General features: G+C 54.4%; 51 protein-coding genes and 3 pseudogenes (2 of these 54 cut by a window edge). 24 read left to right on the top strand and 30 right to left on the bottom strand.

Annotated features, from left to right (window positions below; all coding sequences use genetic code 11):
* Positions 1-766: the 3' portion of an iron uptake transporter deferrochelatase/peroxidase subunit gene (gene efeB / locus AC6I8R_RS22040; protein WP_415175461.1), read on the top strand. The gene continues 497 nt to the left of window position 1, outside the view; the window shows 766 of its 1,263 coding nt (coding positions 498-1,263); the start codon falls outside the window, past its left edge; the stop codon is at positions 764-766.
* A gap of 75 nt (positions 767-841) precedes the next feature.
* Here efeB and AC6I8R_RS22035 read toward each other — a convergent pair whose 3' ends face one another.
* On the bottom strand, positions 842-1,147 hold the full coding sequence (locus AC6I8R_RS22035; RefSeq protein WP_013511572.1) for a YdgH/BhsA/McbA family protein: 306 nt from the start codon (positions 1,145-1,147) through the stop codon (positions 842-844).
* A 522-nt stretch (positions 1,148-1,669) separates the two neighbouring features.
* On the opposite strand from AC6I8R_RS22035, the gene zinT reads away from it, so the two are divergent.
* The 5 genes from zinT to AC6I8R_RS22010 all read left to right on the top strand — a co-directional run bounded on the left by zinT (position 1,670) and on the right by AC6I8R_RS22010 (position 7,909).
* Positions 1,670-2,320, top strand: a complete 651-nt coding sequence (gene zinT, locus AC6I8R_RS22030; RefSeq protein ID WP_497832908.1) for a metal-binding protein ZinT — start codon at positions 1,670-1,672, stop codon at positions 2,318-2,320.
* A 345-nt stretch (positions 2,321-2,665) separates the two neighbouring features.
* Positions 2,666-3,232, top strand: coding sequence for a sugar dehydrogenase complex small subunit (locus AC6I8R_RS22025; protein WP_415175463.1), 567 nt, complete (start codon positions 2,666-2,668; stop codon positions 3,230-3,232).
* Between the two features lie 28 nt (positions 3,233-3,260).
* Positions 3,261-4,916, top strand: coding sequence for a GMC family oxidoreductase (locus tag AC6I8R_RS22020; RefSeq protein ID WP_208725619.1), 1,656 nt, complete (start codon positions 3,261-3,263; stop codon positions 4,914-4,916).
* Positions 4,913-6,316 carry a c-type cytochrome gene (locus AC6I8R_RS22015; RefSeq protein WP_497832907.1) on the top strand — a complete coding sequence of 468 codons (1,404 nt, stop codon included), beginning with the start codon at positions 4,913-4,915 and terminating at the stop codon, positions 6,314-6,316. The genes AC6I8R_RS22020 and AC6I8R_RS22015 overlap by 4 nt, the downstream gene beginning before the upstream one ends.
* A gap of 279 nt (positions 6,317-6,595) precedes the next feature.
* Complete coding sequence (locus tag AC6I8R_RS22010) at positions 6,596-7,909, top strand: MFS transporter (protein WP_208725617.1); 1,314 nt, start codon at positions 6,596-6,598, stop codon at positions 7,907-7,909.
* Positions 7,910-7,953: 44 nt separating this feature from the next.
* Here the strand turns inward: AC6I8R_RS22010 and AC6I8R_RS22005 are convergent, their stop codons facing one another.
* Positions 7,954-8,754: a MetQ/NlpA family ABC transporter substrate-binding protein gene (locus AC6I8R_RS22005; RefSeq protein ID WP_497832906.1), complete on the bottom strand. Its 801-nt coding sequence runs from the start codon at positions 8,752-8,754 to the stop codon at positions 7,954-7,956.
* 292 nt (positions 8,755-9,046) lie between these two features.
* Here AC6I8R_RS22005 and AC6I8R_RS22000 point away from each other — a divergent pair, with 292 nt between their 5' ends.
* Entirely contained in the window at positions 9,047-10,162 is a 1,116-nt protein-coding gene (locus AC6I8R_RS22000; protein ID WP_208725616.1) for a metallophosphoesterase, read from the top strand.
* Position 10,163: 1 nt separating this feature from the next.
* On the opposite strand, the gene AC6I8R_RS21995 is transcribed toward AC6I8R_RS22000, so the two are convergent.
* Positions 10,164-10,742 (bottom strand): helix-turn-helix domain-containing protein, encoded by a 579-nt coding sequence (locus tag AC6I8R_RS21995; RefSeq protein WP_415175465.1) that lies wholly within the window; start codon positions 10,740-10,742, stop codon positions 10,164-10,166.
* 63 nt (positions 10,743-10,805) lie between these two features.
* On the opposite strand from AC6I8R_RS21995, the gene AC6I8R_RS21990 reads away from it, so the two are divergent.
* Both AC6I8R_RS21990 and AC6I8R_RS21985 read left to right on the top strand, forming a co-directional pair.
* A complete protein-coding gene (locus AC6I8R_RS21990; protein WP_497832905.1) occupies positions 10,806-11,315 on the top strand; it encodes a GNAT family N-acetyltransferase in 510 nt (169 codons plus the stop codon).
* Entirely contained in the window at positions 11,252-11,485 is a 234-nt protein-coding gene (locus AC6I8R_RS21985) for a LysR substrate-binding domain-containing protein (protein ID WP_497833059.1), read from the top strand. Before AC6I8R_RS21990 ends, AC6I8R_RS21985 begins: the two co-directional genes overlap by 64 nt.
* A gap of 179 nt (positions 11,486-11,664) precedes the next feature.
* Here AC6I8R_RS21985 and AC6I8R_RS21980 read toward each other — a convergent pair whose 3' ends face one another.
* Positions 11,665-12,141 carry a helix-turn-helix domain-containing protein gene (locus AC6I8R_RS21980; protein ID WP_497832904.1) on the bottom strand — a complete coding sequence of 159 codons (477 nt, stop codon included), beginning with the start codon at positions 12,139-12,141 and terminating at the stop codon, positions 11,665-11,667.
* A 67-nt stretch (positions 12,142-12,208) separates the two neighbouring features.
* Between AC6I8R_RS21980 and AC6I8R_RS21975 the strand changes: the two are divergent.
* Together AC6I8R_RS21975 and AC6I8R_RS21970 are read left to right on the top strand one after the other, a co-directional pair.
* Positions 12,209-12,382, top strand: a pseudogene (locus AC6I8R_RS21975) (phosphohydrolase); the annotation flags it as partial.
* Positions 12,383-12,700: 318 nt separating this feature from the next.
* The gene (locus tag AC6I8R_RS21970) at positions 12,701-15,061 is read left to right on the top strand and encodes a glucose/quinate/shikimate family membrane-bound PQQ-dependent dehydrogenase (protein ID WP_497832903.1); all 2,361 of its coding nucleotides are present in this window, start codon (positions 12,701-12,703) and stop codon (positions 15,059-15,061) included.
* Positions 15,062-15,107: 46 nt separating this feature from the next.
* Here the strand turns inward: AC6I8R_RS21970 and fliD are convergent, their stop codons facing one another.
* Entirely contained in the window at positions 15,108-15,653 is a 546-nt protein-coding gene (fliD, locus tag AC6I8R_RS21965; RefSeq protein WP_497833058.1) for a flagellar filament capping protein FliD, read from the bottom strand.
* 153 nt (positions 15,654-15,806) lie between these two features.
* On the opposite strand from fliD, the pseudogene AC6I8R_RS21960 reads away from it, so the two are divergent.
* The 4 genes and pseudogenes from AC6I8R_RS21960 to AC6I8R_RS21945 all read left to right on the top strand — a co-directional run bounded on the left by AC6I8R_RS21960 (position 15,807) and on the right by AC6I8R_RS21945 (position 18,696).
* A pseudogene (locus tag AC6I8R_RS21960) lies at positions 15,807-16,325 on the top strand (hypothetical protein).
* Between the two features lie 201 nt (positions 16,326-16,526).
* Positions 16,527-16,823 (top strand): annotated as a pseudogene (locus AC6I8R_RS21955) (PcoE/SilE family metal-binding protein); the annotation flags it as partial.
* A 467-nt stretch (positions 16,824-17,290) separates the two neighbouring features.
* A complete protein-coding gene (locus AC6I8R_RS21950; protein ID WP_497832902.1) occupies positions 17,291-18,352 on the top strand; it encodes a glycosyltransferase family 9 protein in 1,062 nt (353 codons plus the stop codon).
* Positions 18,352-18,696, top strand: a complete 345-nt coding sequence (locus AC6I8R_RS21945; protein ID WP_415175470.1) for a DUF1493 family protein — start codon at positions 18,352-18,354, stop codon at positions 18,694-18,696. The genes AC6I8R_RS21950 and AC6I8R_RS21945 overlap by 1 nt, the downstream gene beginning before the upstream one ends.
* On the opposite strand, the gene AC6I8R_RS21940 is transcribed toward AC6I8R_RS21945, so the two are convergent.
* From AC6I8R_RS21940 to malT, 6 genes are all read right to left on the bottom strand, one after another.
* Positions 18,686-19,696, bottom strand: coding sequence for a glycosyltransferase family 9 protein (locus tag AC6I8R_RS21940; protein ID WP_415175471.1), 1,011 nt, complete (start codon positions 19,694-19,696; stop codon positions 18,686-18,688). The two genes, AC6I8R_RS21945 and AC6I8R_RS21940, sit on opposite strands and share 11 nt — an antisense overlap.
* Positions 19,697-20,100: 404 nt before the next feature.
* On the bottom strand, positions 20,101-20,493 hold the full coding sequence (locus AC6I8R_RS21935; protein ID WP_497832901.1) for a helix-turn-helix domain-containing protein: 393 nt from the start codon (positions 20,491-20,493) through the stop codon (positions 20,101-20,103).
* A gap of 49 nt (positions 20,494-20,542) precedes the next feature.
* Positions 20,543-21,889 (bottom strand): ISNCY family transposase, encoded by a 1,347-nt coding sequence (locus AC6I8R_RS21930; protein ID WP_415175524.1) that lies wholly within the window; start codon positions 21,887-21,889, stop codon positions 20,543-20,545.
* 348 nt (positions 21,890-22,237) lie between these two features.
* Positions 22,238-23,374 carry an HlyD family secretion protein gene (locus AC6I8R_RS21925; protein WP_415175474.1) on the bottom strand — a complete coding sequence of 379 codons (1,137 nt, stop codon included), beginning with the start codon at positions 23,372-23,374 and terminating at the stop codon, positions 22,238-22,240.
* Between the two features lie 4 nt (positions 23,375-23,378).
* On the bottom strand, positions 23,379-23,702 hold the full coding sequence (locus tag AC6I8R_RS21920) for a DUF3302 domain-containing protein (protein WP_415175475.1): 324 nt from the start codon (positions 23,700-23,702) through the stop codon (positions 23,379-23,381).
* Positions 23,703-23,827: 125 nt separating this feature from the next.
* Positions 23,828-26,530, bottom strand: a complete 2,703-nt coding sequence (gene malT, locus AC6I8R_RS21915; protein ID WP_208726549.1) for an HTH-type transcriptional regulator MalT — start codon at positions 26,528-26,530, stop codon at positions 23,828-23,830.
* A gap of 278 nt (positions 26,531-26,808) precedes the next feature.
* On the opposite strand from malT, the gene malP reads away from it, so the two are divergent.
* Both malP and malQ read left to right on the top strand, forming a co-directional pair.
* On the top strand, positions 26,809-29,196 hold the full coding sequence (gene malP, locus AC6I8R_RS21910) for a maltodextrin phosphorylase (RefSeq protein ID WP_497832900.1): 2,388 nt from the start codon (positions 26,809-26,811) through the stop codon (positions 29,194-29,196).
* An 8-nt stretch (positions 29,197-29,204) separates the two neighbouring features.
* On the top strand, positions 29,205-31,235 hold the full coding sequence (gene malQ / locus AC6I8R_RS21905) for a 4-alpha-glucanotransferase (protein ID WP_497832899.1): 2,031 nt from the start codon (positions 29,205-29,207) through the stop codon (positions 31,233-31,235).
* 178 nt (positions 31,236-31,413) lie between these two features.
* On the opposite strand, the gene malM is transcribed toward malQ, so the two are convergent.
* The 3 genes from malM to malK all read right to left on the bottom strand — a co-directional run bounded on the left by malM (position 31,414) and on the right by malK (position 34,871).
* Positions 31,414-32,331, bottom strand: coding sequence for a maltose operon protein MalM (gene malM, locus AC6I8R_RS21900; protein WP_497832898.1), 918 nt, complete (start codon positions 32,329-32,331; stop codon positions 31,414-31,416).
* A gap of 85 nt (positions 32,332-32,416) precedes the next feature.
* Complete coding sequence (locus tag AC6I8R_RS21895) at positions 32,417-33,718, bottom strand: maltoporin (RefSeq protein ID WP_415175480.1); 1,302 nt, start codon at positions 33,716-33,718, stop codon at positions 32,417-32,419.
* A gap of 43 nt (positions 33,719-33,761) precedes the next feature.
* Positions 33,762-34,871: a maltose/maltodextrin ABC transporter ATP-binding protein MalK gene (gene malK / locus AC6I8R_RS21890; RefSeq protein WP_208726538.1), complete on the bottom strand. Its 1,110-nt coding sequence runs from the start codon at positions 34,869-34,871 to the stop codon at positions 33,762-33,764.
* Positions 34,872-35,235: 364 nt separating this feature from the next.
* On the opposite strand from malK, the gene malE reads away from it, so the two are divergent.
* The 3 genes from malE to malG are packed head-to-tail and all read left to right on the top strand — an operon-like array spanning position 35,236 to position 38,919.
* On the top strand, positions 35,236-36,426 hold the full coding sequence (gene malE, locus AC6I8R_RS21885; protein WP_497832897.1) for a maltose/maltodextrin ABC transporter substrate-binding protein MalE: 1,191 nt from the start codon (positions 35,236-35,238) through the stop codon (positions 36,424-36,426).
* Positions 36,427-36,486: 60 nt separating this feature from the next.
* Positions 36,487-38,019, top strand: coding sequence for a maltose ABC transporter permease MalF (gene malF, locus AC6I8R_RS21880; RefSeq protein WP_497832896.1), 1,533 nt, complete (start codon positions 36,487-36,489; stop codon positions 38,017-38,019).
* 9 nt (positions 38,020-38,028) lie between these two features.
* Positions 38,029-38,919, top strand: coding sequence for a maltose ABC transporter permease MalG (gene malG / locus AC6I8R_RS21875; protein WP_208726532.1), 891 nt, complete (start codon positions 38,029-38,031; stop codon positions 38,917-38,919).
* Positions 38,920-39,076: 157 nt separating this feature from the next.
* On the opposite strand, the gene AC6I8R_RS21870 is transcribed toward malG, so the two are convergent.
* Together AC6I8R_RS21870 and AC6I8R_RS21865 are read right to left on the bottom strand one after the other, a co-directional pair.
* The gene (locus tag AC6I8R_RS21870; protein WP_497832895.1) at positions 39,077-40,306 is read right to left on the bottom strand and encodes a type II toxin-antitoxin system HipA family toxin; all 1,230 of its coding nucleotides are present in this window, start codon (positions 40,304-40,306) and stop codon (positions 39,077-39,079) included.
* Positions 40,296-40,547, bottom strand: coding sequence for a helix-turn-helix domain-containing protein (locus tag AC6I8R_RS21865; RefSeq protein ID WP_208726529.1), 252 nt, complete (start codon positions 40,545-40,547; stop codon positions 40,296-40,298). Before AC6I8R_RS21865 ends, AC6I8R_RS21870 begins: the two co-directional genes overlap by 11 nt.
* A 316-nt stretch (positions 40,548-40,863) precedes the next feature.
* Between AC6I8R_RS21865 and AC6I8R_RS21860 the strand changes: the two genes are divergently transcribed.
* On the top strand, positions 40,864-41,847 hold the full coding sequence (locus AC6I8R_RS21860) for an IS110 family RNA-guided transposase (RefSeq protein WP_497831829.1): 984 nt from the start codon (positions 40,864-40,866) through the stop codon (positions 41,845-41,847).
* A gap of 71 nt (positions 41,848-41,918) precedes the next feature.
* Here AC6I8R_RS21860 and AC6I8R_RS21855 read toward each other — a convergent pair whose 3' ends face one another.
* The 7 genes from AC6I8R_RS21855 to AC6I8R_RS21825 form a co-directional block, all read right to left on the bottom strand.
* Complete coding sequence (locus tag AC6I8R_RS21855; RefSeq protein WP_208726527.1) at positions 41,919-43,112, bottom strand: ABC transporter substrate-binding protein; 1,194 nt, start codon at positions 43,110-43,112, stop codon at positions 41,919-41,921.
* A 4-nt stretch (positions 43,113-43,116) separates the two neighbouring features.
* A complete protein-coding gene (locus AC6I8R_RS21850) occupies positions 43,117-44,139 on the bottom strand; it encodes a CobW family GTP-binding protein (protein ID WP_415175484.1) in 1,023 nt (340 codons plus the stop codon).
* 9 nt (positions 44,140-44,148) lie between these two features.
* Positions 44,149-44,433 (bottom strand): hypothetical protein, encoded by a 285-nt coding sequence (locus AC6I8R_RS21845; RefSeq protein WP_415175525.1) that lies wholly within the window; start codon positions 44,431-44,433, stop codon positions 44,149-44,151.
* A gap of 11 nt (positions 44,434-44,444) precedes the next feature.
* Positions 44,445-45,191 carry an SDR family NAD(P)-dependent oxidoreductase gene (locus AC6I8R_RS21840; protein ID WP_497832894.1) on the bottom strand — a complete coding sequence of 249 codons (747 nt, stop codon included), beginning with the start codon at positions 45,189-45,191 and terminating at the stop codon, positions 44,445-44,447.
* Between the two features lie 9 nt (positions 45,192-45,200).
* Positions 45,201-45,977, bottom strand: a complete 777-nt coding sequence (locus AC6I8R_RS21835; protein ID WP_208726522.1) for an SDR family NAD(P)-dependent oxidoreductase — start codon at positions 45,975-45,977, stop codon at positions 45,201-45,203.
* Between the two features lie 9 nt (positions 45,978-45,986).
* Entirely contained in the window at positions 45,987-47,351 is a 1,365-nt protein-coding gene (locus tag AC6I8R_RS21830) for an MFS transporter (protein WP_415175486.1), read from the bottom strand.
* A 112-nt stretch (positions 47,352-47,463) separates the two neighbouring features.
* Positions 47,464-48,339: a polysaccharide deacetylase family protein gene (locus tag AC6I8R_RS21825; protein WP_415175487.1), complete on the bottom strand. Its 876-nt coding sequence runs from the start codon at positions 48,337-48,339 to the stop codon at positions 47,464-47,466.
* A 324-nt stretch (positions 48,340-48,663) separates the two neighbouring features.
* On the opposite strand from AC6I8R_RS21825, the gene AC6I8R_RS21820 reads away from it, so the two are divergent.
* Both AC6I8R_RS21820 and AC6I8R_RS21815 read left to right on the top strand, forming a co-directional pair.
* The gene (locus AC6I8R_RS21820; RefSeq protein ID WP_415175488.1) at positions 48,664-49,674 is read left to right on the top strand and encodes a GntR family transcriptional regulator; all 1,011 of its coding nucleotides are present in this window, start codon (positions 48,664-48,666) and stop codon (positions 49,672-49,674) included.
* Between the two features lie 212 nt (positions 49,675-49,886).
* Entirely contained in the window at positions 49,887-51,044 is a 1,158-nt protein-coding gene (locus AC6I8R_RS21815; protein ID WP_497832893.1) for an alpha-hydroxy acid oxidase, read from the top strand.
* Positions 51,045-51,055: 11 nt separating this feature from the next.
* Here AC6I8R_RS21815 and AC6I8R_RS21810 read toward each other — a convergent pair whose 3' ends face one another.
* On the bottom strand, positions 51,056-52,198 hold the full coding sequence (locus AC6I8R_RS21810) for an alanine racemase (RefSeq protein ID WP_415175490.1): 1,143 nt from the start codon (positions 52,196-52,198) through the stop codon (positions 51,056-51,058).
* A 17-nt stretch (positions 52,199-52,215) separates the two neighbouring features.
* A complete protein-coding gene (locus AC6I8R_RS21805) occupies positions 52,216-53,184 on the bottom strand; it encodes a threo-3-hydroxy-L-aspartate ammonia-lyase (RefSeq protein WP_208726510.1) in 969 nt (322 codons plus the stop codon).
* Positions 53,185-53,273: 89 nt separating this feature from the next.
* On the opposite strand from AC6I8R_RS21805, the gene AC6I8R_RS21800 reads away from it, so the two are divergent.
* Complete coding sequence (locus AC6I8R_RS21800; RefSeq protein ID WP_415175492.1) at positions 53,274-53,897, top strand: helix-turn-helix transcriptional regulator; 624 nt, start codon at positions 53,274-53,276, stop codon at positions 53,895-53,897.
* Positions 53,898-53,900: 3 nt separating this feature from the next.
* Here AC6I8R_RS21800 and arnF read toward each other — a convergent pair whose 3' ends face one another.
* The 5 genes in view from arnF to arnA are tightly spaced (at most 6 nt apart) and all read right to left on the bottom strand, a layout consistent with a single transcriptional unit that may run on beyond the window.
* A complete protein-coding gene (gene arnF / locus AC6I8R_RS21795; protein ID WP_415175493.1) occupies positions 53,901-54,275 on the bottom strand; it encodes a 4-amino-4-deoxy-L-arabinose-phosphoundecaprenol flippase subunit ArnF in 375 nt (124 codons plus the stop codon).
* A complete protein-coding gene (gene arnE / locus AC6I8R_RS21790; protein ID WP_497832892.1) occupies positions 54,272-54,604 on the bottom strand; it encodes a 4-amino-4-deoxy-L-arabinose-phosphoundecaprenol flippase subunit ArnE in 333 nt (110 codons plus the stop codon). The genes arnF and arnE overlap by 4 nt, the downstream gene beginning before the upstream one ends.
* Complete coding sequence (arnT, locus tag AC6I8R_RS21785; protein WP_415175495.1) at positions 54,601-56,250, bottom strand: lipid IV(A) 4-amino-4-deoxy-L-arabinosyltransferase; 1,650 nt, start codon at positions 56,248-56,250, stop codon at positions 54,601-54,603. The genes arnE and arnT overlap by 4 nt, the downstream gene beginning before the upstream one ends.
* 6 nt (positions 56,251-56,256) lie before the next feature.
* Positions 56,257-57,153 (bottom strand): 4-deoxy-4-formamido-L-arabinose-phosphoundecaprenol deformylase, encoded by an 897-nt coding sequence (gene arnD / locus AC6I8R_RS21780; protein WP_497833057.1) that lies wholly within the window; start codon positions 57,151-57,153, stop codon positions 56,257-56,259.
* Positions 57,153-57,671 carry the 3' portion of a bifunctional UDP-4-amino-4-deoxy-L-arabinose formyltransferase/UDP-glucuronic acid oxidase ArnA gene (gene arnA, locus AC6I8R_RS21775; protein WP_415175496.1) on the bottom strand. 1,461 nt of this gene lie beyond the right edge of the window, so only the last 519 of its 1,980 coding nucleotides appear in the window; its start codon lies off the right edge, out of view; the stop codon is at positions 57,153-57,155. Before arnA ends, arnD begins: the two co-directional genes overlap by 1 nt.

Below are 57,671 nucleotides of genomic sequence, written 5' to 3'. Positions count from 1 at the left end.
GCTACCCAGCGACAACTTTGATCCGGAACTGACCGGGGGCGATCTCTCGATTCAGGCCTGTGCTGATGATCCGCAGGTGGCGTATCACGCGGTGCGTAACCTGGCACGTATCGCCAAGGCGACGGGCACCGCGGCGACACGCTGGTCGGTGTTGGGATTTGGCCGCGCCTCCGCAGGTAAGGGGCAATCCACGCCGCGCAACCTGTTTGGTTTTAAGGATGGTACGCGCAATATCACCGAGAAAGCCGATTTCAAACGCCATGTGTGGATTAATGAGGGTCCGGCCTGGCAGCAGCAGGGCAGCTATCAGGTGGTACGTAAAATTCGTATGCACATCGAGAACTGGGATGTGGACCGCGTCAGCGATCAAAATAATATCTTTGGTCGCCATAAGCTGTCCGGTGCTCCGCTGAGCGGTCATAAAGAGTTTGATCAGCCTGATTTTGAGGTCAAGGATCAAAGCGGTGAACGGGTTATTCCGGCTACGGCGCATATCAGCCTGGCGGCGCATGAGAATAATCAGGGTATTCGTATCCTGCGACGTTCTTATAATTATACCGATGGCTTAAATAATCTCGGCTTTCTTGATGCGGGATTGCTGTTTATCAGTTATCAGAATGATCCGGCACATTTTGAAACCTTACAGGCTAAACTGGGCGCGGCAGATGCGTTGAATGAATATATTTCCCATATTGGTTCAGCCATTTTCTTTATTCCACCGGCACCGGCTGAAGGTTCATATATCGGGGCGGAATTATTCACCTGATTAAATGCACATCGCCAGGGGAATGGTGCCTGGCGATGTGCCTGCTGTGTGCCAGATTGTTCGGTAATCCACGTTTTAACCGTAAGCCACTTTGTCATTAATATGATACAGGGTTGCAGTCGCTGCCATCACATGCTGACCATCATTGCCCGGTTGATGGGAATCGACATTGGTGATGTGGTAGCCCACGGCACCCGCTTCCAGCGCCTTTTTCACAAAGGCGTCATTAAGTTCTTCCATAGAGGTCACCCAACTGACGCTGGTAACCCCAACCGGGTGGATCGAGGCAATTTCACGGTGAGATAATCCTGAACGGACCAGTACCGGGTTAATTGTCTTTTCAGTAAAAATAGAAATGATGTCGTTAACTAAAGCTTTCATATCTGACTCCTCAACGTGACTGGTAAGCCAGTTATACGTATGACGATGGGTTGTTGTCGTTTAATCTTCGTTGATAAATATCGACGGTTGCGCACGGCAGGTAATCACCACCGTTAGGAATAATAAATACCTTTTAGCCGACTGAATTTTAGCTTTAACTGCTAATTAACACGCAGGCAAACTTCTGCCACAACTCCATTAACTTTACGCGAATTTTTTTTCATTTGATTACATTTGTGTCGCGATGCGGTCGCCCGGTAGAGATCTTCGCACCAGATTATAAATAACATGTTAAGGATTGGTTTACTCTGAGCCTGCCTGACGAGAAGCCGGCAATGACTTCTCTATGCCACATCATAATAAACATTCTTCACGTCCGATTAGCCCAAATGAATTTGGGCTTCTTTTTGTCGCTCCCTGAAAAAACCTTGTTCGTCTGGTTAACCCCTTTGGGTGCATACACTTTGCGTTACAAATTGTTATGATATAACATCTCCATTTTAACCAATGGAGAGTCTGGTTGTGGTAAGCAAAATTAAAAAAATCGTGTTATCTCTGGGATTAATCGGCCTGAGTTCATCGGTACTGGCGCATGGGGATCATGCGCACGGTAAGCCACTTACGGAAATGGAGCAGAAAGCGGCAGAGGGCGTATTTGCCGATAAGGACGTTAAAGACCGCAACCTCTCTGACTGGGACGGTGTCTGGCAATCGGTTTATCCGTTACTGGTTAACGGCGATCTCGATCCGGTGCTGCGTAAGAAGGTGGAAAAAGATCCCAGCAAAACCTTTGCCGACGTCAAAGCGTATTACCGCAAAGGCTATGTCACGCAGGTTGATACCATCGGCATCGAAGACGGAGTGATGGAGTTCCATATTGGTGCGCAGTCCAGTTCCTGCCACTACCGCTACGACGGACACAAAATTCTGACCTATGCATCCGGGAAGAAGGGCGTGCGCTACCAGTTCACCTGTCAGGATGCTAACAGCCCGGCGCCGAAATTCGTTCAGTTCAGCGATCACATCATCGGCCCGAGAAAATCGTCGCATTTCCATATCTTTACCGGCAACACCTCCCAGGAAGCGTTGTTGAGTGAGATGGATAACTGGCCCACATACTATCCCTGGCAAATGCAGACCGCCGAGGTCGTGGAGGAGATGCTGCACCATTAAAATGCGTTGATTAGCCAATCGCAGCATATCTGTAGCGGCGCGGTTTACCGCGCAGGTTTTCCGGCATCGCGCACACAATTGCGCGATAAATCGCGCCGCTACACCGCCTGCCACACCGTAGCGGCGCGGTTTACCGCGCGTGGTTTAAATTCGAAACGGTAATAAAAAACGTCATAACTTGCTGATGTTTTTTTATTAACCAATTTCACATTTCTTTATCATTTAGTGCTATCTCCCCGACAAAAGTACGGAATCTGATAAAAACCTGATAACAGTTTTGAAACTTAAACGGTAGGATGTTACCCGTAACTTTAGTGCTCCTTTCTTCTCAACATCAGGTATCCCATGAAACGACATTTTCCAACTGAAACCGTTTCTGTCAACAAAAATGGAACCGGTTCCAGTCGCAGGGAATTTCTCTTTGCGACCCTGGGTTTAACGCTGACCGGTGTCGTCGCAAGCCTGCCGGGCAGGGCGTTTGCCGCTAGCGTTGTCAGTGGTAGCGATGCGGTGAAGCAGTTCGTCAGTCTCTCTCAGGCCATCACAGAACATAAGCATCTGGATACGGTGCTGGCGGCGCGTTTTTTTGCCGCTTTTAGCCAGCGCGATGCGCAGTTCGCTCCCCGCCTGACGCAACTTGCGTTGTTGTTACAACCCGGTATGTCTGCGCAACAACTGCTGGCGAAAGCCGACAGCGCAGGTCTGCACGATTTCCTCTATCAAATCGTCACCGCCTGGTACACCGGAACCGTAGGGGATGACTATCACGGCACGCTGGTCGCCTATAAGCAGGCGTTGATGTACCAAACCGTCAGCGATGGTCTGGTGGTGCCGACTTATTGTGGCAACGGTCCGATCTGGTGGACGGCCCCGGTGCCGGAAGAACGCAATGGGCTGATTGACTCGCTGTAAACACTCCTTATAAAAAACGAAGAAAACCATGAAAAAACCGATTTTCTCTGCGCAGGGCGATGCCTCCGCAGACATTGTTATTGTGGGCTCCGGTGTGGTGGGTGGTTTGATGGCCAATGAACTGGTCAGTCAGGGCTATTCCGTACTGGTACTGGAAGCAGGTTTACGTATCGATCGTGCACAGGCGGTGGAAAACTGGCGCAACATGCCCTTTGCCAATCGCGCCGGTTCCGATTTTCAGGGGTTATACCCGCAGTCAAAGTTTGCCCCGGCACCGCTCTATTTCCCGCCGAATAACTATGTCAACGTCACCGGCCCTAACGCCGCCAGTTTTCAACAGGGCTACCTGCGTACCGTCGGCGGCACCACCTGGCACTGGGCGGCATCCTGCTGGCGTCACCATCCCAGCGATTTTGTGATGCAGTCGAAATATGGCGTGGGGCGCGACTGGCCGATCAGCTATGACGAGCTGGAACCCTGGTACTGTCGGGCGGAAAACGAAATCGGCGTCGCGGGACCGAACAATGTGGCGATGCAATCCCCGTCTGAACGCAGCCAGCCTTATCCGATGGAGATGGTGCCGTTTGCCCACGGTGATAACTACTTTGCCAGCGTGGTGAACCCGCATGGTTACAATCTGGTGCCAATCCCCCAGGGACGCAGCACCCGTCCGTGGCAGGGGCGTCCTACCTGCTGCGGCAACAATAACTGTCAGCCGATTTGCCCGATCGGGGCGATGTACAACGGTATTCACCATATTGAACGTGCGGAGCGCAACGGTGCGGTGGTGCTGGCGGAAGCGGTGGTTTACAGAATCGATACCGATGACAACAACCGGGTGACGGCGGTGCACTGGAAGGACAGTTCTGGTGCCTCACACAAGGCCACCGGTAAAGCCTTTGCCCTGGCCTGTAACGGCATCGAAACCCCGCGTCTGTTGTTGATGGCGGCCAACGGCGGTAACCCGAATGGCATCGCCAACGCATCAGATATGGTGGGGCGCAACATGATGGATCACTCCGGCTTCCACTGTTCCTTCCTGACTGAAGAACCGGTCTGGCTGGGACGTGGCCCGGCGCAGAGTAGCTGCATGGTGGGCTATCGCGATGGCGATTTCCGTCGTGATTATTCGGCGAACAAAATGATCCTCAATAACATCTCACGCGTGGTGGCGGCAACGCAGCAGGCGTTGAAAAAAGGTCTGGTGGGCAAAGCGCTGGATGAGGAAATTCGCTATCGCTCGATTCACAGCGTGGATATCTCCATCAGCCTCGAACCTTTGCCGGACCCGGAAAACCGTCTGACGTTAAGCAAAACCCGCAATGATCCTCACGGCCTGCCGTGCCCGGATATTTATTACGATGTCGGTGATTATGTGCGTAAAGGGGCCGAGGTGTCGCATGCGCAACTGGAACATATCGGGCAGTTGTTCAACGGTAAAGAGTTCACCATCAGCAAGGGCCTCAACGCCAACAACCATATTATGGGCGGCGTGATTATGGGTAAAAGCGGTAAAGACGCGGTGGTGGATGGTAATTGTCGCGCCTTTGACCATGAAAACCTGTGGTTGCCTGGCGGCGGGGCGATCCCTTCCGCGAGCGTTGTGAACAGCACCCTGACTATGGCGGCACTGGGACTGAAAGCCGCGCATGATATCGCGCAGCGTATGAGGACACTGGCATGAAGAGATTAATTGCCAGCAGCCTGGCGGCCCTGGTGACGTTTGGCGTTCAGGCCGCATCGCTCGATACCCATCTGTTGCAGCAGGGCGAGCAGGTTGCCATCGCTTCGGACTGCCAGGCGTGCCATACCGCACCCGGCAGTAAAACCGCGTTCAGCGGCGGCTATGGTATCGCGTCGCCAATGGGGGTGATATACGCCACCAACATCACCCCATCGCAAAGCGGTATTGGTCACTACAGTGAAGCCGAGTTCGCAGCGGCGGTGCGTCATGGTGTGCGTGCTGATGGGGCGCAGCTCTATCCGGCAATGCCTTACACCTCCTACAGCATGATGACCGACGCCGATGTGCACGCCCTGTATTACTACCTGATGCATGGCGTACAGCCGGTGGAAAAACAGAATCCACAAACCCATCTGCCTTTCCCGTTCAGTCTGCGTTTTAGTATGCGTTTCTGGAACATGATGTTTGCTGACGACAAAATGTGGCAAAACGATGGCAGCAAAAGCGCTGAATGGAATCGGGGCAATTATCTGGTTAACGGACTGGCGCACTGCAATACCTGCCATACGCCGCGCGGTTTTATGATGCAGGAACAACAGGATCGCCCGCTGGCTGGTGGTCCATTAGGAAGCTGGTATGCGCCGAATATCACCTCAGACCCGATCAGCGGCATTGGCGGCTGGAGTGATGACGAGCTGGTGCAGTATCTGAAAACCGGACGTGCGCCAGGGAAAAACCAGGCAGCGGGCGGTATGGCGGAGGCGGTGGAGCACAGCCTGCAATACCTGCCGGACAGCGATCTGCACGCCATTGCGGTTTACCTCAAAGGCACGACGCCACTACGTGATGCGGGGGAAACGCAACCGGCCTTCAGCTACGGCGCGCCGATGGATGTGGAAAACAGCCTGCGTGGACGCAACCCGAATAATGCTAACCACTCGCTGACCAACGGTGCCGCGCTGTTTAGCGGCAACTGCGCCAGCTGTCACCAGCCGGATGGGGCGGGGAGTGCCAACCAGGCTTATCCCTCGTTATTCCATAACACCGCAACCGGCATGCGCAATCCCAACAACCTGATTGCGGCGATTCTGTTTGGTGTTCAGCGTGATACCACCGACCATCAGGTATTGATGCCGGGCTTCAGCTCGCCATCCTATGTTGATAAGTTGAGCGATCAACAGGTAGCCGATATCAGCAACTTTGTGCTGAAAAACTACGGCAACCCTGACGTCACCGTGACGGCAGGCGATGTGGCCTGGGTGCGCAAAGGCGGTCATCCGCCACTGCTGGTCCGCCTGCAACCGCTGGTGGTGCCGGGCATCATTGGGGTGATTATCCTGGTGCTGGCCGGGGTGGCGCTGAGTGTGGTGCTGCGGCGTAAAAGTAAAAAACAGTCGTGATTAACAGGGCCAGGCTGACCACCTGGCCCATTTTGTTACGGCGGTGTGTTACAGGTGTTGTGATGTGTCGCAAGATTAGCGCGATAAATCGCGCCGCTACAAAAAATAACGGTTTAAACATGGCGTAGTGGCGCGACTTATCGCGCTGATTTCATTGCCTCATCACGCTGCGTGTAACACCTTTTGTTAACACGTTTTGCAGTGATGTCGGTCGCAAAAATATTTTCCAGACTCTCTTTAATAGATGGCAGTGCTAAGCATCTATTCGAAGGGGGCGTTATGCAGGACTCTATTCCCGGAACACGTTGGTATCGCGTTATTGCGCCGATTTTAATTGTTTGCATCATCTCCTTCATGGACCGCGTCAACATCAGTTTTGCCTTGCCGGGTGGCATGGATCAGGATCTCGCCATTACCAGCCAGATGGCGGGCATCATCAGCGGTATTTTTTTCATTGGTTATCTCTTCTTGCAGGTGCCGGGTGGGCGCATTGCGGTTAATGGCAGCGGCAAGCGGTTTATCGCCTGGTCGCTGGTGGCATGGACGGTGGTGTCGGTGGCGACCGGTTTTGTCACTAACCACTATCAACTGCTGGCGCTGCGTTTTGTGTTGGGTGTATCTGAAGGGGGAATGCTGCCGGTTGTCTTAACGATGGTCAGTAACTGGTTCCCGGAAAAAGAGTTAGGGCGTGCGAATGCTTTTGTGATGATGTTCGCGCCGCTGGGCGGTATGTTCACCGCACCGATTTCTGGATACATCATCAATGCGCTGGACTGGCGTTGGCTGTTTATTATCGAAGGTGGGCTGTCGGCGGTGATCCTGCTGGTGTGGTGGCTGGTGGTAAGTGACCGCCCCGAAGAAGCACGCTGGTTGCCGGAGCGCGAAAAGGAGTGGCTGCTGCGCGAACTGCATCGGGAACGTGCGGCTGCACGCGCTGTGGCACCGGTAAGCAAAGCGCCGTTAAAAGCAGTGTTTCGCAATCCGGGTCTGATGAAGCTGGTGGCGCTGAACTTTTTCTATCAGACCGGCGATTACGGTTACACCCTGTGGCTGCCCAGCATCCTGAAAAACCTGACCGGTTCGAATATGACCGGTATCGGTCTGCTGGCGGCCTTGCCCTTCGTCGCCACGCTGCTCGGTATCTATGCCATCTCATGGCTGAGCGATCGTACCGGTAAGCGCCGTCTGTGGGTGATGGTGTCGTTGTTCTGCTTTGCTGCGGCGCTGCTGGCCTCGGTGGTGCTGCATCATAACGTGGTCGCCGCCTACATCGCGCTGGTGGTGTGTGGTTTCTTCCTCAAGGCCGCTACCAGCCCGTTCTGGTCGATTCCCGGGCGTATCGCTGCGCCGGAAGTAGCGGGAAGTGCGCGCGGGGTGATCAACGGGTTGGGTAATCTGGGGGGCTTCTGCGGGCCGTATCTGGTCGGGATGATGACCATGCTGTACGGACAAAATGTGGCGGTGTGCTGGCTGGCCGGATCGCTGGTAGTAGCGGGGTTGATTACCACACAATTACCCAAAGCCTGTGACCGTAATCCGTCTGTCGGACGTGATGGCAGCGAGCAGGATAATCTGGTTACCCTGAAACATTAAGTCAGTGGCCGCGCAGGCGTTGTGCTGTGCGGCCTCCTCAATGCTTACCAGCCTTTGATAATGTCGCCTTTGTAAATCTCGTTGGCTTTTTTCAGCACTTCGGGTGACTGGAAGGCTTCCTTCAGCTTCTGAATATTCGGGCTGTCTTTGTTATCTTCACGCGCCACAATGGCGTTCACGTAAGGCGACGCTTTGCCTTCCATAAACATGCCATCGCGCGAGGCTGACAGGTTCGCCAGCGCGGCGAAGTTGTTGTTGATGATCGAAACGTAGACCTGCGGATCGTCGAGAGTGCGCGCCAGTTGCGGCGTATCGACTTCAACAAACTTGAGGTTTTTCGGGTTAGCGGTAATGTCCAGCGTCGTTGGCAGCAGGCCCGCTTCCGGTTTCACACTAATCAGCCCCTGCGCCTGTAACAGCAGCAGGCTGCGGCCCAGGGTGGTGGCTTCATTGGAAATGGTGATGGTCGCGCCATCCGGCAGATCTTTTAATGACTTGATCTTGCGTGAGTAACCGGCAATCGGGAACACGAAGGTATTGGTGATCACGGCAAAATGATAGCCACGCTCTTTGGACTGCATTTCCAGATACGGCAGGCTCTGGAAGGCATTGGCGTCGACATCTTTGTTGAACAGCGCTTCGTTAGGCTGGACGTAGTCGTTAAAAGCCACCACATCGACGTCGAGATGATATTTGTCATGCGCCACCTGCTTAACGGTGTCCCACAGCGCCTGGTCTGGTCCGGTGTTGATCGCCACCTTGACACTGTTGTCGTTGTCTTTATTGCAGGCGCTGAGCAGCGTAACGGATGCGGCCAACAGTACGGAGAGTAATTTTTTATTCATAACGACGTTCCCTTCAGCATATCTGGATAATCTGGTGCACATTTCTCGCGTAGCGGCGCGACTTATCGCGCGGATTTTGACCTTTTCCGCATGATTACGCGATAAATCGCGTTGCTACATTGCGCATGCACTATAATCTACATCCAGACGTCTGTACATCCAGACGGAGATCGTTTGCTGAAAATTGCAGCGCCGCGGGAGGTAACCGAAACCGCCTGTTTTGAAAAGCCGCTGTCTTTTTTTTGTTGGATACTGTGCTGCCTTAACCTTGTTCAATTTCCAGGGACTCACGATGTTTCACCTGATCTTCAGCATTCCCGGCTGGTATGTTATCGCGCGCTTTATTGCGCCCCTGGCCTTGCCACTCGCGGTGAAGCTGGTGTTTTCTGCCGTGGTGCTGCTCGCCACGCAATACCTGTTTTTCAGTCGCTTCACCTCCGGCAGTATCATGTCGCCAGAAATGCCGCGTCCGGTGATCATCCTGTTCAACTGGGCCTTCTGTGCGGTGCTGTTCCTCGCCATGTTGCAGGTGGTGATGGATGCGGCGGCGTTGCTTGCGCTGTTGTTGGGACATCCGCTGACGATAGCTCCCGCGCTGCGTTATGGCGCAGGGGGCGTAGCCATGTTGCTGGCGGCGGTCGGCGTGCATCAGGCGATACGCGTGCCGCCGGTGAAGGATGTGGTGTTTAACATCAAAAACCTGCCGCCAGAATTTGAGGGCTACCAACTGCTGCAACTGACGGATTTGCACATCAGCAAGCTGTTCAATGCGCGGTGGACTACGAAGATGGTGAAAAAAGCGATGGCGCTTGATGTTGATCTGATTGTGATCACCGGCGATGTCATTGATGGCACGCTGAAAAATCGGCGCGCTGATGTTGAACCGCTGCGCGGCCTTAACGCCCCGGATGGCGTGTTTGCCATCACCGGCAATCACGAATATTTCTTTGAGCAGGCAGCCTGGACCGATCACCTCGCTTCGCTGGGGCTGAAGCCGTTGCTCAATAGCCATACGGTGGTGGCGCGTGACGGAGCCAGTCTGGTGATTGCCGGGGTGACCGATGCTTCAGCACCGGGCAGAGGTGCTCCTGGTCCGGATTTGGCGCGTGCGCTGGTGGGCGCGCCGGAGCGTGCCCCGGTCGTGTTGCTGGATCATCAACCGCGCAATGCCCGACAAAATGCGGCGCAGGGGGCTGATGTGCAGCTTTCCGGGCATACCCACGGCGGGTTAATCGCCGGGTTTGATCGCCTGTTTGCCAAACCCAATGGCGGCTATGTTTCGGGCCTGTATGCGGTGGAAGGAATGCAGTTGTACGTTAACAACGGCACGGCGTTGTGGCCGGGGATGGCGGTGCGCTTAGGTCGTCCTTCCGAGCTGACGCGCATCACGCTTCAGCCTGCGAAATAGATTAGGCATTTTTCAGCACCACCACGGCATAGCGACAGAGCTGCGTTGTGGTGTTGCTGAAGATGCAGTCACTGGGATCCCCCAGTTCGAGGCAGTCACCTGGCTGCATTTCAAAGGTATGATCCCCTTCCTGAAAACTCAGCGTTCCTTCCAGCACCCAAATCAACTGACGCCGTGACAGATAGGATATCGCCGGCATTGGCACGCTCACCCCGGCAGGTAAATCGACACTGACCAGATCCACAGGTATCTGACCTGGTGAGACATGACGGCGAATATAACCGGTCTCCGGGTCCTGCCAGACCGGTTGCTGCGCCTGTCGGATCAGGGTGCCGGTCTGCACTTCGCTCAGGGCGATCAACTGCGACATACTCATATCAAAAGAACCGGCAAGTCGCGCCAACAGGGTCGCCGTCGGGCTGCTCTCACCGCGTTCAATTTTGTGGATCATGGCGCGGGAAACCCCAGAGTTATCCGCCAAATCGGTCAGTGACCAGCCGCGTTTTTCCCGCTCGGCTTTTACTTTTTGTCCAATACGGATATTTATGCTGTCTTCTTTACTGGATTTTTCGTCTGACATAGTGGATAAATAATATAGTGAACGAAGCATCTACTTTAGTGACAGAACCATGAGGTGTCCAGAATGAATATACGCCCGGCAGTGGAGCAGGATGCGGCAGTGATTGCCGACATTTATAACGACGCGGTGCTGCACAGCACGGCAATCTGGAATGAGAAAACGGTCGATGTGGCGAACCGTGTGCAGTGGATGGCTGACCGTCAGCACGCCGGTTTTCCGGTGTTGGTGGCGGTTAATGCTGATGAGGCGGTGCTTGGCTACGCCTCCTATGGTGACTGGCGTCCGTGGGATGGTTACCGCTTTACCGTGGAACACTCGGTGTACGTGCTGAAAACTGCGCGTGGCAAAGGCGTTGGGGAAGCATTGATGCATGCGCTCATCACCCACGCCACGCAACAGGGAAAACATGTGATGGTTGCGGGTATCGAGTCGGAAAATACAGCCTCGATCGCTTTGCATAAAAAACTCGGTTTTCGCGATGCCGGTCGCGTCAGTGAGGTGGGTAACAAATTTGGCCGCTGGCTGGATCTGACCTTTCTCCAGTTGCACCTCGATCAACGGGAAAAGCCCTGACAGTCAGGCTGTCAGGGGCAAGGTTAACCCTGTATCTGGCACCCTTAATTGCTGCGTTTATGCGTGATTATCCGCAGGTCGATATTCAGTTGCAGCTTCTTGATCGCTTTATCGATCTGGTTGACGAGGGGGTTGGTCTGGCGATTCGTATCGGCCAGTTGCCTGACTAGGATCTGGTTGCCCGGCGTATCATCGACCACGATTATCGTTTATTGGCCTGTGCCATGCCTCGTTATCTGGCGGGGGTGGGTATGCAGGTGTTGCCGGATTATCGTTGTCCGGTGATCTCATTGTTTGCTGTTACGCTTAACGCCAAATACGTCAATACCAAAACACGGTTGTTTATTGGCTATCTGCAACAGGCTCTGGCCCCGCATACATTTTCCGATACACCGCCGGCGTTAAACCGGTGACATTTAATGAATGTTCGCCGCATCACATCGCTACTGCTGTACCCGCAAAGCGCGGCGATAGATTTTACCGGTTGATTGGCGGTCAGCAGCTCGCGCGCGAGGGTGATGCGGGCTTCCTCCAGCCACTCACCGGAACTGACGCCCATTTCCTGATGAAACAGGCGGTTCAGATGACGGGTGCTGAGTTGGATATGCGCGGCCATCTGCGCAACACTTTTTACCGTCGCCAGATGCGATAATGTCCAGCGTTGCAGATCCTGCAATGCTGAACGACCGTCCAGAGAGGTCTGCTGTTTACGTACGAAGTGCCCTTGTCCGGCAGGCCGCCTGAAAAACATCACCAGATTCGCCGCAACATCCAGCGCCACTTCACGCCCCACATCTTCTTCAATAAAGCGCAGGGCTAAATCCATGCCCGATGTCACGCCTGCCGCCGTGCGCCATCCGCGACATAGAGCGCATCAGCGTCCAGCGCAATGGCCGGGTAGCGCCAGTTTCAAGGAAGAGATCATCCAGGCATTCTATGACGGTATCAAACATCGTCCGCAAACCACCTTTGGCAATGTGAAAGCCGACGTCCTGAAGGATAAGGATCCCGCGTTTGAGCCGATGAATTTCTGTCACATTATCCGGCAGTCGCGCTGGCAGGGATAAACGTCTTAATTACAACATACGGAACCGCGTTCTGGCATCCGCTCTCCGGCAACAATGCGGCCTGTTTGGCCGCTCTTTTACTTTAGTGGTAGCGCTTCCACGAGCTGTGCTTTTGCTTCCCTTTTCCACATCAGCGGAATAATGTCGAATATTTATCTTCAACTCGCGGAATTTATTTAACTTTATGTATTTTAACAAGTAAGCGACTTTTCTTAAAAATATCGCACGGAATTATAATGTAGCAACCTTGTGATAACGTTTACACTAATGCTGTAGTTTCTTTACAGTTGTCACGTTTTTTCCTTCAAGGTTAATAAAATGTCACGGGCTTCCCGAGTTCTAAATTTGTTAACGCTACTCTTTTCAGTGGTTTGCGCTGCATGGCTGCTGATTGGTGGTGTCTGGTTACTGTCGCTGGGCGGCAGTGCTTATTACCTGATTAGCGGCCTGGCAATGGCAGCGTTTAGCTGGCTATTGCTGAAGAGAAAGCGCAGTGCGCTTTACCTCTACGCTGCGATTCTGTTCTTTACCGCTATCTGGGCCTGGCATGAAGCCGGGAGCGATTACTGGACGCTGGTTCCACGTCTGGATATCTGGGTGTTGCTGGGTATCTGGTTAATTCTGCCTTTCAGCTACCGTCAATTCTCTGTCAGCAACAACAAACCGTTGGGTGCGATGCTGGTCGCGCTGCTGGTTAATGTGGCGTTGTTGGCCGGTTCTGCACTGCACGATCCCCAGGAAATCAACGGTGAGCTGCCGCTGACCGATAAAGCCCCGGCAACATCCACCGTTCCGGCGGAAGACTGGTCAGCCTATGGTCGTACCCAGGAAGGCGTCCGTTATTCACCGTTGCAACAGATCAATGAACACAACGTCAAGGATCTTCAGGTTGCGTGGCAGTTCGAAACGGGTGACCACAAAACCGCGAATGACCCTGGCGAGATCACCAATGAAGTGACCCCGCTGAAAATCGGCAACATGCTGTACCTGTGTACCCCACACCAAATTCTGATTGCATTGGATGCTGCCAGCGGCAAAGAGAAGTGGCGTTTTGACCCGCAGTTGAAGTCAGACCCGACTTTCCAGCACATCACCTGCCGTGGCGTGTCGTACCATGAAATGCCAACGGCCGCAGCGAGCAACGCCAGCCAGCCTGCCATCTGCGCGCGCCGCATTTTCCTGCCGGTAGATGATGGCCGTCTGTTTGCGCTGGATGCTCAGACAGGTGAACGTTGCCAGAGCTTCGCCAACAATGGTGAACTGAATCTGCAACATCAGCAGCCAAATGCCTATCCGGGTGGCTACGAACCGACATCTCCGCCGATTGTCACCGACAATATGGTGATCATCGCAGGTTCAGTCACGGATAACCTGTCAACCCGCGAGCCTTCTGGCGTCATTCGTGGTTTCGATATCAACAGTGGCAAACTGGTGTGGGCCTTTGATCCGGGAGCTAAAGATCCCAATGCGCTGCCTGCGGATGGTGAAACCTTCACCGCTAACTCACCAAACTCCTGGGCACCTGCCGCTTATGATGCCAAACGTGACATTATCTATCTGCCGATGGGCGTCTCCACACCGGATATCTGGGGTGGCAACCGCACGGCGGAGCAGGAGCGTTTTGCCAGCGGCCTGTTAGCGCTGCACGCGTCAACCGGCAAGTTGGCCTGGTTCTATCAAACGGTGCATCACGACCTGTGGGATATGGATCTGCCGTCGCAACCGACGCTGGCGGATATCACCGATAAAGACGGCAACACCGTTCCGGTGGTGTATGTACCGGCGAAAACCGGCAACATCTTTGTACTGAATCGTGAAACCGGCAAGCCGGTGGTTCCGGCACCGGAAACCCCGGTACCACAGGGGCCAGCGCAGGGCGATCATCTGAATCCGACCCAACCGTTCTCTGAACTGACCTTCCGTCCTCAGCAGAAATTGCAGGGCAAGGATATGTGGGGCGCCACCATGTTTGACCAACTGGTGTGCCGCGTGATGTTCCATCGTCTGCGTTATGAAGGCCCGTTCACGCCGCCGTCAGAGCAGGGGACACTGGTATTCCCTGGTGACTTCGGCATGTTCGAATGGGGTGGCATTGCGGTGGATACCGACCGTCAGATCGCAATTGCCAACCCGATGGCGATGCCGTTTATCTCGAAACTGATCCCGCGTGGACCGGGTAACCCCATCGAGCCAGGTGCCGATGGTGCCGCTGGCTCAGGTTCTGAGTCTGGCGTGCAACATATGTACGGTGTGCCCTATGGCGTGGAGCTGAATCCGTTCCTGTCGCCGTTTGGCCTGCCTTGTCTGCAACCTTCGTGGGGCTTCGTCTCGGCTATCAATCTGCAAAATCACCAGATTGTCTGGAAAAAACGTATCGGTACGGTACGTGACAGTGCTCCAGTGCCGCTGCCGTTCAAAATGGGTGTACCAATGTTGGGTGGCCCGGTGACCACCGCAGGCAATGTGTTCTTCGTGGCAGGTACGCTGGATAACTACCTGCGCGCCTATAGCGTGCGAAATGGTGAGTTGCTGTGGCAGGCGCGCCTGCCAGCCGGCGGGCAAGCCACGCCAATGACCTACTCGGTTGATGGTAAGCAATATGTGGTGATTATGGCGGGCGGTCACGGCTCGTTTGGCACCAAATTGGGTGATTATGTGATTGCATATAAACTGCCGTAATCAGTAATCGTCAGACGGAAAACGCCCCCATTTGGGGGCGTTTTTATTATTTATTATTACTGTTCTGCATATTTTCGAACTGTGTGGTGAGATAAGTACTGGTATTATTTAATGCGTTAAGCATGGTATCCAGATGAGTAAATTGGCTTTTATAACGGGCTATGGTGTTATCTATTTTTTTACTGGCGTTATTATATTGATCGGTCAGCGCATTTAGCTTTTTACTGATGCTATCCGTCGCTCCTTGCAGAACACCTTTGCTATTCAGCATTGCTGCCAATCCGGTTCCCAGCCCGGTCGCCACGCCAGTGGTTTTACCATCTCCGGTGAAGATATCCCGCACTGCGTCCGGTGTGGCAGAGATAGCATTACTGAGCTTGTCGGCATCAAGCCTCAGTTTGCCGTTCTGTGGATCGGTGGTGATACCCGCCTGGGTGAGGGTTTTAAACGTTGCCGACCCCGAGCCATTGGCCAGAATGCCTTTTAATTGCGTCTGGATTATTCGCAGTGTGCCATCACCTAATAGCGCACCATTTTTTGTATCTTGATCCTGACCAGCATCGACGGTGTTTTTCCCGGTATATAGCGTAATGGTGGTCAGGCCAGGTTAAAATTTGAGCTAAAAGGCAGGAGGGAAGGGCGTAATGGGCTATGCTTGGATACAGCAAGCCTTCATGTAAAACCAAAACGTGGGTAAGGGTGCAGGAATCGTTCGACTTCCTTTCTTATTAAGTTGGATATTAAAATGCATAAATTAATAATCCGAACATTAGGATATCATTTGCTCGTTGTGGTTTTGTGGTGTCATGCCAGTGAAATAAATCTCTATTCAGTCAATACCGGTTCTTTTGTTTACCATCTGACCGGGAATCACGGGCAATACACGGAGAATTTCGAAAATAACTTTTTTTCTGTTGAGCGTAAACTCTCTGAAGATTCGAAGTATAGCGTGTTACTTGGCACAATGAAAAATAGTTTCGACGATCGTTGTCTTGCGATGGGCGTGAGAAGGGACTGAGCCTCCTGGGATAACGGCTGGGTGTTCAAAGGCGTATATGGATATACCGGCGAGTTCTTTTTCGATGCATTTAAAAATTGTGGTGATCACGGTTCTTATCATGATTTTAAAAAGGCAACTGGCATTGGATTTTCACCTTATATTTATCATGGCTTTCAATATAATTTCACTTCTTATTTTGGCATCGAAACGGGGATTATCATTCCCAGCGTTTTCGTTATCACTGTGCAGTGGAGTTTCCGGTAACCCCGCTTCTGGTGACATAAATGTCATGATTTAGTCATGCGATGAACAGAGGTGGTTTTTTATAATGACTATAAATCAGGAACAGAGTGGAAAATAAGTTCCACACCGTTTTCTGAGTAACCACCACCCAGGTCAGATATCAACCACTTATTGGAATTTAAGTTGTTGGCTGCATGGGGAATTTTAAACCGGAGATCCACTATGAAAAAAATCCTTGTATCGCTTGTTGCCATTATGACCTTTAGCTCATATTCCTGGGCAGCAGAAAAAATAAATATCCACGACATGGTAAATAATGCGCAGGCTCCAGCTCACCAGATTCAGTCTTCCTCTGATAAAAGCGCCCCCCAGGGAGAAAGCATGAAAATGATGGATATGGGCGCTCATGACCAGGCTGCTATGTCTCATCAAATGATGCAAAACAACGGCGCTATGGCACACCAAAATATGGCTAAAATGCACAAAAAAATGATGAAATCACAAAAAGGAACAACGAATTAGACAACAAGGCCGTTCTGAATTCACCGAGGTTATGAGAAAGGAAACAGCAATCCAGCGGCACACAGATTCTTTAACATAACCAACCGGTAGATTTTGTCTATCCATGTTGATAATGTCACCCTGATTTTCCGGTTTTGAATGTCACTTGCTGCTGCTTTCTGATGAAAAGGAAAGGGGAGTGAGGTCGTTTTTCAGGCCGGGTTTGAAGGGTGATAGCGCAGCCAGAATCGGTGGCTTGAAGTAAATGATAACCCCTTCGGATCAGGTGATGCTGTGATGTTGCTGGGCTATAATCATCATCCCTGTACATTAGAGAAGATTGCCAAACTGAAGCCTGTCCAGTTAATCTGAGGTTAACCGGATGAAAATGTGCTTTCGCAATGAACTTTAATCCCCGGATTAACCTCTAAATATCCATAAAAGACTTTTTTGAGTATTTTTTATACAGTTAGGGTGCTGCAAACGTGAAGAAAAAAAAACTATATCTCATAGACCAAATTTTAACGCTTTACTCGCGATTTTTTAGCAGGGAAACAGCACCTTCCTTACACGATCTTAATCCCAAAACTGTGGTGATCTATTCCACCACTGCACTGGGCGATTTTCTGATGAATACACCGGCTATTTGGAGCCTTAAAAATCGCTTCCCTGCCAGTCAATTCATTTTGGTTTCCAGTAAGAAGAATAAGGATTTAGTTAGCCGCTATCAGTGGTTTGATAAAATCTATATATGGGACAATAAGTTACTGAATTACCTGCCATTGTTCTTCAAGTTGCGCCGACAGAAACCCGACTTATCGGTGATATTACACGGCCATTTTCCGTACGATGTTATGAGCGCAGTATTAACTGGCAGTAAGGTCATTGTGCGCGACCATTACGGCAGCGAGTCGCCACTTCTTAATAAACATCTGGACCATTACTCGGGTTATTTCGACGATCACACCATTAAACGCAAACTTAAATTGATTGAGTCGCTCGGTGCGCAGTCGCATCAGACCCGGATGCATCTGCCGGAATCGGAAAGCAGCGTTACGAGATCAGGTGACCACCTGCGTATTGGATTTCAGTTAGGTGCATCTAAAGATATTCGTCGCTGGCCGCTAGCATCATTCTGCCAGTTGGTGGCAGCGCTGCTTACTCGTTGGCCTGACTGTGAAATCATCGTGACCGGTGCGCCGCATGAGCAGCATCTAGAACAGGAGTTTATTGATAGCCTGCCGCTGCATTACCGAAAAAATGTTACGCCGATGGCGGGTAAAACCAATCTCAGCGGCTTGATTAACTTGATCCGCAGCCTGGATCTGTTGGTAACGGGTGATACAGGACCGATGCATATTGCGGTCGCTGCGCAGGTTCGTACCGTCAGCCTCTTTTCTACCGCCAATCCACGTTATACCGGCCCCTGTCAGGACAGTGACCGTCATATCATTATTCACCGCCCGCCTGAAGATGACTCGCAACATCCCATGACTTCGATCACCGTTGAAGAGGTCGAACAGGCCATAGTGAAACTGGTGGGATAATGACTAACACGCCACAACCCTGCACGCTGGCAGCGGTGATTGCTCTAATCGAATATCATAACAAGCCAACCGCACTAGGTTGGTTTAAGAAAGTTGATCATCCCAACTTTTACCTGCAACAGTTACCCCTGAATGAGTTTGAATTTGCAGATCTGATGAATGACTTTTTTATCACTTTTGCAGTCAGTTCAAAGCATTATGATGATGCACGCTATTTTCCGGCAACACGCCTGCAATTCCCTTTGTTTGCCCGTCGGAAGGGGCTTTCTTATCACCCCTTGACGGTTGCACTGCTATGCAAAGCGGCCAGACTTGGACACTGGCCAGAGGTGGTTACTGAATGATGGTTTGCAGGAATGCGTCGTAGACCTCATCCGTACTAAGCGAGCTGACATCGCGCGAGGCTGGTTGCAATACCTTATGCTTCACCTGCCAGGGATGCCAGCATGCCGGGTCACTGTCACCAAATAGCGCGACAACCGGAAGTCCCAGCGCAGCGCCAATGTGCATCGCGCCACCGTCACTGCTTACAAGGCCGCGAGACAAGGACATGGACGCAATAAGCTGTGGCAGGGTGGTTGTCGCCACCGCTTTCACCGGCAGGTGCGTGCAAAGTGCCATAATTTCGCGAGCTTTGTCGTCATCACCCGGATGGCGTGGATTGTCTCGGCTACCGGGTGACCACAGCAGCATAATCTGACAACGATGCCGGGTAGCAATTTTGTCTGCCAGTTCAGCGAACCGGGCGGCCTCCCATTGCTGGCTTGGCTTGCGGGCGCTAATTTGTAATGCATAAACCGGGAGAGAGGGATCGATGGCGTAGCTGTTACGCAGGTTGTTTGCACTCTCAGCATCCGGTAAAAGCGTCAGTTTACCTGGCGCAGTGGCGCTGAGATTAAACGGTCGTCCAAGACTGAACAGGATTTCACTGATATGTTGCTGAGACTGACTGGCCGGTGGAAGCAGGTCGGTAATCAGCGGGTGTGACTCTTCGCCTAAAGCAATGACTCTGCCGGGACGTATGATTTTTACCCATTTCAGTCCATGCTGGTCCCAGCGGCTTTTTGCGAGGACCACCGCATCATACTTCTGCTTTTTCAGGTTAATCATCAGCATCAATCGTTGGAACAGGCAGTTCAGTCGACCCTGACCTTCGTCGCGGTGATGTAGTTTGGTGTAATACCATAGTTGTCGTATATCGGGATTATTTTTTAATACCGGTGCCGCATAATTATTGGTTAGCACATCGACCTGATGCTGGCCCGACTGTGCGAGCGCACTTAAAAGCGGCGTCGTCAGTAGTGTGTCGCCAATATTATCCCGACAAATAATTAAAACCTTCATATCTGGTATCCTCTGCGCACAGACTGCTCTGGCTGGTCGAAAATTAGGCGCGCACCGTTAACATCTTAAGAACGTTAACATGACGGCAAAAGTTAACATATTAGTCAGCAAACAGCGAGGTTGGTTCAATAGATCGGATAACCGGAAAAGGCGGATGGCTTAATTTGAACTTTAAAAGGTTTGCGTTTTGTATGAGAAAAGAAAGCGTTTTTATATATAGCTTAAAATAACAGCATAATGACCAGGGCATATTATGAACTGACTAAAAACAGGCATTTTCAAATATCCTAACATCCGCATCTCCGGTCAGCTTTGCCTCTATAACACATGTCTATCCATTATTGAGATGTCGTCTCAGTGGCTAAGTTAAAGTGTCACCTGTGACATGAAGAGAGTCTGGCTGTTCAGGGTATTTTTCCAGGGTGGGCTACCCAGGTATTCTCGGCCATCATCAGCTTTCTGACGGTTTCTTTTGAGATGCTCAGCCCGAAGCCTGCGTTCAGTAACCGCCAGGCTCCGGTCGGACTCATGCCACGGCAGCGGGTGCGGATAAGCTTCACAGCCTGAGTTTTCAGCTCTTCCTTCAGCTGATAGTTGCCGGGTTTTCCCCGGCGCAGATTTACCACGCCGTCACGACCGGATTCACGGTAGCGGCTGACCAGACGCCGGCACTGGCGGAGAGAGACTTCCATCGACTGCGCAGTTTCCGCCGCTGTGATGTCGCCTGCCAGATACATCTCAATCAGGTCGGCCCGCAGCTGTTCCTGCAGCGTCATCACTTTTTTTTCCTCACTCATTCATCCTCCCTGTGGCATTGTGCCCGCTGAAGCGGGCAGGGGAAGGGCATCAGCGTTTGAGGTCGGGGACAAAGTCCTCCGGGCTGATCAGCACCGGATTGATTGCCCTCAGTGCTTCAAGCGCGCGTTCCTGCGCCCGTCGGCGCGGCATTTTTCTGCTGCGTGAGCGTTTACCCTCAGCTTCCAGTGCATCCTGTTTTTCCTGCGCCAGCCGCAGCACGGTACCGAGGCGTTTGTTATCGACGATCTCACCCTGATCCACGCAGGCCAGCTTGTCAAAAACCTGATAACGCAGCTCACGGTGGGCATACCGGAAGCTGATCCTGCCGTCAGGATATTCGAACACGGTGATTTTTTCACCCGCGATGCGGGTGTTGGCATCAGAGGGTTCAATCAGATATAGCATTTTATCGTACTGAAAAGTCAGCGATTTTGATAACTTCCTCTGGTCCTGCCAGGCAAAAATATCGTCCAACTCGTCCGGTGTCAGACCGGCCGGACGGTGCAGATCTTTCGGATACTTGGGAGGTCGCGCAAAACGGCGGTTAAAGTCGTCGATAAAGCCCGTAATCCAGCGGTTCGCCTCGCTGATGGAGCTGATGTTGTGCAGCCGCAGCTCCTTCACCAGCCGATCCTGCAGTGTCTGGTTGGCGCGCTCCACGCGGCCTTTGGCCTGGCTGCTGTTGGCGCAGATGAGCTCTATGCTCAGGTCGCGCAGTGCACGGCCAAACTGTGTGGTGCCGCTGCGGCGTGCGTCCGTACCGTTAACCCTGAAAACGGCGTGCTTGTCGCTGTAGAATGCGACGGGTTTTCCATGTAAATCAATATACTCCCGCGTTGCTGTCATATAATCAAATGCTGACTCCGAATCGCAGAAGCGCAGGTGCATCAGGCGGCCGGTGGCATCGTCAACGTACACGAGCAGGCAGCACTTCGGTGCCCGATCCTCAAACCAGGCATGATGAGATCCGTCCAGCTGCACCAGTTCGCCGAGACAGTCGCGCCGGTGTCGTGGCTGATAAATGTGAACCTGACGCCGTGAATGTGGCCGCCAGAGTCCGTCTGAGATCATCCAGTTGCGGACAGTCTCAACGGAAACCGGAATGCCGTGTCGTTCAAGCAGCTTCTCGGTGGCCAGCGTCGGCCCAAAATCCGCGTAGTGTTGCCGGATGAGTTGCAGAGCGGCGCAGCGTAAATCTTCGGGAATGCGGTTGTTGCCGGGACGTCCGCGGCGGGCAGACACAATCGACGCCGCACCGTGTTCACGGTAACGCCGCAGAACACGCTGTACCTGACGAACCGTGAGTTCGAGAAGGCGTGCGGCTTCACGCTGCAGCAGAGTGTGGTCGTGAACGCGCTGAATGATGCCGAGCCGGTAAAGATCTTTATCTGTCATGGTCACCAACATAAAGTCTGCATCCTGAGCTGAGCCTGAGGAGATCTAAGGTTAGTTCAGGGACGACATCTGTGAATTGTTCCGTACGACATTAGCGCTTTGGAGTAACATTGAGTTCGTATAACGTGAATTATGTTAAATTAGATATCCCGTTAACCCCGCAACGCCACCCCATCCCGTAGCGGCGCGATTCATCGCGCAGGTTTTACGTCACCATCGCTGTGGATGATGCGCGATAAATCGCGCCGCTACGGAAAAACCGGAACACACCTGGCAGCGCTACGCAAAATCTCCCGCCCAATCCTCCTGCGCTTCTCTCAGAATTCACGTAGCGACGCCTGCTGGGTTTTAATGGTCCAGATAGAGATAATGCATCCAGCTGGTCATTCGCAGCAGCACCTTCCGCATCACCGATACGTGTGTAAAGTGATCTGAATAAACAGCAACCTGAGCAAAGATGCCATCGGGTAATGCATCCACATCAGCATTCGGTTGCAGTTCAATCACTGCCAGGACGCCATCAGAGCCAGGTGTGATGGTCAACGATTGTAGCGTCCCCTGTGCCTGATAGCTGCCGCCAGGGACTACCGGAAGAATGCTGGTCAATTTTCCGGGAAAGACCTGACCCGGAATTGCCGTAAATACCACTTCAGCTTCATCCCCCGGCTCCAGACGTAGCAATGAATTTTGTCGAAATTGCGCAATGATCTGTCGTTTTTGCTCAGGAATAAAAATCATCACTGGTCGCAGTGGCAAGGCTGCGGCATAGGTGCCGGGACGGATCAGCACCTGCGTAACATAACCATCGCTCGGCGCCCGAACGATGGTTTGGTCCAGGTTGTACTGCGCTTCTGCCAGTTGCGCGCGCAGGCTGACAATTTGTGATTGTTCTCCATTAACCGTGCTATCGAGTTGGCTTTTGATTTGCGCCTGTTCCGCCACCGAACTTTTTACCAATGCATCCTGGGCTAAGTAGTTCTGGCGCGCATGATCAATATCACTTTCCGAAAATGGATTAACCTTTGCTTTGCTTCCCTGTAAATAACGCTGGTAGTCTTTCAATAAACGGTCGCGTTCTGCTGATACATTGCTCGTATTCGCAATGGCCTCATCTAATTGACTCTTCAGCGTCTGAATATTTGAAATGGCCGTCGCTAAATCTGCCTTTAATCTGTCCACCCGCGCCTGATAACGCGTACTGTCCAGGCGAAAAAGCATCTCTCCTTTTTTAATTTCAGTGTTCGTTTTGTTGGTCACTTCTTTAACAATACCGGTGACCTGCGGCGTAATAGGAATAGATATCACCGCTTTTTGTGCCAGAGCAGTATAGGGATGGTTATAGTTCATCAACAGGATGAGTGCGCCTACCAGAAAAACGCCACCCAATGCGGCTGTTGGCACCGTCCATTTATTAATCGGTATTTTGAATAGCTTAAAAATGGCCCACGCAAACGCCACATAGGTCAAAATAATCAGTAAATCCATACGATTACTCCGCAGGAGGAGCGTTACTTATACCCTGTTTTCGCTCCAGTTCAGCAACGCGTGACTTAAGTAGTTCCAGCGAATCATTTTGACTTTGCATTCCCCAACCCCGTTCCGGGCGATACAAGGTGGCCCAAATCCAGAGCAATGGCCAGATAACATGAAGCGTAAAAAGACTCACCCAGCCAGCCACATGTATCGCATCGGCATGAGGATGATTTCGTGATTTTGCAATAAGATAAGGGATATCGTGCAGGATGATTATCCCGTAAAAAATAATAAGGAATACAAAGATCAGAACGCCCAATGCAAAGTAGTTTAGAAACATATCTGCCTCGATATGAAACCAGTCTGCTGATAAATATAGACGTCACAACCGGGACGAGAAAGAAAGATAATAAAAAAATCACCCGCTACGCTTATTATTGGCACTGAGTTTAACGGGTTAAATCATTAAACATATCCCATCATTCTTAACATTGACTGCGCCTGATTCACCGCTTGCGATCGATGAGACACTCCTAACTTTTGATACAGATTCCGGATGTGCGTTTTAATGGTTGTTGCCGCGATCGCCAGCTCACCGGCAATCTGTTCATTACTGTAGCCAGAATAGATCAGTCCCAGCACTTGCCATTCCCGCTGCGTTAATGGGCTGGTGCGAATGAGTTCCGGAACATCAGGATGATTTAACAAACGGCTGACAAAACCCTCATCAAAATGAGCAAATTTATGGCGGTGATGTTTATTCAGTTCATCAAGGATACGTCGCGCCCGGTGGTTATCCAGTTCATCCAGAATATTGAGCTGAATCAGTTGCCGCAACTGTTGCGCCATCATCTCCCCCTCAATAACAAAATGGCTGACAAACCCCGTGCTGCGTGCCAACTTCAGGGCTTCAATTAAGGTTCGCTGCGCATCAACTTTGCGATCGGTTTGCCAGTAGATTTGATTCATCAGCAGCAAATTGCGATTCAAATCACTCATCAATCGTAGTGCGCGCGCGTTGTCATTCAATTCATCCAGCACCACCTCTGCCTGCGTCATATTACCCAACATGATCTGTGCCCGCGCCACGTTGCGCCACTGGCCTTGCAGAAAATGATTATTGGCGAACGCCGGTTTCGCCGTCTGACGCATCCAGGTATTGGCGCTTTGTTTATCCCCGGTCATCTGCCAGTAAATCACCCGGACTTCGTCAGCATTAGCGATCCAGTCACTGTGCCAGTTACCGTTATTCAGCAGGTTTTCCAGTCGATTCAGGTGACTGCGGGCATTATCCAGATTGCCCCGCGCCAGCGAACATTGTGCCAGCAGGCCCAGACACTGAATTTGTTGCTGCTGCTGATACCCTTTCAACACCCGGATACCCGCGCGAGCCGCCTGCTCGGCCTCATCCAGCCGCCCCCATGCCCACATCAGTTGCGCGCGGATGCGCAGCAGGAACTCATGTAACGGAAATTGCGCCAGATGTTGTTCATTCACCAACACAAACGCCCGCTCCTGTGTCTCATACGCGCCCTGCAAAAAGCCCTGAGCAAACAGAATTTCACTCTGTTGAATCAGGCTCCAAAGCGCGTAGTGCCAGGTCTCGTCACGTCGCGCCATTTGCTCCGTCTGACGCATCAGCTTCAGTGAATTAACCAGGTCGCCTTTACAATGCATCACTTCACCCAGCACCGACGTGGCAACAATACGGCTGTAATAACAGCTTTCAGGCAGGCTCTCCAGCGCCAGCATCGCCAGATGTTCCGCTTCCTCGGCGTTGCCATTGTTGATGGTGACCTGGGCGCGAACCGCGTTAAATTCCCCGCGTAATGCTTCGTCGATATCGCGACAACACGCCGCCTCAAAGCGTGCCAGCAGGCTGTTAACCTCATAAAAACGATGCTGACTTTGCATCAACCACGCCTGTAATAACACCAGACGAGGATTCTCCAGCAACGTCTCCCACGGCAAGGTTTTGAGCGATGCCTCCAGCAGCGTTAATTCGCTCTGATTAAACAGCGTCCAGGCATGGACGAGTAACACATCACGCAACATCCCTGCATCACCGGACGCCAGCGCATGATGAATGGCTTCGCGCGGGTACCCCTGCGCCATCCAGCTTTCTGCGGCGGCGCGATGAATAGCGGGCAACTCGGCGGCGAGTTCCCACTGACAACGCAGCCGCAAAAAACTGCCAAACAATGGATGATAGCTAAACCATTGCCCGGAATTATCCATACGTTGTAAAAACAACCCCTGCCGCTCGATCTCTTCCAGCCGCATCTGTCCGTTCTCTTCCCCGGTGACGCAAGTAATCAGCGCATCGTTCATGGAACGCAGCAGCGCACTTTTCAGCAGAAAATGACGCGTGGCGACGTCAACGTTGTCGAGCACCTCCTCCACCAGATAATCCGAGAGATGGCTGGCGTTGATGCCGGAAAGGCGACGCGCAGAATCCTGGGCGGAGCTGGCCCCCTGACGGGCGGAGAGCGCAATCAACTGTAAGGCAGTGGCCCAGCCTGCTACGTCATCACACAGTTGGTTGCTCTCTTCACAGGCGAGCGGTGCCGTCAGACGCCCATCAAAAAACTGCTTCGCCTCCTGATGGGTAAAGGCCAGCTGCTGGCTGCTCAGTTCAATCATTTGTTCACGTACCCGCAGATTGGCGATACCCAGTTGCGGCAAATTACGTGACAGCAGGATCACCGTGAGATTGTCGGGTTGATGGCGCAAAAAGAAGCGCATTGCCTCATGAATGGCGGGATTGGTGATGTGATGATAATCATCGACGATCAGCCACAGCGGTTTTTGCCACTCCGTCAGCTCAATAAACAGTTGTGCAAATAATGCATTGAGGTTCATGTACTGACGCTTTTGTGCCAGTAACTCGCTGCGGGGACAGCCCCCTTGCGTAGCTTGTTGCAGCGCGGCAATCAGATAATCAGCAAAAGGTTCGGGATGATTATCCCCCTCGTCCAGTGAATACCACCCCAGATTGCTTTGGTCCGCCGCCCACTGTGAAACCAGCGTGGTCTTACCGTAGCCTGCGGGACTGGTCACCAACACCAGCCGATAATTACCGGCTGCGGTGAGTTTTTGCAGCAGGCGGTCACGCGTGACGGTGCTTTCCAGACGGACAGGGCGACTGAGTTTCGAGGGTATTAACATAGACGCATGCATCTCCCTTACATTTAGCGATTATTTTTTTACGCTTCGAAATTATTATTCACACAACTTCGATTATTCGCGGAGTGATTGCAAGCAAACTCATTAAGTAATCTTTACAAAAGCGGCAGTTATCACATTCCTGACACACTTTCAGATTCCCCTCACCCTCTCCACCCTGCTTATCCTCCCTGGTGAATTTACCGCAGGAGGAGGAGCGTATAGCCAGCCACAGGCACACTGGCGGGCAGACTTTATTCGCTCTCACAGGACATCCGGTTATGACACAGCTTTTTGATCGTTCACGTTTTATGCAATCCCTCACCCGCCAGTGGCAACGTTTTGGTTTACGCGATGCGCGCGATATGACGCCACATCAGTGGTGGCATGCCCTGAGTGGTGCACTGGCCGATATGCTGGCTGATCTTCCCGCTCACGCCCGCAGCACGCCTCAACGTCACGTTAACTATCTCTCGATGGAATTTCTGCTTGGGCGTCTGACCGGGAACAACTTGCTGAATCTGGGATGGTATGACGCCGTTAACGATGCGCTGAAACAGTGGGACATTAATCTGAGTGAGGTGCTGGAATGTGAAACCGATCCGGCATTAGGCAACGGTGGGCTGGGCCGTCTGGCTGCCTGTTTTCTTGACTCGATGGCCACCGTGGGACAACCGGCAATCGGCTATGGCCTGAATTATCAATATGGCCTGTTTCGCCAGCGTTTTGTCGAAGGTAAGCAACAGGAACTGCCGGATGACTGGCAGCGCGATCGCTATCCGTGGTTTAGCCATAACGCCGCGTTAAACGTCACGGTTGGCATTGGTGGCAAGGTGATCAATGCACGTTGGCAACCGGCATTCCTGTTGCAGGGTGAAGCCTGGGATTTGCCGGTGGTCGGTTTTGAAAATGGCATCACGCAACCGCTGCGTCTGTGGCAGGCAAAGCATGCACAGCCTTTCGACCTGCAACGCTTTAACGATGGCGACTTTTTACGTGCCGAGCAGCCCGGCATTGATGCCGAGAAACTGACCAAGGTTCTCTACCCCAACGACAATCATGCAGCAGGCAAAAAGCTCCGTCTGATGCAGCAATATTTTCAGTGTGCCTGCTCGCTGGCGGACATCCTGCGCCGCCACCATCAGGCCGGACGCCCCATCGCCACGTTGCCGGATTACGAAGTGATTCAGCTCAATGACACCCACCCCACACTGGCGATCCCTGAGCTGATGCGTCTGTTGCTGGATGAGCATCAGATGGATTGGGAGCAGGCCTGGCAGATCACCCGCCGCACCTTTGCTTACACCAACCACACGCTGATGCCGGAAGCGCTGGAGTGCTGGGACGTGCGTATGGTACGCGCCCTGCTGCCGCGCCATATGATGATCATCAATACCCTCAATACCCAGCTTAAAAAACAGGTCGATGCGCGCTGGCCGGGCGATGACGCGTGCTGGGCAAAGCTGGCGCTGGTGCATAACAACCAACTGCGGATGGCAAACCTCTGCGTGGTGGGCGGCTTCGCAGTGAACGGCGTCGCGGCGATGCATTCACAACTGGTGGTGCAGGATCTGTTTCCTGAATATCACAGCTTGTGGCCGGAGAAATTCCATAACGTCACCAACGGCATCACCCCCCGGCGTTGGATTAATCAATGCAACCCGGCACTGGCGCGGCTTATCTGCGACACCTTAGCGCAACCCTGGATCAACAATCTGGATGCGTTGCAGGGCCTCGAAGCCTTTGCCGATGATGCCGACTTCCGCGCGCACTATCGCGCCATCAAGCAACACAATAAAGTTGAGCTGGCGCATTGGGTTCTGGCGCGCACCGGCATCGCTATTAATCCTGAAGCGATGTTTGACGTACAGATTAAGCGTCTGCATGAATACAAACGCCAGCACCTGACATTGCTGCACATCATCGCGTTGTGGCAGACGCTGGTCAGCGATCCGCAGGCGAATCTCGCCCCGCGTGTGGTGTTGTTTGGTGCCAAAGCTGCACCGGGCTATGCGCTGGCGAAAAACATCATCTACGCCATCAACAAAGTGGCGCATGTTATCAATCACGACCCGCGTGTCGGTAACCGGTTGAAGGTGGTGTTCATCCCCGACTACAACATCTCGGTGGCGGAGCGCCTGATCCCTGCCGCCGATCTTTCTGAGCAGATCTCCACCGCCGGAAAAGAAGCGTCCGGCACCGGCAATATGAAGCTGGCGTTGAACGGCGCTCTGACCATCGGCACGCTTGACGGGGCAAATGTCGAGATTGCGGAACAGGTTGGCAGCGAAAATATTTTTATCTTCGGTCACACCGTTGAACAGGTTAACGCGTTGAAAGCACAGGGTTACGCTCCCGCCGTGTGGCGCAAGAAGGATCGTCAGCTCGATCAGGTGCTGAAGGCGCTGGAAGATGGCACCTTTAGCGATGGCGATACCCACGCGTTTGCCGAATTGCTGCACAGCCTTAACGCGCAGGGCGGCGATCCTTACCTGGTGCTGGCTGACTTCCGTCACTACCTGAAGGCACAGGAACAGGCGGAAACGTTGTGGGCCGATCAGGAGGGCTGGACGCGTGCCGCGATCCTGAATACCGCGCGTTGCGGCATGTTCAGCTCCGATCGGTCGATCCGTGATTATCAGCAACGTATCTGGCAGGCGGAACGCTGAGGAATCCGATGAAACCACACAATCTCATCGCGCTGGATTACATCGATGCCCACGGCCAGTCGCAAACTATTTCCGCCGATACCCGCCAGCGCCTGCTGGCGGCCATGCAACCCGCTGCTGCTGAGCGATCGCCGTTACCCGCCGTGAGGGTGTTTCAGCACGGTCAGCCGCTGGAGTTATCACCAACCCTGACCGGTCCGGCGCTCTGGCGGCTGCAAAGCGAAAGCGGCGATGAGTGGTCAGGACAATGCGTCCCGGACCAATCGCTACGATTACCCGTTTTACCAGAGGGATATCATCAGCTTACGCTATCATCAGCTGGCAACAGCTTTAGCTGCAAGATTATCGTGACACCGTCACGTTGTTATGAACCGGGCGAACTGTTGAACGGTGAATCGCTGTGGGGAGCCTGCGTCCAACTCTATACCCTGAGATCAGAGCATAACTGGGGCATCGGTGACTTTGGCGATTTGAAATTGATGCTTCAGCAAGTGGCGCAGCGTGGCGGTGCCTTCATTGGTCTGAATCCTCTGCACGCCCTGTTTCCGGGGATGCCGGAGAGCGCCAGCCCTTACAGCCCCTCATCACGCCGCTGGTTAAATGTTATTTATATCGACGTGAATGCGGTGGACGATTTTACCCGGAGCGAGGATGCACAACGCTGGTGGCAATCCCCCGCGACCCGGCAGATATGGCAGGACGTGCGTGCCAGCGACTGGGTGGATTATCGTGCCGTCACGCAACTCAAACTGACCGCGCTGCGTCTCGCCTGGACATATTTCCGCCTGCGCGACCTGGCCGATCCCGACGTCAATGCCTTTGAAGCCTTTGTCACCGCTGGCGGTGAAAGTTTGCAACTTCAGGGGGTGTTTGATGCGCTACATGCGGCGTTGCTGGCGCAGGACGAGGGTAATTATGGTTGGCAGGTGTGGCCGCAGGTCTGGCAGCATCCTGACAGCGCAGCGGTACGCGCCTTTCGTATTGAACACAGCGATGAGGTGAATTTTTACCTGTGGCTCCAGTGGCTGGCCGCCCGACAGTTTGCCGCCTGCTGGGAGGTGTGCCAGCAACAGCAAATGCCAATCGGGTTATACCGTGACCTGGCGGTGGGGGTGGCACAAGGTGGCGCGGAAACCTGGGGCGATCGCCATCTGTATTGTTTACAGGCCAGCGTTGGCGCTCCGCCGGATGTTCTTGGCCCGCTGGGTCAGAATTGGGGATTGCCGCCGATGGACCCGCAGGTGATGCAGGCGCGGGGCTATCAACCCTGGATTACCCTGCTGCGGGCGAATATGCGCGACTGCGGGGCATTGCGCATTGATCATGTGATGGCGCTGCTGCGTCTGTGGTGGATCCCACGCGACGGCAACGCGGCCCAGGGTGCCTATGTCCACTATCCGATTGACGACCTGCTGGCCATCCTGGCGCTGGAGAGCCAGCGTCATCGCTGTATGGTGATTGGCGAAGATTTGGGAACCGTGCCGGACGCGATTATTGGCAAACTGCGTGACGCCGGGGTGTATTCCTACAAAGTGCTTTATTTTGAGCAAACCTCGGCAACGGGTTTCCGCCCACCGCGCCAATGGTTGCGTCAGGCGATGGCGGTCGCCACCACCCATGATATGCCGACGCTGCGTGGCTGGTGGCAAAGTGATGACCTGACGACCGGCAGCAAATTGGGACTGTATCCTGACAAAATTATCCTCGCCGGGTTGCATCAACAGCGGCGAGCGGCAAAACAGGCGCTGATGCGCAGCCTGCGCCGCACTGGCTACCTGGCGAAATTTACCCGTCAGACCGTGATGAACACCACGCTGAACCATGCAATGCACGGCTTTCTGGCCGACAGCAGCAGCGCCTTGCTTGGACTGCAACCCGAGGACTGGCTGGATATGGCCGCACCGGTGAATATACCGGGCACCACCGATCAGTATCCCAACTGGCGGCGTAAATTGCGCGTCACGCTGGAAACGCTGTTTCGCGATGCGCAGGTCAATGCTTTGCTGGCGGATATCCACCAGCGGCGGCAGATCAGTTAGTTTGCGCGATAAATCGCGCCGCTACGGGCCGTTACGTAGCGGCGTGATTTATCACGCAGTTTTCGACGTAGTGCGCACTTTGGCTGTAGCGGCGTGATTTATAACGCGATTATTGCACGCATAAAAAAGGTGCGCCGTAGCGCACCAGGTGGGGCAACTCAGCACTGCCGGGGTAACATCACCCCTTGCCTTTAACACTGCTGATAAACGTTGGCCGTGCGGTGGTTGATCCCAGCCGTTCGGCCTCATCCAGCAGTTTGAGCGCTTTATCAATGTTGCCCTGCTCAACCGCCTGGCGGATGTTCTGATTAAAGTAGCTCTCGGTATCATTCATAATCGGCGCGCTTTGCGGTGCAGGTGACGTTGTCACGATGGCCGGCGTTGCCGCCTGGGTACTGCCGACCATCACCGGTGCCGGGCCAGACGAACCAAACAACGGCCCCACCAGGATTGACGAGCCAGAACTGGTTTTGACTTTCAGCTTCAGCGTACCGGTGCCGGTGTGGCGCGCGATCGGATCAGGAATATCAGGTATCGCGTTGCTGGTGCCTTTGGCAAAAGCCTTGGCCGGGTCCAGTAACGTGGTGGTTTGGGTGAGATCGTTCTCGGTGGTAAACACCAGCAAGTAAATCTTTTGCTGCCCGGGCACTGGCGTCAGCTTCATCAACCCTTCCAACCGGTCTGGCGTCATCACCCCCGGTTGCTGGTAGGTAAAGAACTTACTCGGAAACCAGGCGGCGGGACGCAGGTTTTCATCCAGCACCAGCACGTTTGGTGCGAACACCTGATTGTTTGCCACTTCGCTGGTTAAGGTGACGTTGAGTTCACCAATATTGGCTGGCAGGCTATAGGCCGCGACCGCGCCCGTCACACCAGCGGCCCCGGTCGGGGTAGTGACGTCAGACAGCTTAGTGACCTGGGTGCGTGATGCATCCACCGGCAGCCAGCTCATTTGGTGTAGGCTGGCTGAAGAAAATTTCGGCGCCGCAGAGAGATCCTGTGGCACCAGAGTGATATCGGCGTACGCGGGCAGGCTTTGGCCCGCCATTAGCGCGGCACTCAGGCAAAGCGCCGCCAGTGTTTTTGTCATTTTCATTGTTTTGACCTTATTAGGCAGATCAGCAGCGACGGAACCAGGCAATGGCCGCCGCTGCCGAATAAACGATCGATAAACTAGCGAATTACCACCAAATCTCCATCTGCGCACCAAACGTCCACTCGTCGTTATTACCGCGACTGTTGGTCAGGATGCCGTTACCGCTGCTATCCGCTGCGGCAAAGGAGGTGATATCGCCAGAGGAGTCTTTGGTGTAGCCCCACTTCTCATCCCATTTGGCGTAGGTCGCGAACAGACGCAGTGCCGGACGCGACCAGATGCTGTCGCCAGCCTGCCATTGTTGCGCGAGGGTAATTTTGTACTGACCGTTGCGCTCATTCGCCTGTTGTGACTTGACGTTGTCGTAGCCCACTTCCAGCAAGGTGCTCATGATCGGCGTCCATTTGTACATCGGACGCACACCCACGGTGTACCATTCGGTACCACGGTTATTGTCGAGATCGATGTCCTGGTACATGGCGACGTACATCAGATCCCAACGATCCGCCAGCGAAATCGCCCCGTGGTCGAGGATCCGGTACATATTACCGTTATTATTCAGGCTGGTGCCCTGTGGCAGCCCTTTGCCTTGTGAGGTCATGGCATCGGAGGCGTATTGCAACACAAACTTGTTGTAGCCCTTCAGCATGCTTTGGGTATGTTCAGCTGTGAACATCCAGCCATCTTTTGACGCGCCATTTTCCAGATGGTAGCCATCACGCTCATTGGCTCGTCCGTAATCAACACCCAGTTCCAGTACGCCATTCGGGTTAGTTTGCAGGCCCGCCAGACGGATATCGAACACATCGTTGGCCGTGGCGGTGGCGTAATCACGCGTTTGATCGCTGGAGAAGGTGTAAGAACCGCCGGATTCTGACGAACGCGTGGCAGCGAAGGAGAGTTTGCCGAAACCGAGATCAACATCTTCCAGACCCGCGCCCGGACCGGAGATATCCCAGTAGTAGAAGTCGATCATATGGACGTCATGGCGTTGATAGAAGCGCTTACCGGCCCACATGGTGGCGCCTGGCAGGGCATCAATCAGGTTTTTGCCTTTGACGTTGGCTTCACGGAACGCCGGGGAGGTCGCTTCCCAGTCGTTTTGCTGTGATACCGAATAGGCCACGTTAGTGTCGAAATAGAAGCTCTTATCGCCCTCTTTCCACACTTCCTGGCCCAGTTTCAATTCAGCGTAGGTTTCGCATTCGTTACCCAGACGGTATTTGCTTTGCGCACCGGTTGCCTGAAAACATTGTTGTTCACCACCACTGCCGGTCCAGCCGATGCCGGAACGGGCATAGCCGGTGAAATCCACCGCCATCGATGGGGCAGAGAGCGTACCCGCCGCGATGGCAACCGCGAGAGGGAGTTTGCGCAGAGTTAACATGTTTTTATCTCCTGAGGTCATTGCTTTTCTTGTTTTTACGGGGCTAAACACCAGGCTCCTGATGTAGCCTGCGACAGGCGCTGCCATCTTCACGGAACAGATGGCAACGTTCTGGCGGCAGGCCAATGCCCATCAGGGCGCCCTCTTCTACCAGCACCACGTCTTCCTGGCGGTAAACCAGGTTCTGACGGATGGCGGGGATTTGGATGTGAATTTGCGTTTCAAAACCGAGTTGCTCGACCACCTGCACCTCACCTTCGAGGGTGACATCGGCGATATCGCTGGAAATCAGATGTTCGGGACGAATGCCTAACGACATGTTGCTACCCACCTGCACCCCGGCACTGTCCACCGGCAACCACACCAGTTGATCGTTGGGCAGCCGTACCTGAACCTGCTCAATCGAGGTCGCGGTGACTTTCACCGGCAGAAAATTCATCTTGGGGGAGCCAATAAAACCGGCGACAAAGCGGTTGGCGGGATAGTGATAAAGCTCAAGTGGACGACCGACCTGGGCGACGCGTCCGGCGTCCAGTACCACGATTTTGTCAGCCAGCGTCATGGCTTCGACTTGATCGTGGGTGACATAAATCATGGTGCGTTTCAGTCGCTTATGCAGACGGGAAATCTCAATGCGCATCTGCACACGCAGTGCCGCGTCGAGATTGGATAACGGTTCATCCAGCAAAAACACGCGGGGTTCAGCCACCAGCGTACGACCAATGGCGACACGTTGACGCTGCCCGCCGGAGAGCGCTTTGGGGCGGCGGTCGAGCAGATGCGCCAGTTGCAACACCTCCGCCACCTGATTTACCCGTTGTTGAATCTCCGCCTTTTTCACCCCGGCCAGTTTCAGGCCGAAGGACATATTTTCCGCCACGGAAAGATGGGGATAGAGGGCGTAGGACTGGAACACCATGCCAACGCCACGTTCGGCAGGCGGTACATCATTCATGCGTTGATCACCAATCAACAACTCGCCGCGGGTGATGGTTTCCAGCCCGGCGATCATGCGCAGCAGCGTGGATTTACCACAGCCTGATGGGCCGACAAACACCACGAACTCCCCTTCACCGATCTCCAGATTGATATCTTTCGATACCTCGGTGTCGCCCCAGGTCTTAGTGACATTGCGTAACGCGACGCTCGCCATGATGCTTTTCCTCTCAGCTTGCTAATCCTTGCCCGTATCACGGCGGGCAGACTCCGGCGACCACTATGGGCAAGGCTGACGTGGGTAACATCCTCCACACCGGGCGGATTTATGGGGGAGGAGACGGGAGGAGGAGATCATGGCCGACAGGCAGGGGTGACGGGGCCGCCAGGCATTTTTGTGATCGGCAATACAAACTGGCAGCGCCATTTTTGTGCGCCAGACCGTGATAACCGGGCAGTTTTGCAACGGCGATCACATTGGACGCGCGACAGGCGTAGAGGGGAGGAGGATGAGAACGCGACCTGAATCCACACAATGTGGCGACAACAGAAATTTTCGTTACCGCTAACAGGATGGAGTTATGACGATGAAAACCGGCGCACGCATTCTCGCCTTATCAGCCCTTTCTGCCGTTTTATTTTCGGCAACCGCGATGGCAAAAATCGAAGAAGGAAAACTGGTCATCTGGATCAACGGCGATAAAGGCTATAACGGTCTGGCTGAGGTGGGGAAAAAGTTTGAGCAGGAAACCGGCATCAAGGTGACGGTGGAACACCCTGACAAAATGGAAGAGAAATACCCGCAGGTGGCAGCGACCGGTGACGGCCCGGATATCATCTTCTGGGCGCACGACCGCTTTGGCGGCTATGCCGAATCGGGCCTGCTGGCGGAAATCACCCCGGATAAAAATTTTCAGGAAAAACTCTTCCCGTTCACCTGGGACGCGGTGCGTTTCAATGGTAAGTTGATCGGTTACCCAATTTCAGTTGAAGCCCTGTCGCTGATTTATAACAAGGATTTATTGCCCTCCCCGCCCAAAACCTGGGAAGAGATCGCCGCGCTCGACAAGCAAATGCGTAAACAAGGCAGAAGCGCCCTGATGTTCAACCTCCAGGAACCCTACTTCACCTGGCCGCTGCTGGCGGCAGGTGGTGCCTACGCCTTTAAATACGCCGACGGCCATTACAACGTGAAAGACGTGGGTGTCGATAACGCCGGGGCAAAAGCCGGTTTACAGTTCCTGGTGGATCAGGTCAAAGCCAAAACCCTCAATGCCGATACCGACTACTCCATCGCGGAAGCGGCGTTTAACAAGGGCCAGACCGCCATGACCATTAACGGCCCCTGGGCGTGGAGCAATATTGATAAAAGCGGCATCAAATATGGCGTCACCCTGCTGCCGACACTGAATGGCAAGCCGTCGAAAGCCTTTGTCGGCGTGTTGAGTGCCGGGATCAATGCTGCCAGCCCGAACAAAGAGCTGGCGAAAGAGTTTCTCGAAAACTATCTGCTGACCGATACCGGACTGGAGGCGGTGAATAAAGACAAGCCGCTGGGTGCCGTGGCGCTCAAATCCTTCCAGCAGCAGCTCGAGAAAGATCCGCGTATTGCCGCCACCATGAGTAACGCCCAGAACGGCGACATTATGCCGAACATCCCGCAGATGGCGGCCTTCTGGTACGCGATGCGCACCGCCACGCTTAACGCCCTGAGTGGCCGTCAGACGGTTGACGCCGCGTTGAAAGATGCCAAAGCACGTCTGAATAAGTAATTTCCACTCGCCGGGCCGGAGCAATCCGGCTCGTCACTGGCTGTTAAGGAAAACCGGATCATGTCAGGAAAACCGCAAACGGGAAGCACGTTGCTGAAGGGCCTTCTCGTCGGGATCTGTTGTCTGCTGGTCGGCTACCTGTTGGTGCTGATGTATATCCAGGGTGAATATCTGTTTGCCCTGATTTCACTGGTTATCAGTGCGCTTGGTATCTGGATCTATGCCAACCGCCGTGCGTATGCCTGGCGCTACGTTTATCCCGGTATCGCCGGGATGGGTTTGTTTGTGCTGTTCCCGCTGGTTTGTACCGTCGCCATTGCGTTTACCAACTACAGCAGCACCAACCAACTGACGCTGGAACGCGCGCAGCAGGTGTTGCTGAGTCGCCAGTATCAGGACGGTGCTGGGTTAAATTTCAACCTGATTGCAGCAGGTGACCGCTGGCAGCTGGTACTGACCGAGGCCGATAGCGGCCAAACCTACGTTTCAGCGCCGTTTGCCTTCGGGGGTGAACAGTCACTGAAACTCACGGTCGCCACGCCGCCTGCCGGTGAACGTGCCAATTTGCGTGTTATCACCACCCATCGTCAGGCGCTCAGTCAAATCCATGCGGAACTGCCGGATGGACGTCAACTGGTGATGAGTTCCCTGCGCCAGTTTTCCGGTACACGCCCGCTTTATCTGCTGAGTGATGATGGGCGGTTGAAAAACCAACAAAGCGGCCTGTTCTATCGCGCCAACGGGCTGAGCGGTTTTTATCAGAGCGTCAATGCCGACGGTAGCTGGGGCAGCGAGAAACTCAGTCCCGGGTTTACGGTAAATACCGGCTGGAAAAACTTTATCCGCGTCTTTACCGACGAAGGGATCCAGAAACCATTCCTGGCGATCTTCGGCTGGACGTTGATCTTTTCGCTGCTGACCGTGGTGCTCACGGTCGCCGTGGGGATGGTGCTGGCCTGCCTGGTGCAGTGGGAAGCGTTGCGCGGCAAGGCGGTCTACCGCGTGATGTTGATCCTGCCGTATGCCGTTCCGGCATTTATCTCGATCCTGATCTTTAAAGGATTGTTTAACCAGAGCTTCGGCGAAATCAACGTGATGCTGAAGGCGCTGTTTGGCTTTCAACCTGCGTGGTTCAGCGATCCGACGCTGGCGCGCGCCATGCTGGTGATCGTCAACACCTGGCTGGGCTATCCCTACATGATGATCTTGTGCATGGGGCTGTTAAAAGCGATCCCTGACGATCTTTATGAAGCCTCAGCGATGGACGGGGCCGGGCCGTTGCAGAATTTCTTTTTGATCACCCTGCCGTTGTTACTGAAGCCGTTAATGCCGCTCATGATCGCCAGCTTTGCCTTTAACTTTAATAACTTCGTGCTGGTGCAATTGTTGACCAATGGTGGCCCCGACCGGCTTGGCACCACCACGCCGGCGGGTTACACCGACCTGCTGGTTAACTACACCTGGCGTATCGCCTTTGAAGGCGGCGGCGGTCAGGACTTTGGTCTGGCGGCGGCGATAGCCACCCTGATCTTCCTGCTGGTGGGCGCACTGGCGGTGATTAACCTGAAAGCCGTGCGGATGAAATTCGATTAAGGAGACGTTATGGCGATGGTACAACCCAAATCGCAGAAATTGCGCCTGCTGCTGACGCATCTGGTGTTGCTGGCTTTTATCGCGGCAATCCTGTTCCCGCTGCTGATGGTGGTGGCGATCTCGCTGCGTGCCGGAAACTTTGCCACCGGGAGTTTGATCCCGGATCAGGTGTCGTGGGAACACTGGCGGCTGGCGCTCGGTTTCAGCGTCGAGCACGCCGATGGCAGCGTGACGCCCCCGCCCTTCCCGGTGCTGCTGTGGCTGTGGAACTCGGTCAAAATTGCCGGTATCAGCGCACTCGGCATCGTGGCGCTCTCCACCACCTGTGCGTATGCCTTTGCCCGTATGCGCTTCACCGGACGCGCCAGCCTGTTGAAAGGCATGCTGATCTTCCAGATGTTTCCGGCGGTGTTGTCGCTGGTGGCGCTTTACGCGTTGTTTGATCGTCTGGGCCAGTACCTGCCGTTCCTCGGCCTGAATACCCACGGTGGCGTGATCTTTGCCTATCTGGGGGGCATTGCCCTGCACGTCTGGACCATCAAAGGCTATTTCGAAACCATTGACGGTTCGCTGGAAGAGGCCGCCGCCCTGGATGGCGCGACGCCGTGGCAGGCGTTTCGTCTGGTGTTACTGCCGCTGTCGGTGCCGATTCTGGCGGTGGTGTTTATCCTCGCCTTTATTGCAGCCGTTACCGAGGTGCCAGTGGCTTCGTTGCTGTTGCGCGACGTTAACAGTTACACGCTGGCGGTGGGGATGCAGCAATATCTCAATCCACAGAACTACCTGTGGGGCGACTTCGCCGCTGCGGCGGTGCTTTCCGCCATCCCGATAACGCTGGTGTTTCTGCTGGCGCAGCGCTGGCTGGTCAGCGGTCTGACCGCCGGGGGTGTCAAGGGTTAAGACTTCATCATTGTGTTGCCACTGCTTCCTCAATGTTCACTGCCATTGAGAGTTGAGATGCTTCGGCGGCCTGCGGGCCGCCTCTTTTATTGTCACTATATAACAACAAATTGATGGAAAATTCATTTTTGTCACTATATAGATACGTTTTATCGCCTCACTTCAGCAATGCATCGGTCTTTCTTTTCTTCGGCCTTTTCACATCGGTATTCATGAACAGGTTGTTAGTTGCGCCGCTGCGGGTCAGCGAGCGTCCAATGGCAGCCTGCAATTCAGGGAAGTCAGCAAAATGCGTCAGTTGGGTGCTGATGACATCGGCAAACTCCTCCAACACTCGCTCGGGATGAATGATTTTTAACTCGCGGCCAAATTTAATCAGACTGTCCCGATCGGGAAATTGTTTGTTTTTATTCAGTTTTAACGCCAGCTCGTTATCGTTGGTTGGGTAAATCTGCGTATTGACCACATCGTATAATGGCGAGAGTTGTGGCATTGCTGCCCCTTCCGCCTGATAAACCAGCGAAAAGTTTTTCAGATGCGCATCGCCGTTGCCCACCATGCAACTGAATAACACGTATCGCCAGTACAACTCGACCTGTGCCTGGTCGCGGGTAAACAGGCTGACAATTCTGGCACCGGTTTCATATGAACCCGTGTATTTATGGTCTGAAGTCTTACCTGCCAGCACGCAGAAATCTTCCATTGCCAGCCGCTTTTCTCCCTGGATATCAAAGCGCTCCATGATGAACAATTCCTTGTTATCCGAGAGCCAAAAATCCGCCACCGGCAAGCCACAGGCGCGCGCCAGAGACATACAGATAAACTCGTTCTCCGCCAGGCGGGGATTCTCTTCATCACCGGTTTTCGCAATCAGATTGGGATACAGCACCGTACCCCGGCTTTCACTGCTGATCATCACTTTCGGCTGCACACCGGAGATGGTGGTTTGCAGTAGATATTTGTTCAACAGATACTGGAAGGCGCTCTCTTTATGATCCCAACGCAGTAAATCCTCCAGCTTCTCCGGTGTGGGACGCGGTAAATTGATATCGCTGACGTAGGAAAGCGCGCCAATCCCGGTATCTTGCTGCAACGCCAGAAACAGCATGTCGGAGATGCTACCCACGTAGCGACGCAAGCGCTCCGCAATATGGTAACGCACGTACCCTTCCGGGATATTCATCTCAAAGATGTTAAACAACCGGCTGGCGTTATAACCCATACGATTATCCGGCAACATGGTCAGCGATACGCGACGGCTGGCGGGACTGGCATAGGTGAAGTTATAACTGCCGTGTTCATGCAACAGCCTGCCACTGTATTCACCGCCGTTATAGACCTCAATCTGACGAATGGGTCGGGAGAGCTGGCTCAGATCAGTCATCATCAAACAACGCCTCCAGCTCATCCAACTGCGGTAAACCCGCGGTTTGTACCGTCAGCATCAAATCCATCGCTGTGAGATAAAGGGTAAACGCCTTGAGCGAGCCAGTGTAGGCACCGTTCTCGATCTCTGAAACCAGCGTGCGATGAATGCCCGCGCGTGAGGCCGCGACCTGTTGGGTCCAGCCTTTGGCTTTGCGCCGTTCGCGACATTTCAGGCCGATGGCTTTCATACCTGGCAACATAACCCCTCCGAATGTACCCATATAGTGACAAAATATCTATTAATATAATTTTGTCACTATATAACTACAAAATCCATTTAAAAGAAAAGCGTGATAAATCGTGCCGCTTGTATCTTGAAGTTGTAACTGGTTAGCTACCCGTTACACGAAACGGAGGCAGCTTGTCGCGCCGCTTAAGACTCGATCTTGTGTCGTAGCTTAAAGCCCTCCGTTTCTCCTTTCACGCCAGCATCTACTCTGAACGGTAACCAGAAGCTCTGACTTCGTATGTACAAGGCAAGATGGCGTGATGGTTCATGTGAAAGGGAGCTGTCTTATGATTTATCTCGGTATTGATGTCAGTAAAAACAAACTCGACCTCTGCCTGTTGCCCGGCAACGGGAAAAAGAAAACCAAAACCCTCAAAAATCATCCCGACGCCGACCGGGAGATAAATGACTGGTTACTCAGGCAAAAATGCCATCCTGAACAGGTGATGGTGGTGCTCGAAGCGACCGGCATTTATCACGAAAACGTCGCCTTCGGTCTTCATGAAAATACCCCCGTTACAGTCTGCATCAGCAATCCTCAGCGGGTCAGGGAGTTCGCCCGTGGAATGGCTATCCTGACTAAAAACGACTCCGTTGATGCTTACATCCTGGCCCGTTATGGCGAGCTGAAACAGCCTGATGCCTGGGTGCCACCCTCCCCGGAGGTCCGTAAACTTCGGGAGCTGGTGCGTCTGCGGGACTCACTTCAGGCTGATGTCCAGCGGGCGGAGAACCGACTGGAAAAGGCTCATTCAACCCGCACAGCGCCTGAAATCATTGACTCGCTGGAGAGAACCCTGAAAGCCCACAGGGACGAGCTGAAGCGTATTGAAGCGCTCATCTCAGACCACACAGATAATCATCCGGGTCTGAAGGAAGACCGTGAGCTGCTGGAATCGATAAAAGGAATAGGCAGCGTGGTGGGCACGACAATGCTGTCGGTGCTGCGCTCGTGTCCGTTCCGGAGTGCTTCACAGGTCGCTGCGTGGCTGGGTGTGGTACCGGTGGAAAAAACGTCCGGTAGCTCAGTCAGGGGGCGTGCGCGGATGTCAAAAACAGGCCCGGCAGACGTAAGGGCGAAACTGTATATGGCGGCGATTGTAGCGATCAGGTGGAATGCCCCGGCGAAGGCGCTGTACCAGAGGCTAATCGCGAAGGGCAAAGCCAGCAAGGCTGCGCTTGGAGCGGTGATGCGCAAGCTGGTTCATCAGTGCTTCGGGGTGCTGAAAACGCGGATGAAGTGGGATGAAAATTACGCAGCTACCGCTTGACGTTCAAGACGGTAGCTACGCTTGTTGTTGCTGGTTGTAGCGGCGCGATTTATCGCGCATTGGTAAAATGATTACGAACGCAAAAAATCCTGCCAACGACGTGTCAGATAATTGTGTTCATCCATCACCGAGTTCCACACCGCGATATGGCTCATGCGTTGTTCATAGCTGCCGCCGTCACGGCTTTCGCCTTCGGGTATCAACGGCGCGCCCCATGCGTCGTAGAGCATTTCTGCGGCGGGTTTGCCGCCATACCAGAAATCCCACTCGGCGGTAGAGAGATGCGCGCGGCTGCGCTCCGGGTTAGAGATGTAATAGCCCTGGCGCGCCATCACCGCCCCCGGCCAGCCGGATTGCCACCAGTTCAGGTAAGCGTAGGCCGCGTCTTTAATTCTACCGGTGGCGCAACGTGACAACGACATGCCGCCATACCATGCGCGATAGCCTTCGCGCGGATGCGCCATCTTATAACCACGTTGGTGGAAGTGGTGACGGAAGTAGATCGGTGCCCACAGGCTCTGCACCTCCACCTGACGGTTTTCAATCAAATCACACGCCTGCTCCTGGGTGGCCCAGAATGCGGCGAAATGCCCGTGGCGATTAAGGCGCGACAGCGCCTGCGTCAGCACATCAATCTCTTCCAGCGTCAGGTTGCCGGTGTTGGCAAACCGCGCCAGCCCCGCGCCCTGCATCGCCAGCGCCGCATCGAGTCCCCCCATCGCGGCATCTTCCTGCAACGCGACCTGGCCAGTAAGCGCCGGATGGAGCAACCACCCCCAGCTCTCCTCTGCGCCCTGCAAGGCCGCAGGCAGTCGGTCAACGTGATAAGCGAAACTATCGGCATTGTGGGTCAGCGGCAGCATACTGATGTGATCGCTTGGCTGGCTGCCGAGGTGCAAATCACGTTGCACATATAAGCGTTGCGATGGCACGCTGCCATCGGCCAGCACCCCATCGGTGTTGAGGGTGCCGGTTTTTGCCAGGGCATTGACTTCGTCCCACCAGGTCAGCCGCTTAATCTCCAGCGGTTGAATGGCGCGTGCAGGCCAGACAAAATCGATGTTGTGGAACCATTGGTCGTACAGGTCATAACTTTCGGGATGCATCACCGCGATGCGCTGCGCATCTTCGACGCTGCGCAGCATATATTCAATTTTGATGCCGAGATCCTGCTCCGCGCGCACGCGCAGCATCTCCAGCAGCGTGACGGAGGTTCCGAGCACGCGTAAGGTCAGTTGGTCGTTGACCACTGCCGCAGAATTCATACCGTTATGGCTCCTCAAACGCCCGCAGGTAGCGGCTGAACGCCTGTTGCAGGCGATCGGCCTCCAGACCGCGCAAAATAAACACCAGCTTTGAACTCTCCAGCTCACCGGGCCAGTCGTGCAGATGCACCGGCGGATGTAAGGTGTGTTGCACACCGTGGATAACAATCGGCGTGCTGCTGTCGCTGACGCGTAAAATGCCTTTCATCCGCAGCACCGTGCGACCGTGGCAATGTAATAGCATTGACAGCCAGATAGCAAATGCTGGCCAGTTTAACGACTGATGCAGAGTAATCACGCAGGTTTGCGTAACCGGATGTGAAACGCTGTGCGTCGTCGGGGCCAGCCGGTAGCCATCATCCGCGCAGGCACCCAGCCAGCGAAAACGCTGTTGGCGTGAACCGCTGCGTAACGGCAGGAGAAACAGGCTATGCGGGTCGTCCAGCGCCGTACGCGTATCGCTAAGTTGTGCCAGTGGGTTGAGCTGACGTAGCCAGTCAACCAGCAAGGTCTGCTGCGATGGGTTGATGCGATCGCTTTTGCTTATCAGCAATTTATCTGCCGCGCTAACCTGCGCCAGCCATTCAGGTTGTACATCCGCCTGCATACGCGCATGTTCCGCATCCACCAGTGTCACCAGCGTGCCCTGAATGAAATGATGCTGGAGTTGTCGATCGTGCAGCAGCGTTGAAAGAATCGGCGAGGGGTCGGCGAGTCCGGTGGTCTCCAGAATCACCTGCTTAAACGGTGGCAGCAGGCCACGCGTGCGGCGTTCAAACAGATCGAGCAGCGCGGTTTTCAGCTCGCCACGAATCTGGCAGCAGACGCAGCCACTCGGCAGCAGCACGGTATCCGGTGCCACTTCATTCAGCAAATAGTGGTCAATACCCACTTCGCCGAACTCATTGACCAGCAACGCGACCTCATTCAGGTTTTGTTGTGCCAGCCAGCCTTTCAGCAAGGTGGTTTTACCGCTGCCAAGAAAGCCGCTCAGTACGTGTAAGGGTAACTTTTCCTGATAATCCATCCGCTCTCCTTACAGCGCGTTCAGCCAGTTATCATCCAGTGGATCGACAGGACGTCGGATCATCTTTTCCGCTTCCTGCCACAGTACATCCAGAGAATTCACCAGCACTTGTTGTCCGGTTGGGCTGGCTAACAGCCAACTGTTGTGAAACTCAGTTAACGTCAGTCGCCACGGCTTGAGCGCGCGGTTCAGCAGCGCCAGTTGTTGCAAACGTAGCTGACGTTGGGGGATATCCTGGCGCAGTGGATCGCTCCACTGCGGCCCGTTATCCAGCAGGCCGCAGACTCCACACATCATTACCTCCGTCAGGGCATCACATCGCCAGAATTGGGTCCCAGCGTCTGGCCGACAAACAAGTTGCCGCCGGGTTCACTGGCGAGCAGCAGCGCCACCGGCGCCACTTCTTCAGCACGACCAAAGCGTCCCAGCGGCAATTCAGCCGCTTTGGCTTGCTTCCATGCCTGATTGATGCCATCAATCAGTGGCGTCTCAATCGGGCCGGGGGCGATGGCGTTGACCAACACGTTATCCGCCGAGACTTCCAGCGCCAGCGATTTGGTAAAACCAATCACACCGGCTTTGGCGGCGGCATAGTGACACAACTCCGCGCCTCCTTTGATTCCCAGTTGCGAGGCGATGTTAATCACCCTGCCCCAGCGCTGCGCCTGCATGGCGGGCAGCGCTCGCTGAGTGGCGAGAAACACGCTACGCAGATCCACCGCCATCATCTCTTCCCACATCGCCAGGGTGATCTCCGTGCAACGCGCCTGAGTTAACATCCCGGCGTTATTGACCAGCACATCAATACCGTCAAAACGCGTGAGGCAGGCGTCTACGCCAGCGGTGGCACCCTTGATCTCACCAACATCCGCCACCACCGCGTGACACTCCGCACCGAGCTGCTGGCATTGCGTCACCTGCCACGCCAGTTTGTCGGCGTCACGATCGGTCAATATCAACCTCGCCCCCTCACGGGCGAACAGGACGGCAATCGCCGCTCCAATGCCGCTGGCCGCGCCTGTAATCACACAACGTTTATTCTGCAATTGCATAGTGGCTCCTTAATCCGGCCAGCGCACCGTCAGACCGCCATCAACAATCAGGCTTTGTCCGGTGAGATAGCTGCTCTCTTCACTGGTAAGAAAGGCAATCACTTTGGCGATCTCTTCCGGTCGCCCCACCCTAGCCAGCGGAATAGCGCTGGCTGCTTTTGCCAACCCTTCCGGGCCAAGAGAGTTCTGCTTATCCAGCGATTGCGGCGTTTCGATCAAGCCGGGAATGATGGCGTTACAGCGCACGCCGCGCGGTGCAAGTTCCACCGCCAGCGAACGACAGATGCCCGGCACTGCCGCTTTGGCGGCAGCATAATGAGCATGGTCTTGCCAACCGTAAACGCCACCGGCGATGGAGGAAACCGCCACCAGACTGGCTCCGGCGTGCAGATGCGGCGTGGCCGCACGGAAACAGCGCATCACGCCGGTCAGATCGACGTTTAACATGTCATCCCAGCGTGCGTCGCTCATCTCTTCAATCGGCGCGCGACGCAGGATACCGGCATTCGCCACCATATAATCGAGACGACCAAAGTGCTGCACACCCTGCGCGATAAACGCATCTACCGAGTCAGTCGAGGCCACATCCAGCGGTAACCAGAGGGCATTGCCCCCGGCGGCTTCTACCTGCGCCGCCGCTAAGGCTGGATCGTGCGGATCGGCAGGATAGTAACCGGCGATAACGTTAACGCCACGCTGGGCGTAGAGCGTAGCCAGCGCCAGGCCAATTCCGCTGGCGGCGCCGCTGATAGCGGCAACCGGTTGAGTTGAGGACGTAAGGTGCATAACCATTCCTTAAGCGGTGGTGACCGCTGAACTGACACCCGCGCGTTGTGGTGCATGTGCGCGAGCGAAAAACATAATGATGCCGGAGATAAAGCACGGGACAGCACCGAACCACAGCGCAGCATCCTGCCAGTGTCCACCGCTACTCAGGACGCTGGTCGTACCGACACCGGCGATAATCGCGCCGACCGGTCCCATCGCACCAATCAACGCACCGGCCGTGGCACGGATGGCGGTCGGGAAACTTTCACTGATAAAGAACAGCGCTGCTGCGTAGGGGCCAATCAGGAAAAACAGGCCGATGCTGTAAAGGGCAACGATAGTGGCGAAGTTATCCGGGCAGTAGAGCATCGCGGCAAAGGAGACGCCACCCAGCATCCAGCCAACCGCAATGGTGTTGCGACGGCCAATACGATCGCCGAGCCAGCCGTGCACGAGGTAGCCGCAGTAGCCCACGAGGTTAGAGAGAATCAGGATCAGCAGCGAGTTGTTAAAGGAAACTTCATGGGTTTTGGTGATCACCGTGGTGCCGAGTACGCTAAAAATCTGGATGGCAAACCAGTTGATTAACACCGCCCCGCCTAACACCAGCGTGGCGCGCAGTGACGGGCCACGGAAGGCAGCAGCCAGACCGGCGTTGTGCTGTTCTTCATATGAAACCTGATAATCATCTGCAACCTGGCGGGCATCGCGATCGTTACCCTCAGCGCGCAGTTGCTGGATCTTTTTCTGGACCTGGAATTGCGGAGTTTCTTTCAGTTTCAACGCCAGGACCGCAATCACCAGTGACGGCAGCGCGGCAAAGATAAAGCTGCCCTGCCAGCCGATGATCGGCATCAGAATCGCCGTCAGCGCCGAGGCCACCAGCGCCCCTACCGGCCAGCCGCCCTGCACCAGGCTGTAAACAAAACCTTTGCGTTTATTGAGTTTCGGGTCGTCGATGGCGGTGTAAAGCTCAGACAGGTAGGTTGCATTGACGGTCTGCTCGGCATAACCCAGCCCCGCCACCGAACGGATCGCGGTCAGCGCGCCTTTACCCCAGGCACCACCGACAGCGGTCAGCAGCGAGCAGATCGCCGCGCCCCCGACTGTGACCACAATCCCCATGCGGCGACCGAGACGGTCGACCAATGGGCCAATTGCCAGTGCAATCACCGCTCCGCCGACCGCCACCCAGGTGGCGATTTCCGCCTGCTCAACCTCGCTCCAGCCGAAATGGCCGCCGATTTCCGGCAGCAGGGTGCCAAACAGGATGAAATCATAAACAGCAAAAACCCAGGCGAAAAAAGCAATCCAGGTGGCAAATTTTACGTCCCTGATGGTCAACTGCTGCGGCTGCCAGCCATTTACGGAGATTTTCTTAAAGATGCTCATAGCGCTATCACTCTGTCAGGGGTTCATATTCCGTAGCGGCACGATGCACGATTTATCGCGCTGTCCTGCCATTCTCGCGATAAATCGCGCCGCTACGGGACGGTATGCGTACTTAGCGCGGTTGGCGCTGTTTAAAGTCGTCGGCAATCTCATCGAAGGTGACGAAACGGACGCCTTCGTGGCTACGGATGTACTGGATCAGACGCTCCAGCATCAGCAACACCTGAGGGCGGCCAGACACGTCGGGATGGATGGTCATAGTGAACACTGCGTAGTCGTTCTCGCGGTAAACCCAGTCAAACTGATCACGCCACATCTCTTCCAGATGACGCGGGTTAACAAACCCGTGGCTGTTGGGGGATTTTTTGATAAACATCATCGGCGGCAGATCGTCGAGATACCAGTTGGCCGGGATCTCCACCAGATCGGTTTCTGCACCGCGTTGTAACGGCTTCATCCAGCTATCGGGGTGCTGGCTGTAGTCGATTTTGGTCCAGCTATCGCCGACGCGCACATAGTAAGGATGGAAATCGTTATGCATCAGGCTGTGGTCATATTTGATACCCTTCTTCAGCAGTAACTCGTTGGTGACGTTGCTGAATTCCCACCAGGGGGCGACATAGCCGGTCGGACGTTTGCCTGCCAGTTGGGTCACCAGTTCGATGCTGCGATCCAGCACCGCCTCTTCCTGCGCTGGCGTCATGGCGATGGGATTTTCATGGCTGTAGCCGTGAATACCGATTTCATGACCGGCATCCACCACCGCTTTCATTTGCGCGGGGAAGGTTTCAATCGAGTGGCCGGGAATAAACCAGGTGGTACGCAGATTCTGCTCGGCAAACATCTTCAGCAGACGTGGCGCGCCGACTTCACCGGCAAACAGGCCGCGAGAGATATCATCAGGGGAATCTTCGCCGCCGTAAGAACCCAACCAGCCGGCAACAGCATCGACGTCTACACCAAATGCGCAAAGGATTTCTTTGGCCATATCTGCAACTCCATAAATGTATATTTGAAAATAATATCCATTTGTTCATTGCAATGGTTATGCCAGGATCTTGCCGCTGGGAGGAATTGATCACCTGATAAGATAGAAAAATACCGGTTAACTACGTGTTTTCAATTCGTTACATGATGATCGTCAGCATCTGAAAGAAAACGCTGCGAGTCTCTCCAGCTCGCCCTTAAGATGTATATTTATAAATATGATCCGTTATTGTGCGAGCTGCACCATAATTGTGCTTCGCCATTACGCGACTTTGCAGCCCGCCCGGATGTGATAATGTAGCGCGATGAAAACAGGGCCGATGACATGAGAATGCTGACAAACAACCCCCCGGCAGCGACGGAAGAAACCGGTTCTGCGCGCTATGAAGTGATCCGACAGGTTTTGCATAACGTATTGATACAGAAGCGAGTTCCGCAAGGTCTGGTATTGCTGGAGGGGCCGCTGGCACAGTTATTTGGCACCAGCCGTGTCCCGGTACGCCGCGCCCTGAGCCTGCTGCATGAAGAAGGGTTGATCGCGCGCTTTGAAGGTCGCGGCTTTATTGTGGCGCAAGAGGACGAGGAACCAGAACCGTTACGCGCCGGACTGACGCGTGAACTGCTGGGTCTGGATGAACAAGAGGCGCTGGTGGATACCCGCAGCACCGGCGAAAAGGTGCTGGATAACCTGCAAGTGGTGCTCTCGACGGCAATGGTGTTTGGCTGCTATCAACTCGACGAACAACTGGCCGCACAGCACTACAACGTCAGCCGCGCGGTTATTCGGGAAAGCCTGATGCGCCTGCGTGATAAAGGTTTGGTGGAAAAAGAACCCTATTCCCAGTGGCTGACCGGTCCCCTGACCGCACGCGAAATTGCTGACCATTTTGAAATTCGCGCCAGCCTCGAACCCACCGCGCTCCGCAAAGCGGGTCGCCTGCTGCCGGTCGAGTGGCTGACTGCATCGCTGGAAAAAGCGCAACGCTATAAAGGTCAGCAACTCAGCGCCGCCGAACTGGAGTTGCTGGAGGAGGATTTGCATGTACGTTGCCTCGAACCCGCAGGTAATAAACTGATGATGCAAATCCTGCGGCAAAACCAGTCGCCGTTTATCGTTACGCGCATCTTTTATGATCTGCTGTCTATCCCGGTGGAAACCGCGATGTTGGAAGAACATTGTCTGGTGTATGAGATGCTGCTGAAAGGTAACTGGGAGCTGGCTGCTGGCTGCCTGCGTGATCATCTGGAACGTGCACAGGTACGCACCCTGCAACGTCTGAAAGTGTTGTCGGTGCTGCCGGTGCCAGCACTGCCCTCATTTATGGATCGAATTTAATAAAATCCATTTTCCCATTACGTAGCGGCGCGATTTATCGCGCAATTTCGTGCGTGGAGCCAGAAAACCCCGCGCGATAAATCGCGCCGCTACAGATATGATGTCGCTTATGCGATTTTGCGCATAGCATTACCGGTTTTGTCATTTGTGATCGCTGGGTGATGCACATAGCATTGATTTTTATTGCCTTCCTGACTTAAACCCCTGAAGAAATGCGCAAACTTGCCAACCGCTGCCTGTCGTTAAATGATTTCGAGAAGTACGCCAAAAAACATCTGCCACGCCCGTTGTTCGCCTATGTTTCCGGTGGTGTCGAGGACAACCTTTCCCGCGACCATAACCTCACGTCGTACGCACGCTACAGCCTGATACCGGACAATATGGTGGATGTGTCACAGCGCAATACCGAAGTTACGCTGTTCGGTCATCGCTATGCCGCTCCGGTGGGGATTGCGCCGATGGGGATCAGCGCCATCACTGGTTTTGAAGGCGATCTGACGCTGGCAAAAGCGGCGGCGACGAAAAATATCCCGTTTATTATGAGCGGCTCCTCGCTGATGCGGCTGGAAGAAGTCGCGGAGGCCAATCCAGCGATGTGGTTTCAGGCATACCTGCCAAAAAGCTATGAAGAGATTGATCTGCTGATCGACCGCGTGGCGCGGGCGCGTATTCCGGTGCTGGTGGTGACGGTGGATACCCCGGTGAAAGCTAACCGTGAGAATAACGTGCGCGCCGGGTTTGCCACCCCGTTCAGACCCAGCCTGCGACTGGCATATGAGGGCCTCACCCATCCCCGCTGGCTGACCGGCACCTTAATCAAAACCCTGCTAAAACGCGGCATGCCGTGGTTTGAAAACAATCAGGCGGTGCGCGGTGCTCCGCTGTTTTCCAAACATGCGGTCAGGGATTTCAGCGGCCGCAGCCATCTCACCTGGGAACATATTCAACATATCCGCCGTCGCTGGTCTGGCGCGATGGTGATTAAAGGCATCCTCAGCCAGCGCGATGCGCAACGCTGTAAAGAGATTGGCATTGACGGCATTGTGGTGTCGAACCACGGGGGACGGCAGTTGGATACCAGCATCGCGCCCATCCATGTATTGCCGGAAATCGTTGCTGCCGCCGGTGAAATGTCGGTGATGCTGGATAGTGGTATCCGCCGGGGCACCGATGCCATCAAAGCATTGGCACTCGGTGCCGAAGCCTGTTTTATTGGGCGGCCATTTAACTACGCCTGCGCCGTTGGTGGCGAGCAAGGCGTGCATCTGGCGATTGACCTGATCACCAGCGAAGTCAGCCGTGATTTAGGTATGCTGGGTGTTGCCACGCTGGCGCATCTTGATAGCCGTCATCTGCGTTTTATTCAGTGACGGCGTCACGTTTACCATCCCATAATGCGTGACCAGACGCGCGGCTGGTCGCTTTCTGCCTGCCACACCTGATAATGCTGATGCATGGCGGCGGTGGCGCAGGCGTGGTTGGGCAGGATACGCAGACGAGAACCCACCGGAAAATCCGCTGGTGTCAGCGTACCGTTCTCAGGCAGGCTGATGATGCCGTGTTCCTGATTGGTGGTACTGAGGCATACATCCAACGGGGCACCCTGCATATCGCAAACCAGCCCATAACCATAATCGACCGGCCCCGCCGCGGTGCCGCGATCGCGTGACATCGCCATCCAACCGGCATCAACAAACACCCAGTTCTTTGCCGCGTTATGGCCGATCACGGTGGTTACCACCGACAGAGCAATATCCTGCTTCTGACATACCCCCACGTTATGCATCACCAGATCGAACATGGTGAAGACCCCGGCACGCACCTCGCTGATGCCCTCCAGCTCCTCGGCATAATGCGCGGTCGGCGTTGCGCCAACGCTGAGAATCGGGCAGACAATGCCCGCCGCCCGCACCCGCTGTGCCGCCAGACGAATGGCGTCACACTCCGCGCGTGCAGCAGCGCGAATCGCTTCTTCGCTACGGCAGTTGTAAGATTCACCGGCATGGGCCATCAGTCCGGCGACGGTCGCACCGTTTCCTTCCAGTTGCTGCGCCAGTTGTAACAACGTCTCGCTGTCAGGTGGAATACCGCCGCGATGGCCATCACAGTCGATTTCGATAAACACCGAAAAGGTCAGTTGCTGCTGGCGGGCGAACTCGGTGACCGCCTGGGCTTGTTCTGGCGTATCCAGCAGAATATGTAGCTGGACACCCTGACGCATCAGCTGCGCCACACGCGGCAATTTATGCGGCGCAATCCCTACCGCATACAACAGGTTGCGGTAACCGGCAGCGGCAAAGCCTTCCGCTTCTGCCAGGGTGGACACGGTGGCAGGATGGTCCTCCTGCGGCAACAGATACGCGGCAGCCTCCACCGAACGCAGCGTTTTCAGATGCGGTCGCACCTGGCTACCCAGCTGCGCCACGCGCTGGTACAAACGGTCGATATTGCGTTGATAACGCGCTTCATCGATCAATAAAAATGGGGTTTCAAGTTGCGTAAGCCACTCGGGAAGCGATTTCACACACGTCTCCTGCGCGATTAGTTAGCCAGCAAGGTGCCGAAACGACTGATATCGACGTTACCACCACTGATTACAATGCCAATGCGTTTCCCACGGAAACGCGCTTTATCGGCCCGCACCGCGGCCAGCCCCAGGCAGCCGGTCGGTTCCACCACCATTTTCATGCGCTCGGCAAAGAAACGCATTTCCGCGATCAGCTGTTCATCACTGGCAGTGAGAATATCGTCGACCAGGCTTTGAATCAGCGGGAAAGTGTAACGACCAAGATATTGGGTCTGTGCGCCATCGGCGATGGTCTTGGGCGTCTCGATGCGGATGATTTTTCCGGCGCGTAACGACTGCTGTCCGTCATTTCCGGCTGCGGGTTCCACACCATAAATAGTGATACCCGGACTGAGATGACGTGCTGCCAACGCGCTGCCTGCCAGTAATCCGCCGCCGCCGAGTGGTGTTAACAGCACATCCAACGGGCCGGTCTGCGCCAGCAATGCCTGAGTGGCGGTACCCTGTCCGGCGATCACATGTGGGTGATCATAAGGAGGGATCAGCGTCAGGCCGTGTTTTTCCGCCAGATCGCGACCAATCTGTTCCCGGTCTTCGCTGTAGCGATCATACGTCACCACCTGAGCGCCATAGCCTCTGGTCGCGGCCAGTTTGGCCGCCGGGGCATCCAACGGCATCACGATGGTGGCTGGAATGCTGAGTAATTTTGCCGCCAGCGCGACACCCTGCGCATGGTTGCCGGAGGAGAACGCCACCACCCCGGCTTTACGCTGCTCGGGGGTGAACTGTAATAACGCGTTGAGGGCACCGCGAAATTTAAACGCTCCCATGCGCTGAAAGTTTTCACACTGGAAGAAAACTTCGGCCTCTAACGCCTCGTTCAGACTGCGCGAGGTCATGACCGGCGTCGGGTTGATATAAGGCTGGATACGCTGTGTGGCGGCTGCGACGTCATCATAAGTCGGCAAAGTAAACTCAGTCATGCGGTTAACCTTTTAGGTGAAGGACTTTGCATTGAAATGACAAAATATATAAAATTAGACAATTAATCTAGCCATTTTGGAGAGCCACGATGCCCGATCAGCAAAATGCCTTGCTGCTGGCGCAGCTGACCACCATCGCCGAAGGACTGAGCGCCACTTTTGCCCCGTTTTGCGAGGTGGTGGTGCACGATTTACAAAATCCAGAACACTCCATTCTGGCCATTTATAACAATCTTTCCGGACGGGAAGTCGGTGAACCGACTACCGAACTGGGTCTGGCGCGTATTGCCTCGCCGGAATTTCCTTCGCTTCTGACAAACTATGCGAATCAACTGGCTGACGGACGTCCGGTAAAGAGCACCTCGATTGGTCTGAAAGATGCCGAAGGGAACTATGTGGCGGCGCTGTGTCTGAATGTTGATATGACGCTGTTTCGTGGTATGCAAAGCGCACTGGCACAGTTCACCCAGATTGCCACCCGCGATATTACAGAGCAGTTGGAACCGGCAGGCACAGAAGCTTTACGGCAGCGGATCGAACAGTTCGCCGCGCGTCTGGCGACCACGCCGCGCGCGTTAAAAGCGGCCGATCGTAAGACGCTGATGCAGGAACTGCGCACCAGCGGTTTACTTGAGGTAAAGCGATCAATGGAGGTGATTGCACAGCAACTGGGCGTTTCGCGTGCTTCGGTGTATCTCTACGCCAAAGAATAACGACTATTTTCTGCCGGGTAGCGATACACACAGTAATCCGGCAGCAATCAACCCCACTCCGGCGAGGCTGCTCCAACGGAATGGCTCGTCAAACATCGGCAACGAAATCGCGGCAAGCCAGACCAGCACATAACTGATGCTGAGTAAGGGATAGAGTCGGCTCAGCGCCAGGTGACGCAATGCCAGCATCCAGCACAGCATCGACAATGCGTAGGCACTTAAACCGATAAACAGCAAGATCAACGGCAACGGTTGCTGCCAAAGTTCACCGTCAAAGATGGCCTGCCACCCGGGAAAATGCAGCATCCCGGCGCGCAACAGGAGTTGCGCCAGCGACACCAACATCACGCTGCATAACGCCAGTCCATACCCTTTCATAAGTGGCTTCCCATCAGGGCAACGCCTGCAACAATCAACAGCGTGCCGATTATCTGCCGCAGGCTAAAACTCTCGCGCCAAATCAGCCGGGCAGCCAGCGCCACCAACACGAAATTGAGACTGAGCATCGGATAAGCGACGCTAACGGGCACCAGACGCAACACCACCAGCCACAGCAGCATCGCGAGACCAAGCAGCAATATACTCAGCGCGATCCACATCAACAGGCGCGCTTTACCTTCGCGCCTGCCGATCCAGGCCGCCTGCTTCTGACACAACTGCGCGGCACAACTCAGCAGGCTTACCAGCAGGATCAGGAGAAGATTCATGGCTGCTGATCGTAGCCGTAATACAACAGCCGTCCCTGACGATAAACAAAATCAGGTTTCGGCAGGCGTGCATCCGGGTTTGTACCGGTCGAAGACATGATCATGGTCAGTGACACCTTGCCCTGTTTGCGATGCTGTGCCAGCCAGTCGGCAAAGGCATCCGCAGAGACATAGCGATGCGCGGCATCGGGATAGCTCAGACCATATCCCACTTCACCCTTGCGTTCATAGAACAGAATATCAGCGCGCTTCATCTCCCAGGCCACCGCAGACGCAATGCCGGGATCATTCGCCAGGATATAGCGACTGTCAGCCAACTGCCCGGATACCGCCGCCACGAAGTTTTGTGGTTGTTTGCTGTCACGGACCCGATCCGGGATAGCAAAACCAATCACCAACGCCAGTACCAACGGGCATAAGGCAGCCAGTTGCCAGTTTTTCTGACTCAGAGCACCAAACAATGTCCAGCCGCCAAACGCCAGGATCCCAAGCATCAGTTTGTAATGTTCAGTGACGCCAAATGGCGGACGATGCGCCAGCCCCCAGGGAGCCAGCACCACCGCTAGCGCCACGGCGGCAACGCCACCAAAAAACATATTGATCCACGCGTTGGCCTTCATGGCTTTGATCACCTGCGGCGTCATGCTGTGAGCATAGTGCGCCATCAGCAGCGCCAGCGGGGCAAAGCACGGCAGGATATAGGTCGGCAATTTACCTTTCGCAATGCTGAAAAACAGCAGCGGCAGCAACGTCCAGCTGAGTAAGTAGCTCAAACCAGGCTGCTGTCCACGCTGACGCCAGCCCTGAATCAACGATCCTGGTAACAATCCCAACCACGGCAACGATCCCGCCAACAAAATCGGCAGGTAATACCAGAAAGGAGCTTTGTGCTGAGCATCCGACTCGGCAAAACGTTGAATATGCTCAACCCAGAAGAAATAGTGCCAGAAATCCCCCTGCTGATGATAAATCGCCAGCGACCACGGGGCACTCGCCAGCACCGCCACCAGCACCGTCAACGGGCCAAAACGTAACAGCTCACCAAAGCGGCGTTGCGCTACCGCCCACGGCACAATCGCCAGAACCGGAACGGCCAACGCCAGAAAGCCTTTGGTCATAAAGCCCATAGCGCAGGCGATACCGAGCAAGACATAGCCCAGCAAACGCTGACGTGACGTGCTGGCCTGCACAGCCAGGTAATAGCTCGCCATCGCGGCCACCATCCATAGCGTCAGCATCGGATCGAGTACCGCATAGGTGCCTACGCCGTAGACCAGCAGCGAGGTCAGAAAGATAATACTGGCGCTTAACGCCACCGTACGGCTGGCAAACAGGCGGGTACCCATCCAGAACACCAGCAGCGCGGTAAGGGTGGTGCTGAAAATAGACCCCACGCGCACGGCAAAATTAGTGTGACCAAACAACAACTGTCCGAAGTCATTGATCCAGTAACCGGCAATCGGTTTTTCAAAATAACGCAGACCGAAAAAATGCGGCGTCACCCAGTTACCGTTGGCGAGCATTTCACGGCTGATCTCCGCATAGCGGGTTTCATCAGGTTGCCATAAGGCGCGGAATTCAATAGGGATAAGGTAGTAAAGCGCAAATACAAACAGCAGCAGCGCTGTTTTAGTACCAGTTCGCATCCGTGGTTACCTGTATTGTTGTTGCTGGCAGCCGAGCCAGCCTTCACGTCCGGGGATCTGTCCGCGTACGACGTTGCCGATGGGCAGTGTATTGAGATCTTCAGGCAATAACTCACTCAGCGGGCAAAATTGAATGCCCTGTTTTTCCGCCCGGCTAAGCAATTGGCTAAACGCCTGATGTCCGACAATCCCTTCCACCTCGGCATGAATGGTATAAACCGCCATTTCGTCGGCCTGACTCAGCTGATTAAGCAAAAAGTCGTTGAACTCGTGGACACTCACCCTGGGACCAACCACCTCGTCCCAGGTGGGTAACGTGACCGGAATCTGCACCGTTCCCAGGCTGCCGTCACTCAGGCGCGGCAGAAAGGGGCCGGTACCCCGGCAGTCGCTGTTATAGCGGAAACCGAAGCGTTGTTTAGCCTCAACAACCCGGCCATCAGCACGCCATCCGGCCACAGCCGAACAGGTGACAGTGTCACCTATGATTACCTCCAGCGCCTGCTTACCCCGGGCAATTTCCTCTATCAACCGCTGCTCCGGCCAAACCCCCGCCCAGGTCTGCCAGGCAAAGTGGTCCCAGGCGTGCAGACCCACTTCGTGGTGATCGGCAGTGGCGCTGATAATCTCCTCCAGTCCACGACCGATCTCCTTACCCGGCCAGGCCGTACCGGCCAGCAGGATATCCCAGCCATATAAGGAGGCAGCGCGCGAGCGCAGCATCTTCCAGAGAAAGCGCGGCTTTAGCAGGCGCCACAAGTGACGCCCCATGTTGTCCGGCCCGACGCTGAAAAAGAAGCTGGCCTGCACCTGATGCAGGCTGAACAGCTCCAGCAGCGCGGGTACGCCTTGTTGCGTACCGCGCCAGGTGTCGACATCAACGCGCAAGCCGACTTTTTTCATCATTGCTCAACCTGTAACTCGACGGTGCGCAGGAAGAAATCCAGCGTGTTGTCGATGGTGGTATCCATCTGCACTTCCGGTGTCCAGCCCAACAAGCGACGGGCGTTTTTGATTGACGGTTTACGGTGCTCAACATCCTGGTAGCCTTTGCCGTAATAGCTGCTGCTCTCCACTTCGCGGAAACCGGCAAACGGCGGGAACTGATCACGCAACGGGTGGCGCTCGAAACTTGCCAGCAACTTCTCAGCCAATTCCTTAATGCTGGCTTCGTTTTCCGGGTTACCGATATTGATGATCTGGCCGTCGCAGTTGTTCTGCTTGTTCTCGATAATGCGGAACAAGGCTTCAACGCCATCACGGATATCGGTAAAGCAACGTTTCTGCGCCCCGCCGTCAATCAGTTTGATCGGCGAGCCTTCAACCAGGTTAAGAATCAACTGGGTGATGGCGCGTGAGCTACCGATACGCGCGGCGTTGAGGTTATCCAGACGCGGTCCCATCCAGTTAAACGGACGGAA

The organism is Pantoea sp. X-Soil-OKNW-713, from assembly GCF_059730685.1.
Note: the sequence above shows the minus strand (reverse complement) of the source record. Positions and strands in the feature narration are given on the sequence as shown.

Excerpts from the sequence above, each read along its gene's own strand:
- AC6I8R_RS22035 (WP_013511572.1), bottom strand. The coding sequence starts at position 1,147 with ATGAAAGCTTTAGTTAACGACATCATTTCTATTTTTACTGAAAAGACA.
- AC6I8R_RS22025 (WP_415175463.1), top strand. The coding sequence starts at position 2,666 with ATGAAACGACATTTTCCAACTGAAACCGTTTCTGTCAACAAAAATGGA.
- AC6I8R_RS22020 (WP_208725619.1), top strand. The coding sequence starts at position 3,261 with ATGAAAAAACCGATTTTCTCTGCGCAGGGCGATGCCTCCGCAGACATT.
- AC6I8R_RS22015 (WP_497832907.1), top strand. The coding sequence starts at position 4,913 with ATGAAGAGATTAATTGCCAGCAGCCTGGCGGCCCTGGTGACGTTTGGC.
- AC6I8R_RS22010 (WP_208725617.1), top strand. The coding sequence starts at position 6,596 with ATGCAGGACTCTATTCCCGGAACACGTTGGTATCGCGTTATTGCGCCG.
- AC6I8R_RS22005 (WP_497832906.1), bottom strand. The coding sequence starts at position 8,754 with ATGAATAAAAAATTACTCTCCGTACTGTTGGCCGCATCCGTTACGCTG.
- AC6I8R_RS22000 (WP_208725616.1), top strand. The coding sequence starts at position 9,047 with ATGTTTCACCTGATCTTCAGCATTCCCGGCTGGTATGTTATCGCGCGC.
- AC6I8R_RS21995 (WP_415175465.1), bottom strand. The coding sequence starts at position 10,742 with ATGTCAGACGAAAAATCCAGTAAAGAAGACAGCATAAATATCCGTATT.
- AC6I8R_RS21990 (WP_497832905.1), top strand. The coding sequence starts at position 10,806 with ATGAATATACGCCCGGCAGTGGAGCAGGATGCGGCAGTGATTGCCGAC.
- AC6I8R_RS21980 (WP_497832904.1), bottom strand. The coding sequence starts at position 12,141 with ATGGATTTAGCCCTGCGCTTTATTGAAGAAGATGTGGGGCGTGAAGTG.
- AC6I8R_RS21970 (WP_497832903.1), top strand. The coding sequence starts at position 12,701 with ATGTCACGGGCTTCCCGAGTTCTAAATTTGTTAACGCTACTCTTTTCA.
- AC6I8R_RS21945 (WP_415175470.1), top strand. The coding sequence starts at position 18,352 with ATGACTAACACGCCACAACCCTGCACGCTGGCAGCGGTGATTGCTCTA.
- AC6I8R_RS21940 (WP_415175471.1), bottom strand. The coding sequence starts at position 19,696 with ATGAAGGTTTTAATTATTTGTCGGGATAATATTGGCGACACACTACTG.
- AC6I8R_RS21935 (WP_497832901.1), bottom strand. The coding sequence starts at position 20,493 with ATGAGTGAGGAAAAAAAAGTGATGACGCTGCAGGAACAGCTGCGGGCC.
- AC6I8R_RS21930 (WP_415175524.1), bottom strand. The coding sequence starts at position 21,889 with ATGACAGATAAAGATCTTTACCGGCTCGGCATCATTCAGCGCGTTCAC.
- AC6I8R_RS21925 (WP_415175474.1), bottom strand. The coding sequence starts at position 23,374 with ATGGATTTACTGATTATTTTGACCTATGTGGCGTTTGCGTGGGCCATT.
- AC6I8R_RS21920 (WP_415175475.1), bottom strand. The coding sequence starts at position 23,702 with ATGTTTCTAAACTACTTTGCATTGGGCGTTCTGATCTTTGTATTCCTT.
- malT (WP_208726549.1), bottom strand. The coding sequence starts at position 26,530 with ATGTTAATACCCTCGAAACTCAGTCGCCCTGTCCGTCTGGAAAGCACC.
- malP (WP_497832900.1), top strand. The coding sequence starts at position 26,809 with ATGACACAGCTTTTTGATCGTTCACGTTTTATGCAATCCCTCACCCGC.
- malQ (WP_497832899.1), top strand. The coding sequence starts at position 29,205 with ATGAAACCACACAATCTCATCGCGCTGGATTACATCGATGCCCACGGC.
- malM (WP_497832898.1), bottom strand. The coding sequence starts at position 32,331 with ATGAAAATGACAAAAACACTGGCGGCGCTTTGCCTGAGTGCCGCGCTA.
- AC6I8R_RS21895 (WP_415175480.1), bottom strand. The coding sequence starts at position 33,718 with ATGTTAACTCTGCGCAAACTCCCTCTCGCGGTTGCCATCGCGGCGGGT.
- malK (WP_208726538.1), bottom strand. The coding sequence starts at position 34,871 with ATGGCGAGCGTCGCGTTACGCAATGTCACTAAGACCTGGGGCGACACC.
- malE (WP_497832897.1), top strand. The coding sequence starts at position 35,236 with ATGACGATGAAAACCGGCGCACGCATTCTCGCCTTATCAGCCCTTTCT.
- malF (WP_497832896.1), top strand. The coding sequence starts at position 36,487 with ATGTCAGGAAAACCGCAAACGGGAAGCACGTTGCTGAAGGGCCTTCTC.
- malG (WP_208726532.1), top strand. The coding sequence starts at position 38,029 with ATGGCGATGGTACAACCCAAATCGCAGAAATTGCGCCTGCTGCTGACG.
- AC6I8R_RS21870 (WP_497832895.1), bottom strand. The coding sequence starts at position 40,306 with ATGATGACTGATCTGAGCCAGCTCTCCCGACCCATTCGTCAGATTGAG.
- AC6I8R_RS21865 (WP_208726529.1), bottom strand. The coding sequence starts at position 40,547 with ATGTTGCCAGGTATGAAAGCCATCGGCCTGAAATGTCGCGAACGGCGC.
- AC6I8R_RS21860 (WP_497831829.1), top strand. The coding sequence starts at position 40,864 with ATGATTTATCTCGGTATTGATGTCAGTAAAAACAAACTCGACCTCTGC.
- AC6I8R_RS21855 (WP_208726527.1), bottom strand. The coding sequence starts at position 43,112 with ATGAATTCTGCGGCAGTGGTCAACGACCAACTGACCTTACGCGTGCTC.
- AC6I8R_RS21850 (WP_415175484.1), bottom strand. The coding sequence starts at position 44,139 with ATGGATTATCAGGAAAAGTTACCCTTACACGTACTGAGCGGCTTTCTT.
- AC6I8R_RS21845 (WP_415175525.1), bottom strand. The coding sequence starts at position 44,433 with ATGTGTGGAGTCTGCGGCCTGCTGGATAACGGGCCGCAGTGGAGCGAT.
- AC6I8R_RS21840 (WP_497832894.1), bottom strand. The coding sequence starts at position 45,191 with ATGCAATTGCAGAATAAACGTTGTGTGATTACAGGCGCGGCCAGCGGC.
- AC6I8R_RS21835 (WP_208726522.1), bottom strand. The coding sequence starts at position 45,977 with ATGCACCTTACGTCCTCAACTCAACCGGTTGCCGCTATCAGCGGCGCC.
- AC6I8R_RS21830 (WP_415175486.1), bottom strand. The coding sequence starts at position 47,351 with ATGAGCATCTTTAAGAAAATCTCCGTAAATGGCTGGCAGCCGCAGCAG.
- AC6I8R_RS21825 (WP_415175487.1), bottom strand. The coding sequence starts at position 48,339 with ATGGCCAAAGAAATCCTTTGCGCATTTGGTGTAGACGTCGATGCTGTT.
- AC6I8R_RS21820 (WP_415175488.1), top strand. The coding sequence starts at position 48,664 with ATGAGAATGCTGACAAACAACCCCCCGGCAGCGACGGAAGAAACCGGT.
- AC6I8R_RS21815 (WP_497832893.1), top strand. The coding sequence starts at position 49,887 with ATGCGCAAACTTGCCAACCGCTGCCTGTCGTTAAATGATTTCGAGAAG.
- AC6I8R_RS21805 (WP_208726510.1), bottom strand. The coding sequence starts at position 53,184 with ATGACTGAGTTTACTTTGCCGACTTATGATGACGTCGCAGCCGCCACA.
- AC6I8R_RS21800 (WP_415175492.1), top strand. The coding sequence starts at position 53,274 with ATGCCCGATCAGCAAAATGCCTTGCTGCTGGCGCAGCTGACCACCATC.
- arnF (WP_415175493.1), bottom strand. The coding sequence starts at position 54,275 with ATGAAAGGGTATGGACTGGCGTTATGCAGCGTGATGTTGGTGTCGCTG.
- arnE (WP_497832892.1), bottom strand. The coding sequence starts at position 54,604 with ATGAATCTTCTCCTGATCCTGCTGGTAAGCCTGCTGAGTTGTGCCGCG.
- arnT (WP_415175495.1), bottom strand. The coding sequence starts at position 56,250 with ATGCGAACTGGTACTAAAACAGCGCTGCTGCTGTTTGTATTTGCGCTT.
- arnD (WP_497833057.1), bottom strand. The coding sequence starts at position 57,153 with ATGAAAAAAGTCGGCTTGCGCGTTGATGTCGACACCTGGCGCGGTACG.